Source organism: Nocardiopsis listeri NBRC 13360 (assembly GCF_001570765.1).
Lineage (GTDB): Bacteria > Actinomycetota > Actinomycetes > Streptosporangiales > Streptosporangiaceae > Nocardiopsis > Nocardiopsis listeri.
The window spans coordinates 1-40,648 of the sequence record NZ_BCSH01000070.1; the positions used below are offsets into that span (position 1 = coordinate 1).

Sequence of the window (40,648 nt, forward strand, 5' to 3'; positions counted from 1 at the left end):
AGGCGCCCCACCAGCCACCCGCCACCTCTACCTCCACCTCCACCCCTTGGAATTACTCATCTAGAGTTCAGGGTGGGGGAGACCGGATCGGTCCTCACCGACCTCGGATGTCACCGGGGATGCGATACAGGCGGGCCGAAGACCCGGTCGCCACTATGCGAAGGAGCGAAGTTGCGGGTACACGACTCACTCATCGACCTGGTCGGGGACACCCCGTTGGTTCGTCTGCGGAAGGTCACCGAGGGGCTGGCCCCGACGATCCTGGCGAAGGTCGAGTACTTCAACCCGGGCGGATCGGTCAAGGACCGCATCGCGCTGCGCATGGTCGAGGCCGCCGAGAAGAGCGGTGAGCTCAAACCGGGCGGCACGATCGTGGAGCCCACCTCGGGCAACACCGGAATCGGTCTGGCGATGGTGGCCCAGGAGAAGGGCTACCGCTGCGTCTTCGTCTGCCCGGACAAGGTCGGCCCGGACAAGCTGTCGGTGCTGCGTGCCTACGGCGCCGAGGTCGTGGTCTGCCCGACCACGGTCGCGCCGGAGCACCCCGAGTCCTACTACTCGGTCTCGGACCGGCTGGCCCAGGAGCTCCCCAACGCCTGGAAGCCCAACCAGTACGAGAACCAGAACAACCCCGATTCGCACTACCACTCCACGGGCCCGGAGATCTGGGACCAGACCGAGGGCCGCATCACGCACTTCGTGGCGGGCATCGGCACCGGTGGAACCATCAGCGGCACCGGTCGCTACCTCAAGGAGGCCTCCGAGGGGCGCGTGCAGGTCGTGGGCGCCGACCCCGAGGGTTCGGTGTACTCGGGCGGAAGCGGCCGTCCCTACCTGGTCGAGGGCGTGGGCGAGGACATCTGGCCCGGTACCTACGACACGGCGATCTGCGATGACATCGTGGCGATCAGCGACAAGGACTCGTTCCTGATGACCCGTCGCCTGGCGAAGGAGGAGGGCCTGCTGGTGGGCGGCTCCTGCGGTCTGGCGGTGGAGGCGGCGCTGCGCGTGGCCGAGACGGCCGGGCCGGACGACGTCATCGTCGTACTGCTTCCGGACGGTGGCCGCGGCTACCTCGGCAAGATCTTCAACGACGAGTGGATGTCCGACTACGGCTTCCTGTCGGCCGAGACCGAGGAGGCCACCGCGGGCAAGGTGCTGGACGACAAGGAGGGCGAGATGCCCGACTTCGTGCACAGCCACCCGGACGAGACGGTCGGCACCGCCGTGGCGATCATGCGCGAGTACGGCGTCTCCCAGCTGCCGGTGATGAAGGAGGAGCCGCCGGTCATGGCGGCCGAGGTGGTGGGTTCCATCGCCGAACGCGACCTGCTGGACGCTCTCTTCGACGGCCGCGCCGACCTGGACGACCTGGTGGAGACCCACATGGCCAAGCCGCTGTCCACGGTGGGCACCGGCACCCCGGTGAGCGACTGCGTGCGCCTGCTGCGCAGGTCGGGCGCCCTGGTGGTGCTGCGCGACGGCAAGCCGGTGGGGATTCTCACCCGTCAGGACCTGCTGGCGCACCTTTCCGGCTGACGATGGCCGCCTTCGTGCACCGGGTCTCGAACGTTGTTCGGGACCCGGTTTTCACGTACCGGACAGGGTGCCGCATACTCGGACACTGCTAATGTTCGTCGCATTGGTATTTACTGGCCGGTAATAAGTAGGTGCACCCGTGTCCCGGCTCCTCAACTGGATCATCCGTTCCGTCTGGTCGTACGCACGCACCCACGGTGAGATCCGTGCGGAGTCCAAGGCCGCCCGTAAGTTCGCCCGTTTCGGCAGTGGTTCCGCCATCGCCTTCCCCATCGCCACCCTGTACGGCGAACCCTGGATCGAGATCGGGGTGCACACCGTTCTGGGCGGCGACATCACCCTGGCCGCGGGGATGGGTCCCGACTACGACCTCGGCGAGGGCTCCGTCGTGCGTATCGGGTCAGGGTGCGCGATCGGTCGCGGCTCGCACGTGGTCGCCCACCGGTCCGTCGACATCGGTGACCACGTCTACACCGGTCCCTACGTCTACATCACCGACCAGAACCACTCCTACGCCAACACCGACATCCCCGTCGGCCTGCAGTGGCCGGTGGACGACCCGGTGAGCATCGGCGCAGGAAGCTGGCTGGGCGCCAACTCCGTGATCCTGCCCGGCGTGCACCTGGGACAGAACTCGGTGGTCGCCGCCGGCACGGTGGTACGCCCCGGCACCTACCCCGACCACGCCGTCATCGCCGGGATCCCGGGGAAGGTCGTGCGCGCCCACGATCCCGAGCTGGGATGGGACCCGCCGCTACGCGGCACCGGTACCCCCACCCGGGTGCCCACCCCGGTGACCGGTCTGCCGCCCGAGGCTCCCGCCGAACCACCGGAACCGGGCTCGCCCACTCGCTTCCCGCCGGCCTGACCGCCCCGCCCGTCCGGAGTATGAGACCTCCCAGTTGACAGCGGGTCCCGTGTGGACCCTGGGCACTATTGTTGGCCCCATGAAGTTCGATGGGTTTGAAACGCTGGCCATCCACGCGGGGCAGGAGCCGGACGCCGGCACCGGCGCCGTGGTGGTGCCGATCTACCAGACGAGTACCTACGCCCAGGACGGCGTCGGCGGGATGCGGCAGGGATACGAGTACTCCCGCACCGCCAACCCCACGCGCACCGCGCTGGAGGAGTGCCTCGCCGCACTGGAGGCCGGAGCGCGCGGGCTCGCCTTCGCCTCCGGCATGGCCGCCGAGGACACCCTGCTGCGCACGGTCCTCTCCCCGGGTGACCACGTCATCATCCCCGGCGACGCCTACGGGGGCACCTTCCGCCTGATCTCCAAGGTGGTCGAGCGCTGGGGTGTCAGCTGGGACGCGGTCGATCAGACCAACGTCGACGCGGTGCGGGACGCCATGCGCCCCAACACCAAGGTCGTGTGGACCGAGACGCCCACCAACCCGCTGTTGGGCATCACCGACATCGAGTCGGTCGCCCAGGTCGCGCACGACGGCGGCGCCCTGTACGTCGTGGACAACACGTTCGCCTCGCCCTACCTGCAGCGGCCGATCACGCTGGGCGCGGACGTGGTCGTGCACTCCACCACCAAGTACGTCGGTGGCCATTCCGACGTGGTCGGTGGAGCGCTGGTCGTGGCCGACGCCGAGCTGGGCGAGCGGCTGGCCTTCCACCAGAACACCATGGGAGCTATTCCCGGCCCCTTCGACTCCTGGCTGACCCTGCGCGGTGCCAAGACCCTCGGGGTGCGGATGGACCGCCACAGCGAGAACGCCGAGCGCGTCGTGGCCGCTCTGGAGGGCCACCCCGCGGTGCGACGTGTGTACTACCCGGGGCTGGAGTCGCACCCTGGGCACAAGATCGCCGAGCGGCAGATGCGTTCCTTCGGTGGGATGGTCTCCTTCGCTCTGCGCGACGGGGAGAAGGCGGCACTGGAGCTGTGTGAGCGGACCAAGGTCTTCACGCTCGGGGAGTCCCTGGGCGGGGTCGAGTCCCTCATCGAGCACCCGGGGCGGATGACCCACGCCTCGACGGCCGGTTCACCGCTGGAGGTCCCGGCGGATCTGGTGCGGATCTCCGTGGGCATCGAGTCCGGGGAGGACCTGGTCGCCGATCTGTTGCAGGCGTTGGAGGGCTGATCCCTCCAGGGGCCCGCGCGGCGCTGCCGCGCGGGTTCCCCGGCGTCGTTGCCGGGCTCGTTGCGGCGTACTTCGGCCTCGCGGTCGTCACCGCGACCCACATGGTCGGGGCGGGTCGTGAGCGCGTTCGTGGGGGATGGCTCCGAATCAGAGTTCTATGGGCCTGGTGGCCCGGGGCGGTCACCGCCGAGGTTCTTCTCCTCAGGCCGCGGTGGGCGTGCGGTCCTGGGCGGGAAGGGGCGCGGTGTCGTCGGTGCTCTCGTCGTCGCGGAAGCGCAGGCCACAGACGAAACGGCTGGTGTGGGACAGGGCGCTGTCGTTGTCGTCGTCCCGCAGCGAACGGTAGCTGCCCCGGCTGTCCTGACGGCGGATGCCGATGGAGACGGCCAGGAGGAAGCCGACCGCGAGGCCGAGGAGGACCAGGCCGACGAAGGTCAGAGTGATGAACGTGGTCTCCATTGAGGTTCTCCTAAGGGGTGTGGAGAGTCTTTTCTGCTATCCGGTCGGCCCCCCTGCGAACCGAGGGGGTGTTGGCTGTGATCTCAAGGTGTGAAGGCTTTCCCTCTTGTTGTTCGGTGCTGTCGTTCTTGGCGGGATCGATGGGGGCGGAGCGTCTCCCGGGTTTCCTCGGGCCAGTGACCGAGAGAAGGATCCGCTGTGTACTCCGGGTGGCCTTCAACTAATATGGGTTCAACGGAACTGGTTGAACTTGTTCGGCTGGTGTAGCTCTCAGCTTGTTGGTACAGGTTGAGTTGTTGGTCTTTTACCCCTATGAGGGCGGACTTATGCGGGCAGAAAGCCGATATCGACAGATCGCTCGAACTCTGCGCAGGGAGATCCAGGAAGGAAGCCTCCCGCAAGGGGGCCAACTGCCCTCCGAGAAGCAGATGGAGGAGCGCTTCGAGGCCTCCCGCAACACCATCCGTCTGGCCCTGGGCATGCTGCGCAACCAGGGCCTCATCGTGAGCAGACCCGGGCGCGGCCATTACGTGCAGGACGTGGTCCCCGAGATCTTCTACGCCACCCGCAGTCGTGGCGGCCCCGGCGGGTTCAACGAGCCCAACCTCGCCGGGCTGACCCTGGAGGAGCTCCAACTCCTCAGCGCCAACTCCGACATCGCCCCCCGGTTGCGCGTCCCGGAGGGCACCATGACGGTCGTTCGGCACCTGCACCGCTTCGCCGGAGACCGATCCGGTTCCGTCAGCTCCGCCTTCTATCCCATGGACCTGGTCGAGGGCACTCCGCTCATGCTGCCCGAGGACGTGGAGAGCGCCCTGGAGGTCCTCATGGACCATGGCCATCGCCAGGTCGGCTACGTGGACGAGCTGGAGACCCGGATGCCCACGCCCCAAGAGGCGAGCCAACTGGAGCTCACCCCCGGGGTGCCGGTCCTGGAGGTCCACCGCACCGACTACTCCGAAGACCGCCCGATCCGGTTGGTGCACACTGTGTACGCGGGGAACAGCATTCGCTACCAGTACGAGCATGGCGACCTCACCGCCTACCACCGGGACTGATGCATCGCATGAGCACACCGAAGAAGACGCTGGTCGCCGACCACCTGCGTGAGGCCCTCGCCAGAGGCGACTACGAGCCGGGAGAACGGCTGCCAGGCGAGGAGGACCTCGCCGACGACCTCGGGGTCTCCCGCGCCACGGCGCGCTTGGGCATGCGCATCCTCCAGGACGAGGGGCGCATCGACATCGTCCCCGGCCGCGGGGCGTTCGTCGCCGACCACCAGCCGTTCCTCCACCTGGCCACCCCCGTCTCCGGCGGTAGCGACTCCGAGCGCTTCGAAGCCGGCTACCAGCCCCGACTGATCCAGGCCGGCTACCACGACATCGACGAGAAGATCAAGGTCAGCCTGGACACCATGCGGCCCAAGGTGGCCAAGCGGCTGCGCCACGAAGCCGACGACCGGGTACAGCACGGCGGCCTCGTCGTGATCCGCTCCTCCGACCGCTTCGTCGACGGCAGTCTCTGGCAGTCCCAGATCACCTACTTCCCGTTCTCGATCGCCTCCGGAACCGCGCTCATGTCCCCCGAACCCTTGGAGGGCGGAGTGTCGGCGGTCATGCGCGACCTGGGTTTCCGCGAGAGCTGGAACTGGGACATCGTGGGCGCGCGCATGCCCTCGCCGGACGAGGCCGAGGCCTTCGGACTGGGCCCCGGTATCCCGCTGCTGGTACAGGAACGGTCCGCCTACGACGGGGACCGACCACTGCGCTTCACCGAGACGCTCATGCCGGCCAACCGCCACCAATTGCTGTACTCGGGCGGCGACGCCCCCGAGGAGCTTCTGCTCATGGCCTCGGACGTCAACATCTTCGAGCGCTGATCCCGGCTTCAGTCCCTCCCGTGGAGGTAACGCCCGACCACCAGTGCCCCCAGGGCATCGGCGTCGGCGTCCACCACACGCACCCCGCGCCGTCGCTCCAACAGTTCCCGGAAGGCGCGCAACCGGGGATCGTCGGCCAACAGGAAGAACGTCGACTCCGCGCTCTCCGCCAACGCCGCGTCCAACTCGGCCATGGTGGCCTCCACCGTGCGCGGAGTGGGCGGCCAGGCGAACCGCGTGTCACCGTCCTCGCCCAGGTGCGCCGTGGGCTCTCCGTCGGTGACCACCAGGATCACCGGGCGTGTCCCCCGGTGCCGTCGCAGGTGGGCGCGGGCCAGGTGCAGCGCGTGTTGGAGGTTGGTGCCGGGCACCCGGCGCCAGTCGTGTTCGACCAACTCCGCGGGCGTCATCTCCCGGGCCCGGTCGCCGAACCCGATCACCAGCATCCGGTCCTCGGGCCGCCTGGTCCGCACCAGGGTGTGCAGGGCCAGGGCCGTGCGGGTGGCGGCCTCGTGCAGGCCGCGAGCGGCCATCGAATGGGACAGGTCGACCAACAGGCACACCGTGGCCGCACCGGTCGGTTCGGTCTCCGCGTAGCGCAGGTCGTCGCTGCGCAGGGGTACGTCGTCGGCCGCCGTGAGGTCTCCCGCGGAGGCGCGTCGCACCATGGCCGCCCGCATGGTGGCCACGGGGTCCAGGGGACGGTCGAGGCCGTCGTGTCGCACACTCGCGCCGGTCGATTCGCCGGCGTTGCCGGGACCTCCCCGGTGGCCTCCGCCCCGCACGCTCGGCGACGCCTCGACCTCGGCCAACGCCACCTCGCCCAGTCGGCGCAGCTCGCGCGGGGTCAACCCGTGGTCCGCCTCGTCCAACCGGTCCAGACGTTCTCGTCCCTCGGCGCCCAGCAGAGCGACCAACGCCGAGGCGTCCACCTCGTCCAGGGCGGAGCGTTCTCCGGCCTCGTAGCGTTCCAGGGCCTCCTCGGCCGCGACCAAGGGCGCCGACTCCCGATCGAGGAGTTCGGCGGAGATCAGCGCGCGCAGCTCACCGGCGGCGCGCACCGCCTCACCCGGTGGTGGTTCCTCGTCGGTCAACGGGTCGGGCCCGCCCATGTACGCCCGGTACCGAAACCTCACACCACACGCCCCCTCAGAACCGGTACACGCCACCGTCGGGCGCGGTGTCCTTGGACAGTCGTCGTTCCAGGTACAGCCCCTCCAACGCGAACTCCACCACCGCCGCGGCCAGCCCCGGCGTGGGAGGCCCGTCCGCGTTCTCCGGGGCCGCCCGTTCGATCAGTCCGGCCAGACCCGGCACCGTTCCCACCCGGCGCAGCAGCTCGGCGGCGCCCACCAGGTCACCGCTCTCCACCGTGCCACCGCCGGCGAAACGGTCGCTCAACGGTTCCAGGTCGGCCTCGCCCATCCTGGCCCGGAAGGTCTCGGCGACCGCGCGGCGCAGCAGCGTCTCCAGGATCGAGGACTCCCGGCCCTCCATCCCGGTCTCGAACTCGACCTTGCCCAGGAGGGGTTCGACCACCCCCGTCAGGTCGCAGACCCGTGCCACCGGCACTTCCTCGCCGGTCAGCGCCGCGCGACGCAGGGCCGAGGCCGCCACGGTCTCGGCGGCGGCCACGGTCAGCCGCACCGACACACCCGATCGTTGGTCCACCCGGTTGGAGTCGCGCACCAGCCGGGCGAATCGGGCCACGGTCTCCAACAGGTGTGAGGGTACGACCGTGCCCTCGGGCAGATCCGCCTCCTGCCGCAACAGCGCCAACTCGTGGTCGAGGTCGGGCGGGTAGTGGGTACGCACCTGGGCGCCGAAGCGGTCCTTGAGCGGGGTGATGATCCGCCCCCGGCTCGTGTAGTCCTCCGGGTTGGCGCTGGCCACCAGCAGCAGGTCCAGCGGCAGCCGTAGGTTGTAGCCGCGCACCTGCAGGTCGCGTTCCTCCAACACGTTGAACAGCGCCACCTGGACTCGCGCGGGCAGGTCGGGCAGTTCGTTGACGCAGAAGATCCCTCGATTGGCGCGGGGCAGCAGACCGTAGTGGATCGTCTCCGGGTCGCCGAGGGAACGGCCCTCGGCCAACCGGGCGGGGTCGACGTCGCCGACCAGTTCGGCGGTACCGGTGTCGGGGGTCGCCAGTTTCTCGCCGTAGCGTTCGTCCCGGTGCCGCCAGCGCACCGGAAGTTCGTCGCCTTCGTCCGTGGAGCGGCGAAGACAGGACGGACAGGTCGGTGCGTGGGGATGACAGGAGATCGGGCAGTCCGCCACCGTGGGAGACCACTCGTCGAGCAGCCCCGACACCGTGCGGATCAGCCGGGTCTTGCCCTGCCCGCGTTCCCCGAGCAGCACCACGTCGTGACCGGCGATGAGTGCCCGCTCCAGTTGAGGCAGCACCGTGTGGTCGAACCCGTGGACCTCGGGGAAGCGGGGCAGTCCCGACCCCATGCGGGCCAGGAGGTTCTCGCGGATCTCGGCCGCGGTGGAGCGGTGGACATGGCCGGACTCGCGCAGCGCGCCGAGGGTGCGCGCGAACCCGCCTGGAGGTGGTGAGGCATAGGTCACGGCAAGCAGTGTAGGCCTGGGAGAGTTTGAGGGGCCAGATGCAGGAAAGTCCCTGGGGGACGAATGGAAGAATGGGGCCGTGAGGTTCCCATGGTCGGTGTCGTGACCGACCGTAGACGGGGGTGGCAGTGACAAGGTTCGGCGATGCTCTGACGACGGGGGCCGACCTCGTGAACGCGGCCGAGCGCGCTGTTCTCCACGCACTGGAACAGGTGGACGGACTCGCCGATCTCGTGTGCTTCTTCGTCAGTGGCGCGGATCCCGATGAGGTCTCGCTCGCGGGCCTGAAGGTCATGGAGTTGTCCGGCGGCGCGATCACCCTGGGCTGTAGCGGCAGCGGTGTGGTAGGCGGCGGTCGTGGTGTGGAGGGACAGGGCGCCGTGAGCGTCTGGGCCGCCCGCCTTCCCGACGTGGAGTTCACCCCGTTCCGGTTGGACACGGTGGTGGAGGAGGAGCAGCTCGCGGTGGTGGGCATGCGCGAACCCGGACCGAACGACAGGGTCGGCATCCTGCTCACCAACCCCTACGAGTTCCCCACCCAGGCGTTCGTCCGCGAGACCACCGCCGCCTTGGGCGGGCTGCCGCTGGTCGGCGGGATGGCCGATGGCATGCGCGGCGAGGAGTCGGTGCGGCTGTTCAGCGACGGCGAGGTGGTGGACAACGGTGCCATCGGCGTCCTCATCGGTGGTGAGGGTGTGCTGGGCACCGTGGTCAGCCAGGGCTGTCGCCCGGTCGGCCCGGCCATGACCGTCACCAAGGCCGAGGGCAACCTCCTCCTCGAACTGGCCGGGGGCAACGCCTACGAGAAGCTGGAGGAACTGGTCGAGGAACTCTCCGACGAGGACCGTGAGCTCGCCGAACGTGGACTGCACATCGGGGTGGCCAGGGACGAGTACGCCGAACAGCACGAACACGGTGACTTCCTCATCCGGAGTCTGGTGGGCGCCGACCCAGAGTTGGGCGCGCTGACCATCGGGGACATGGTGGAGATCGGACAGACCGTCCGCTTCCAGGTTCGGGACGCGGGCACCGCCGACGAGGACTTCGCCCGCAGACTGACCGAGTTCGGTGCCGAACACTCCGTCGGCGGCGGGTTGCTGTTCTCCTGTAACGGTCGAGGTGATGGACTGTTCAGCCGCGCCGACCACGATGTGCTCGCGGTCCGGCGGATCCTGGGCGCCGCTCCGGTGGCGGGGTTCTTCGCTGCGGGGGAGATCGGGCCGGTCGCCGGGGTGAACCACGTACACGGGTTCACCGCCTGCCTGCTGGCCTTCGCGCCCTGACGCCTCCGCCAAGGCCGTGACCGGTCTCATTCCAAGTCGGACTTTTACCGCCGTATCACCAACACCCGACGTGGGCTCCTTGAGTGTGCGCGCGTTCCGTTAGTTACTGAGAGTGATCATTTTATTCACTTCGGGTAATTGACGAGAGAAGGAACGATGGCGCAGAATCGGCGCACCACCGCGCCCCTGGTGGCACTCGGGGCATTCGCCCTGTTGGCCCCGTTGGCGATCCCCGGTACGGTCTCGGCGGACACCACCTGGCTCGCACAGGACCTGTCCTCCACCGACCGGATCGGACTGGCCCTCGATTCGGGGAAGCTGCGCCTGGACACGGGGAAGGGACTGGGGGCCTCGCCCCGACTGGACACCGCACAACGGCGCACCGGGTTGGCGACCTTCCCCGAGCAGGAGTTGGAGGCACCCACCGACACCGTCGACGTGGCCGTGATCACCACCGGTGACGAGGAGGAGGTCCTCACCGAGGCCAGGGGCGTTCGCGCCGACGGAATGTGGACCGAGTGGCACCCGACCCGACCCGGCGGGGGCCGCGTGGTCCTTTCCTCGGAGGTCACCGAGGTACAGCTGCGCGTCGAGATGTCCGCCGAGGGAGAGCGGAACGACACCTCCGTCACCGACGTGAGTCTGCGACCGGTGGAGTCCTCGTCCACCGAAGCCGAAGCGGAGGCCGACCCCGGCCCCGAGGCCTCCGCGCGGGACGACGTGCCCACCCCCTACTCCGCCCGGCTCTTCGCCACCCGTATCGGCCTGGTCGGCAACACCACCGCCAACGGACACACGGTGCGCCCCGACGACCACTTCGTGGCCCTGCCCTCCCGCAGGGGTCTGGCCAACCGGGGCGGTGGCGAGTACACCGTCCGGGTGTGCACCACCGGCGAACTCGGCCCGGACGCCTCGGGCGACACCGAGGACCACAAGGCGCGCTGTGCCTACCTGCCGGTGTGGGACGTGGGCCCGTGGAACGTCACCGACGACCACTGGAACGAGGATCGTGAGTCCTGGCGCGACCTGGACCGGGGCCGTCCCCAGTCCCAGGCCGCCTTCACCGAGGGTCACAACGGTGGACTGGACGGGTTCGGGCGTCGCGTGCAGAACCCCGCCGGCATCGACCTGGCCGACGGAGCCTTCAACGAGGGGCTGCAACTGCCCACCAACGGCTGGGTCCAGGTCGACTACCTGTGGACGGCCGAGTACCGCGATCGCGCGGAGATCATCACGGACACCCAGAGCGACCCGGTGGTCGTACGCACCGGTCCGTCCACCCACCACGACACCGTCGGTCTGGCCGCGCACAAGGCCAACGTCGACGTGGCCTGCCAGGTGGTCGGAGACAACGCCAACGGACCGAACGGCACCGACGACGTCTGGTACCGGATCGGGGAGGACCACTACGTTCCGGCGGTCTTCGCCTCGGGCGGCTCCGACGCCCCACAGTGCCTAGCCGACCAGCCCTGAGCCGGTTTCGGTCAGCCGCGGGTACGGATCACCACGGTTCCGGCGACGCGGTCGTGCAGGGCGCGTCCCCGGTCGTCCCCGAACATGGCCATCGACGACCCGAGAGAGAACAGGTGGCCCAGACACGGCAACGACTGCGGCAGGCAGAACAGCATGGACCGGCCGATGACCTGGCCCTGGTTCGGCTTGCCGCCGTCCGTGGCGTCGACCACCTTGATGCCCACCATCATCTTGCCGAGGGTGCCGCCCCAGGTGATCAGGTAGAGCCAGTCGTAGAAGAACAACAGTAGACCCCAGCCGAAGAGGAACAACGAGGCCCAGAGGGCTCCTTCGGCGTCACTGGTCTCGCTGTTCCCTCCGGTCGCCAGCATCGTGAAGAGCACCATCACGAGGAAGAACGCGAAGGCGGCGATGGTCGCCAGTACCGCGTCGATGGCCCGGGCGACCAGACGGACGCCGAATCCGGCGGGACGAGCCGGCGGCGGAGGCGGAGGGGCCGGAAGAGGTGGCTGAGCGGGAAGGGGTCCTCCGTAGGACCAACCACCGCTCTGCGGCGATGGCCCGGCCTGATACGGGTCTTGGGGGTTCCAGTAGGGCGAGGGCATGCGGCCGCCGGTTCCTTGAGTAGAAGGGGTTCAACGAGCGGGGATCAAATGCAGAGTACCCAGCCGTGGCCTCCACCGACCACACACGACGAGGGGCGGCCGTGGCCGCCCCTCGTCGTGTGGTCTCGTCCGTCCGAAGACCGGACGTTTCACACGCCGTAGGGCACCGCTCCGATGATCTCCACACCGAGGCTCTTGCCGTTGGGGAGCTCGTAGCTGACGGTCTCGCCCACACGCTTGCCGTTGATCGCCGAACCCAGCGGGGACTTGGGGGAGTACACGTCGATGGGAGACCCACTCTCCTCCCTGGACGCGAGCAGGAAGGTGACCTCCTCGTCGTCACCTTCGAACATGATGGTGACGGTCATGCCGGGTCCGACCACGCCCTCGGTACGGGGCGTTTCGCCGACCCTCGCGGTGCGCAGGATCTCGGTGAGCTGAAGGATGCGGGCCTCCATCTTGCCCTGCTCCTCCTTGGCGGCGTGGTATCCGCCGTTCTCCTTGAGATCGCCCTCCTCTCGGGCGGCCTCGATCTTCTCCGCGATCTCGATGCGCCCACGCCCCGACAGGTGGTCCAGCTCGGTCTTGAGCCGGTCGTACGCCTCCTGGGTGAGCCAGGTGGCGTTGTCATCGCGGGTCTGGGTCACGGGAACTCCTTGTGTACTAGTAGCAAAGGCCACCAGGCGGCCAGAGCTGAACTTACGAGAATATCACCGAGCGCGATCACGCGCCCGGTGTCCGTGCTCTCGGGGTTCCGCCCCGCTCCTGGGTACCCGGTCGGGGAGGACTCGGTCGATCAGTCTTGCGAACCTTGTTCCCTGCAAGAGGCCACTTCTACCGTGCCCGCCTGACGAACCGTCTCGACGCTCGCCTCGACCATGCGGTTACCGGCCTCGACCTCGACCCTGCTCGTACCCACCTCGACCATCTGCTCGTCCAACGCGCGCAGCAGGCACTCGGCGCCGTCCTTGCTGTTCACCTCGAAGGAGATCCGAGCCTCGTCGGCCGACGGTGCCGTGACCGTCACCACCTGGTGGTACACGCCACCCCCCAGCCCGTTGTAGCTCATCACCGAGAATCCCCAACCGAAGGTGACCGCCACCGCGAAGATGGTGCCGACGATGAAGAAGACGGGCCCGTTGCCGTGGCGCCTGCGGAGCGCTGGAGCTGTGTCGGCACTGTTCACGGCATCATCTTCCGGGGTCGCTGACATTGGGAATCTCCGAGCGAGGGGATGGTGTTGTCTAAGATATCCCCGACCTGACAGCCCCCCTACGCGGCCCGCACGTGAGTCGTACGACGTCGTGGACCATCGGGGGCACGGCCGCCCCCGCCCAGAGGTCGTCCAGGTCTTCGACCGAGCCAAGGAGAATCCTTCGTTGTCCGAGCGCCTGCGGCTTATGGCCGTCCATGCCCATCCCGATGACGAGTCCAGCAAGGGCGCGGCCACCATGGCGCGCTACGTCCAAGAGGGTGCGGAAGTGCTGGTCGTCACCATGACCGGTGGTGAACGCGGTGACATCCTCAACCCCGCGATGGAACGCCCGGAGATCCGGGAGAACATCACCGAGGTACGACGTCAGGAGATGAACCGGGCCCGCGAGATCCTGGGGATCGAGCAGGAGTTCGCCGGTTTCGTCGACTCGGGTCTGCCCGAGGGCGATCCGCTGCCGCCCCTGCCCGAGGGGTGTTTCGCCACCCTTCCGGTGGAGGAGGCCGCGGCCCCCCTGGTCGAGGCGATCCGCCGGTTCCGCCCGCACGTGATCCTCACCTATGACGAGAACGGCGGTTACCCGCACCCCGACCACATCATGACCCACAAGGTGTCGATGCACGCCTTCGACGCCGCGCCCGAACCGGACGCCTACCCGGGCACCGGCGACCCGTGGCAGCCCCTCAAGCTGTACTACTTCGTGGGCTTCCCGCCCGAGCGTTTCGACGCGCTCGCCGAGGTCCTGACCGAACGCGGCCTGGAGAACCCCTTCGAGGACTGGGCCGCGCGGATCAAGGACAGCGACCGTCGTCGCTGGGAGATCACCACCCGGGTGCACTGTGGTGAGTACTTCGACGTCGCGCACGACGCCCTGCGTGCCCACGCCACCCAGATCGACCCGAACGGCTTCTGGTTCGCGGTGCCCAACGAGATCGTGGCCCAGGCCTGGCCGACCGAGGACTACCACCTGGTCCGTTCCCTCGTGGACACCGAGGTCCCGGAGAAGGACCTCTTCGCGGGGGTCCGGGAAGCAATGAGAGTATGAACGACATGAACACCCTTCTCGCGTCCACGATGGTGCTCGCCGACAGCTTCTCCTTGGACAAGGACACGGTCACGCCCGGCGTCATGGGCTTCCTCGCCATCTTCGCGATCGGTGTGGCCCTGTTCTTCCTCATGCGCAACATGACGGGCAAGCTGGAGGGTGTCTCGGAGCGCGCCGAGGAGGCCGGGGAGAAGCCGTCCGGGCCCGACATCTACGCGAGCGAGGCCGACGAGTCCGCCGAGACCGACACCACGAAGGTCGAGGCCGAGAAGGCCGAGGTCACCGGTTCGGACAAGGCGGACAACGGTTCGGACAAGGGTTAACCCTTCTGGGACCGGAGCATCCTGCGTTGGGTGCTCCGTCCCATGGCCACCGCCATCGGTAGCGCCCACAGTCCGAACCTGGGCAGGGCGTCGGCGAGCCGGGACTGCCACCCCCGCCACCGAGGCAGGATCGTGACGGGGCGAGGCCGGTCGAGGACGCGGCCGACGGCCCTGACCACCTCTTCTGGACGAAGCAGCCTGCCCGAGAACGACAGCGCCGATTCGGGGTCCTGGAGTTTGTCGTGCAGCATCGGAGTCCAGATCCCGTCCGGGCACACGCACGAGATGTCGATGTCGCGTACCCGGGCCAGTCGTAGGTCGGCGAGGGTGCTGAGACTGAAGCCGATGGCGGCGTGCTTGGACCCGGCGTACACGGCCTCGCCGGGCACGGCGGTGATCCCGGCCAGGGACACGATGTTGACGATGTGACCTCCTCCCCGTCCGAGCATGCTCCTGATCGCCGTCACGGTGCCGTTGACGGTGCCCAGGCCGTTGACGCCGAACAGCAGGGACCGGGTCGCCTCGTCCTGTTCCCACGCCGGTCCGGTGACCAGCACCCCCGCGTTGTTCACCCACACGTCCAGGCGTCCGGCGCGGGCCAGGATCTCGTCGCCCGCCGCGACGACCTGAGCCTCGTCCCGAACGTCCACCCGCATCGACGTGGCGCGCGGGCCCAGGTCCGCGGCGGCGGCCGCGGCGGCCTCCTCGTCGACGTCGGTGATCAGCACCGTGTACCCGCGTTCCACCATCAGCGCGGCGATCTTCCGCCCCAGCCCGCGCCCCGCGCCGGTGACCACGGCACCTCCGAGCCCTGACCTCACCGTCATCGTGCCTCGCCCCCACGGAGTTCGCCGTAGGAGACGCCTCCAAGCGCGAACGTCGGCATCACGGGCCAGAACCGCTTCCACGGCGCGAGTTCCGTCGAGGGGAGGATCTGTAGCCAACGCGGGTCCCGACGGCACGGGTCCGCGAGGATCTTCTCCTTGATCATCGAGTCGTACTGGTCGAGCGAGTCTTCGAGGGTGTTGGCGTTCGGACAGATCTCCCGGCCGTAGCGTCGGTGGTACCCGCGCACTCCGGGGATCTTCGACAGCTCTGGTTGCCAGTTGTCCAGAGCGATGCCGTTCTCGGAGGAGACCCACACACCGTCGGGGGTGTTGAGCAGTAGGGAGTGGTTTCCGTCCGTGTGCCCGGGAGTCCACAGCAAGGTGACGCCCGGACCGAGTTCGACGTCCCCGTCGAAGGTGACGAACGACGACCGGTCCACGCCGCTGAGCCCGTCCTCCACGTACCACGCCCACTGCATCGGGTGCAGGGACTCCAAGGTGGCCAATTCACGGGAGTGCACCAACATCCGCGCCGAATCGAAGAGGGGAGAGCGCGGGCGACTCTCACCGGGGATCACCCGGCTCGACCCGAGGATCATCCGAGGGTCCTGGACGTGCAGGTGGTCGAAGGTGCAGAAGTCGATGTCCTGCGGGGTGAGCCCGAGCTTGGTCAGCGCGTCCGACGACTCGTTGTAGTACTTGAGCAGGAAGGCCTCGGCCAACCGGGTTTCACTCGGGATCCTGCGCATCAGCTCCTGGAGGTGGTGGTAGAACGGCGCCTCCACCGAACCGTCCGGAACGGTCGGTTCGAACACCAGGGTGCGCGGACGCCCCTCCCAATCGTCGTACTGCACCACCACCATGCGGTTGATCATCGCGATCATCGGCAGGGTCGGTACCGACACGGCGTTGTTGAAGGCGAACGCGACCGGGTAGGGGGCCGCGGCGATGTCCACCGACCGCACCGCGCGCACCGTGCCCTGGGACTTGAAGCGTTCCTTGTACGCGTGGGCGACCTCCCTGACCGCGCTCAACCGTTCTCCGCGTGGCCAGACGTCGTGCACCCCCTCGAACTCGGGTACGCTCCGCGCGCCGATGTCGGCCAGGGTGTCCTCGGGGTGACCCGTGCTCATCCTCGTCCTCCGATCCTTGGAACCGCTCTTCTCACGGCACCCTAGGAATCGGGGTGTGGGCTGGGACACTCTTCCTCCGGCCAGGAGGAGACCGGACGCCGGCTCGGTTACCGCAACACCCCGAGCTTCACCACGGCGTTCAAACGCTGGAAGGGGACGGCGCCCCGCCTGTACCTGGCCCGGGTGGGGGACCTGACCCGTCCGGCGCGGGCCGGCAGAGTGGGATACATGCCCAACCGCCTGAGCGACGCGACCAGCCCGTACCTGTTGCAGCACGCCGACAACCCCGTGGATTGGTGGCCCTGGGGTGAGGAGGCCTTCGCCGAGGCCCGCCGCCGCGACGTCCCCCTCCTCATCTCGGTCGGATATTCGGCCTGCCACTGGTGCCACGTCATGGCCCACGAGTCCTTCGAGGACCCGGCGACCGCGGACCTGATGAACACCCTCTTCGTCAACGTCAAGGTCGACCGCGAGGAACGCCCCGACGTCGACGCGGTGTACATGGAGGCCACCCAGGCCATGACCGGTCATGGTGGTTGGCCGATGACGGTGTTCGCCACCCCCGACGGGGCGCCCTTCTACTGCGGCACCTACTTCCCGCGCGAGCACTTCCAACGGCTGCTCCAAGGGATCACCTCGGCCTGGCGGCACAAGCGGGTCGACCTCGTGGAACAGGGGCAACGCGTGGTGGACGCGCTGAGCGCACCACGCCGCCTGGCGTCCTCGCCGCCGCCCACAGCCGCCGACCTGGACCTGGCCGTCCAGGCGCTGATCCGTGACTACGACACCACCGCCGGCGGGTACGGCGACGAGCCGAAGTTTCCGCCCTCGATGCTCTTGTCGTTCCTCACCGCGCAGCACGAACGGACCTTCCCGTTCCAGACCGCCGACGAGCCCACCCCGGCCGCGCTCATGGCGGGCGGCACCGCCGTGGCCATGGCGCGCGGCGGCATCTACGACCAGCTCGGCGGGGGCTTCGCCCGTTACTCGGTGGATCGGGGCTGGGTGGTCCCGCACTTCGAGAAGATGCTGTACGACAACGCCCTGCTGCTGCGGGCCTACACCCGGCTGAGCCGTCGTCCCGCCGAAGGCGACGCGGGGGCCGACCCCGACCGGGAGCTGCTGCTGCGCGTCGCCCAGGAGACCGCCGACTGGATGCTGCGCGACCTGCGCACCCCCGAGGGCGGGTTCGCCTCGGCCCTGGACGCCGACAGCGAGGGTGAGGAGGGCACCTATTACGTGTGGACGCCCGAGCGTCTGCGCGAGGTCCTGGGCGAGGAGGACGGCGCGTGGGCGGCCGCGTTGTTCGACGTGACCGAGGAGGGGACCTTCGAGCGTGGCTCCTCCGTCCTACGACTGCGTTCGGACCCCGACGACCCCGAACGCTACGACCGGGTGCGCGCGGCCCTGCTGTCCGCCCGCGCCGACCGTGTGCCCCCGGCACGCGACGACAAGGTGGTCGCCTCCTGGAACGGGCTGGCGATCGCCGGCCTGGCCGAGGCCGGAGCACTGTTGGGTCGCCCCGATTGGATCACCGCCGCACGCGAGGCCGCGGACCTGGTCCTGGACGTCCACCTGCGCTACGGACGTCTGGTGCGCACCTCGCGCGACGGCGCACCGGGCCCCGCCACGGGTGTGCTGGAGGACTACGCGAACCTGGCAGAGGGGCTGCTCGCCCTGCACGGGGTGACGGGTGAGGCCCGCTACGTGCGGGAGGCCGGCGGCCTGCTGGACACGGTCCTGGACCACTTCGGCGACGACGAGGGCGGGTTCTTCGACACCGCGGACGACGCGGAGAAGTTGTTCAGCCGTCCCCAGGACCCCACGGACAACGCCACCCCCTCGGGTCGGTTCGCCGCCGCCTCCGCGCTGCTCACCTACGCGGCGCTCACGGGGAGCGAACGCCACCGGGAGGCGGCCGAGAGCGCACTGTCGGTGGTGCCGCTCCTGGCGGAGAAGGCCCCGCGCTTCGCCGGTTGGGGCCTGGCGACCGGAGAGGCCCTGTTGACCGGGCCGCGCGCCGTCGCCGTGGTCGGTGACACCGGCGACCCGGCCGTCGAGGAGATGGTCCGCGCGGTCCTGCGCTGGGCGCCGCTGGGCACCGTGCTGTCCCGAGGCGACGGCCGTGACAGTGGGGGAGTGCCCCTGCTGGAGCACCGCGCACCGATCGAGGGGAAAGCGACCGCCTACGTGTGCGAGGGCTTCACCTGCAAGCTCCCCGTCACCACCATCGAGGAACTCCTCGCTCAGCTCGCCGGGTGAGAAGTGCTATTCGGGAGCCTTCGCAGAGGGATTCTTCATCGTCGTCTACGCCCGCCCGTCGCCCGCCGCCGCCCCAACGGAGCGCTGACGCGCACAGGTAGGAATCAAGCTCGTTCCTCGCCGGCGGCTTGACTCCTCTTGCACCGTGTTGAGACGAACCCAGGCTCTCCGGACCCGAACGAACAACCGCTAGCGGAGCCGGACGTGGTCGATGATGGTGTCCACGACGTCCGGCCGGTAGTCGGGCTGGCGGATCTCCATGTACACCGTGCGCGGGGTGTCGGGCGGGTGCACCGCGACCGAGGTGAACGTGCCCTTGTCGTTGCACTCGGGCCATTCCCAGAGCGTGCCCTCCCACCGGTCGGTGCGGACGGGGCGCTCTTCGGGTTGTCCCGCGCACGGGTCGGTCTGGGCCACCCGGTGCAGGTCGGGGGAGCCGGGCAGCACCGTGGCGTACACCCCGTAGGACTCCTCATCGGTGGCGTACCAGTGTTCGGCGTCGGTCGCGGCGAGCAGTCCGGGACCGGCGCCGGCCTCGGCCACGGCCGGCCGCGCCTCCTGATCGGGATGGAACTCCCGGGCCCACACCGAGGGCACGTCCACGCGCATGTCCTGGGCCGTGTGCCGGACGGTGGTCAACGACATCCCCGGGGATCCGAGTGAGGCGGTCACGACGAAGGCGAGCCCACCGCAGAGGAGGGCGAGGGCACCGGTCCGTCGCCAGGGCATGCGGGACAGGGACCACCAAGGGTCCGCCTTGGGCAGGTCGGGCGACATACGGATCGCCCTGACCCGATCGGTGAAGGTCTTGGCGTCGCTCGGCCGGTCCTCTCGGTCCACCGACAGCGCGGCCAGGATCAGTTCGTCCAAGGCGGGAGGCAGACCTGGCCGGATCCGGCCAGGTGCGACCCGTACCGGCGGGCGCGACGGCGGCTGACCGGTCATGAGTTCGTAGGCGACCGCGCCGAGTGAGTACACGTCGGAGCGCACGTCCAGGTCGCCACCGGGCATGCTCTGCTCCGGCGACATGTAACCGGGGGTTCCCGCGGCGGCGGTGAACCCGGAGGCCTCGTCGATGGACTTGGCGAAGCCCAGGTCGGCGACGAGCACGCGCTGACCGACGGGGGAGGACTGGAGCAGCACGTTGGACGGCTTGATGTCGCGGTGGATGGTGCCGTGGTTGTGCAGCACGGTGATGCCCTGGCCGATCTCGGTCAGCAACCGCAGGGCCTCGTCCAAGGGGAGTTGACCTCGGCGGACGAGGTCGGCGACACTGCCCTGGTCGGCGTAGGTCATCACCATGTAGGGACGACCGTCCGGCAGCACGTCCACGTCGTGTACCGCCACCAGCCAGGTGGAGTCGGTCTGACGCAGGATGCGCGCCTCTTCCAGGAACCGATACTGGATGTCCATCTGATGCGCCCAGTTCTCGGCTAACACCTTGATGGCCACCGGGTAGTTCAGAAGGTCGTCCTGGGCCAGCCAGACGGTGGCGAACGAACCGGACCCCAAGCGCCGTATGACGCGGTAACGTCCAAAGGCCTCCGGTTGGCTCATTTCCGCCTCGGTCTGTAGGGGGTGAATACGCGTTCGTTGCCCACTAATACACCATCTGCGCCTTGGCGATGGCTTCCGCGGATATGATCCCGTTCCCGGGTAGCGCCGAGGCCATCGGGGCATGGAGACTGGAGGAGCCCCTTCGGGTCCTCCCTCCTAGTGGGAAAACGGGATCGACGTGTGAAGTCGAGTGGGGCAACGGAGCCGAACGGGGTTCGTGGACGTCCAATAGACGTGTGACCTCACGAACGGACGTCTGTCGTCAGCCAGGAAGAGACGAACCATGGGTAGTAGTGACCGACCGGACCACGAGGAGCGCCCCACCCCCCGCCGCCGGGTGGCCAGCAACGTCGACGAGGAACTCGAGGATCTCGCGCGCCGGGCCAAGGAGGGCGACTCCGTGGCCCTGGACGACCTGCTCCGTCGTATCCAGCCCGAGGTACTGCGCCGCTGCGCCCGGTTCCTGCCCTACCGCCAGGACGCCGAGGAGGCCTGCCAGGACGCGCTCCTGCGGGTGGCTCGCAAGATCGACAGTTTCAAGGGCGACTCCCTCTTCACCACGTGGCTCTACACCGTGGTGTCCAACTCCGCACGTCAGACCTACCGGTCCATGAAGCGTCGCTCCGCCGAGTTCCCCACCGAGGCCGAGCGCATGCCGCACCAGCGCGACCCCCGGACCACCAGTGTGATCGCCGGTTCCAGGATCGACCTGCTGGAGGCCCTGGACCAGCTGGAGAAGGACCGCCCCAACCTGGTGGCTCCGCTCGTCCTGCGTGACCTGTGCCAAATGGACTACAACGAGATCGCCTCCGAACTGAACCTGGCCCTGGGTACGGTCAAGTCCCGCATCCACCAAGGGCGCAAACACGTGCGAAAGTCGCTCGCCGTGACGTGAGTGCCCCGGGCGAACTACTCTGGACCCATTCCCCGTCGGCACATCCGTCGCCGGAGTGCGCCGTCCTTTGATCCAGCTCTGAGAGGTTTCGCCAATGGGGCTCCGTGACCCCCTGTACTGGCTGTACGAGCGGCGGCTGGAACGCCGTCTGACCAGCCAGGAGATCCCCCGGCACGTCGGTGTCGCGATGGACGGAAACCGGCGTTGGGCCAAGAGCAGCGGTCTTCCGGGAGCCGAGCAGGGCCACCAGGCCGGGGCGAACAAGATCTTCGAGGTGCTCGGCTGGTGCAACGAGATCGGTGTGCAGGTCGTCACGCTGTGGATGCTGTCCACGGACAACCTCACCCGTGACGAGGCCGAGCTCGGCCCGCTCGTGCGCATCATCGAGCAGACCATCGCCCGTCTGCGCGAGGAGGGGTGGAACACCCGCCCCGTCGGCGCCCTCGACGTCCTGCCCGATTCGACCGCTCGTGCCCTGAAGGAGGCGGAAGAGGCCACATCCGGAAACCCGGGTCTGGTTGTCAACGTCGCCGTCGGGTATGGAGGTAGGCGTGAGATCGCCGATGCGGTTCGGTCCCTCCTCCACGAGGAGGCGGCCAAGGGCACCGATATCCAGGAGCTGGCAGAGCGCCTGGACATCGAGGACATCGCACGGCACATCTACACGCGCGGACAACCCGACCCCGACCTGCTCATCCGCACCTCGGGTGAACAGCGTCTGTCGGGTTTCATGCTGTGGCAGAGCGTTCACTCGGAGTTCTACTTCTGTGAGGTCTTCTGGCCTGCCTTCCGCAGAGTGGACTTCCTGCGTGCCCTGCGCTCCTACGGCGCGCGCAATCGGCGCTTCGGCTCCTGATCCCCGCCGCCCCCTCCCTCGACCTCTCGTAACGAGGAGTTCATGGGGAGGTCGGCTCGGGCCCTGGAAAACGGGCCCTGGGGCGCGTAGCGTCGATGACAGCGGATGGCGTTCGTCCATCCGTTCGGGAGGCCCCGGCTCATTGATCTTCTCCGCCCTGGCGGGATGTCGACGAGGAGGGCCGGACCCGGCCCTCGTGGGCCTGGTCCCGGTCCTCCATGATCCCGTGACAGTAGGGCGCCCTCGCGGTGCCCAAGGGGAGAACGAGTGGCTAGTTCCTCGACCGATCGCCGTGACACCCAGTCCCCGACCGCCCCTGAGGTGGTAGAGGGTACGCGCGTCTACGTGCTCGACACCAGTGTCCTGCTCGCCGATCCGGTGGCCATGAGCCGGTTCGCCGAGCACGAGGTCGTCATCCCCGTGGTGGTGATCACCGAGTTGGAGAGCAAGCGTCACCATCCGGAGCTCGGGTACTTCGCACGCGGCGCGTTGCGCCGCCTGGACGACCTGCGGGTCGCTCACGGCCGTTTGGACGTCGCCGTCCCGGTGAACGACCACGGCGGCACGCTCCGGGTGGAGCTCAACCACAGCGATCCGACGATCCTGCCGGCGGGCTTCCGGCTCGGCGACAACGACACCCGGATCCTGACGGTGGCGCGCAACCTCCAGGAGGAACATGAGGAAGAGGACGCCGTCGTCCTGGTGAGCAAGGATCTGCCGATGCGGATCAAGGCCTCCTCGATCGGTCTTCAGGCCGACGAGTACCGGGCAGAGCTCGCCATCGAGCATGGTTGGACCGGGATGGCGGAGCTGGACGTGCCCGCCGCCAACATCCAGGAGCTGTTCTCCCAGGGGGAGAGTGAGATCGAGGAGGCCAGGGAACTGCCCTGCCACACCGGTCTGGTGCTCGTCTCCGAACAGGGCCGGGCGCTCGGCCGGGTCCAGGCGGACAAGTCGGCGAAGGTGGTGCGCGGAGACAAGGAGGTGTTCGGTCTGAAGGGCCGAAGCGCCGAACAGCGGATCGCCCTCGACCTGCTCACCGACCCCGACGTCGGCATCGTCTCGCTCGGCGGTCGCGCCGGTACCGGTAAGTCCGCGCTCGCCCTGTGCGCCGGTCTGGATGCCGTCCTGGAACGCGGCCGGCACCGCAAGGTGATGGTGTTCCGTCCGCTGTACGCGGTGGGCGGCCAGGACCTGGGCTACCTGCCCGGCACCGAGAACGACAAGATGACGCCCTGGGGCCAGGCGGTGCACGACACGCTGTCCGCGGTGACCAGCGAGGACGTCATCGAGGAGATCGTGGATCGCGGGATGCTGGAGGTCCTGCCGCTCACCCACATCCGAGGCCGGTCCCTGCACGACGCGTTCGTGATCGTGGACGAGGCGCAGTCCCTCGAACGCGGGGTCCTGCTGACGGTGCTGTCCCGACTCGGGGAGAACTCGCGGGTGGTGCTCACCCACGACATCGCCCAGCGCGACAACCTGCGGGTGGGTCGCCACGACGGTGTGGTCGCCGTCATCGAGAAGCTCAAGGGCCACCCGCTGTTCGCCCATGTCACCCTGAACCGGTCGGAGCGCTCCCCGATCGCCGCCCTGGTCACCGAAATGCTGGAGAACTGAGCCCTGCCCTCAGTGCCCCCGCCGATTCGGCGGGGGCACACCCGTGGGCGGAGGTCAGCGCAGGGCACCGACGTACCGGCCGATCCTGCGCAGCCGGTTCAGGTTCGCCTCGTAGCGCGCACCGATCAGGAGCAGGAGCAGACCGACCACCGCGAACGGCACCCAGTTGGGCAGCAGCAGGGCCATGTCCCACAGCGGCGGACCGAAGGCGCGAAGGGACACCACCGGCAGTGCGCCTCCGCCGAGCAGCAGCTGTGCCTGGAGACGGGACCTCGAGCCCCACACGGCCATGGCCACACCCACCACGAGCACCGCGGGGACCCGCCATCCCAGATCCTGGCCGCCGAGCGCGAGCCAGACCGTGGGACCGAGCAGCAACAACAGTCCGCCGCCGTAGGAGAGCAGGCTGGAGGGCTTCACCTCGGCCCGACGCTCCCACTCCCAGCCGACCACCAGGAACCCGAGCGCGGGCGGCACCGTGTACGCCTCGGGAACGGTGACGTCCCAGGCCGCCAGCACCGTCCACATCGCACAGAACATCAACGTCCCGCCGATCGGAGCCAGCCACCGACGGCCGGGGCGCACCGCACCGGCCAGACCGATCACCCCGACCACCGCCAGGGCGAGCGCGACCAGTTCCGGCCGGGATCCCGCGCTCATGGTGATGGCCAGGGCGATCACCGCCCACACGGCGGCCGGGACCTCGGTGGCCTCCAACAGGGGCGAACGCAGGCGCGGGGCCGCGGCCGCCACGGCGGCGACCACCAACAGGGGACCGAAGGCGGCGTATTCGGCCCAGACCCCCAAGGACACGAGCAACGCCAGGGCGAACGCTCCCGTGCCGAAGGTCGACGCGGCGGTCGAGGCGACGATGATCGACCTGACACGGGCCAGGGAGGACGCCACGGACGTCGCGACCGCCCAGGCCAGCAACACCCCTACGACGGAGTAGCGCTCCGACAGCGCCCAGCTGAAGGCCAGGGCGAAGGTGAACAGTCCGGCGGACCACACGACCCACGCGGTCCCCACCCGGTTCGGTAGGGCGGAACCGGCCGTCAGGGCCGTACCCACCAGTACGGCGCACACCAGGGCGACCAGGAAGGGCAGACCGAGCGCGAACGGCAGCGGTACCAGCGTCACCGGCGCGAGCAGCGCCGCCGCGGACACGAACAGGCGTTGGTGGAACGACCGCACCGCGACCACCGCCAGGGCACCGACGATCAACGTCCCCAGTGCCACGGTGGGACCCGCGAGGGTGGTGGCCTCGGGCAGGCCGACGAACTCGTGCGCGGGTTCCAGCAGCGCCCCGGTCGGAAGCCGGTGCGGGGCGAAGAACGACAGGACCGGCGGCCCGGCGGGGCCCACCACCAGAGGCTGGGCGACGAGCAGGAGCAGCCCGCCGATCCCGAACGGGCCGAGCTTCGCGGCGTCCTTCTCACTCGCGCCGAGCGTCCGGGAGGCGACTCCGTCGAGCAGCAGGGCGGTCGTGCCGAGCAGCAGCCCCGTGGCGCCTGACAGCCACCAGGGACCATGGCCCGATCCCGGGAGGGCACCGTAGGCGGTGGCGGCCAGGGAGGCGCCCCCGATCACCAGTGTCACCGACCACACGACCACGGTCAGCCGGTGGACCGCCGTGGGGTCGCCCCCGGTGGACGGGCGTCGCGCCGATAGCGCCGAGACCAGGGCGATCGCGGCGAACAGGACCAGCGCGGACAACATCGTCTGCCGCTCCACCGACGACCACGCCAGCCCCATCAACATGGTCGCCAGACCGCTCGCCCCGAGCAGCAGGACGGACAGGGACCCGTGCACCCGACCCGCGTACAGCAACAGCGCGGCGCCGACCAGCAGGGTCCACACCACCGCCACCGCGAACGGGACGTCGGACAACACCGGCAGCGGTACCAGCGTCACCGGCGCGATCAGCGCCACACCCGCAGTGATCCAACGTCGTTCGATGAACACGATCAGCGCCAAGGCCGACACACCCACCGCCACGACGCCCAAGGCCGTCGCGACCCCGGTGAACGGATCGACCGGGGCGGACAGCCCCAACACGGCGGACACGGGTTCGCGCACCACCCCGGGCGACGCCGACCAGGTCGCGTGTTCGGAAGAGAACGGTCTCAAGGTCGGGCCCTGGGAGGACAGCGCCGACAACGGAGCGGCCGGCAGGACGAGCACGCCCACCACGGAGAACATCCCGCGCAGGTCGGTGCGTTCGTCCGTCCGGCCCGGTGTGGTCGGGGCCGGCAATGAGGAGGGCGTGGCCACCCGGCTCAGCAACAGCGCCGTCGCCCCCGTCAGGACCACCGTGACGGTAAGCAGCCACCATTGGGTCTGTTCGGTTCCGGGCGCGCCCCGGTTGACCAGCACGAAGACCGAACCGACCAGGAGTACCAACGCCCACGACGAAATCGCGCCCATGTACAGTCCGGCGACCCGACCGCCCGGTTCCGGACGTGAGCCCGGCTCGGCGAACCGACGGGCCCCGGCGGCGGCGATCAGGGCGGTGACCACGAGCAGCAGCAGCGCGGCCAAGGTCGTGTACCGCTCAGGCAACGCCCACACCAGACCGGTGAACAGGGTGCTGGAGCCGACCAGTGCCGGCGTCGTGCTCAGTCCGCGCGGCGCCACGCCGGCGCTCAGGACCAGCGCGGCACCGACCAGCAGCGCCCACACCACGGTGATCGTCCAGGACATCCCGAGCAGGGCCGGCACGACCAGGAGCGTGGCCGGGGTCAGGAGCACCGCGATGACGAACAACGAACGGCGGCGCAGCAGCCACACCGCGCCCAGCGCCAGGAGCGCCGCCACCACGACCCCGGCCAGGTAGAGGGCCGCGTGATCGGGCGGAGCCGGAACCGGGGCGGCCATCTCCGAGGAGGAGACGCTCCACGGCGAGACGGTCGTCCGGGGGAGCGCCGGAAGGGTCGAGGGGCCCGCGGCCAAGGGGAGCAGGGCCAGGGCCGCCAGACCGCCCACGGAGTACGGCGAGGAAGCGTCGGCCTTCCGACCGGGACCCCGAGCCAGGAGTAGTCCGGTCACCCCGCCGAGGAACAGTGTGGTGGCAAGGGCCCACCGGTGCGACGGGTCGACGTCGTAGGTGAACAGGAAGGTGCCCAACAGCGTCGCGAACATGGCGGAGGACACCCACAGGGCGACCGCGGCTCCATGGAGGGTCCGCACCGGAACCCCCGGACGCGGAGCGCCGAGGACGTGCACGGCGATGGCGTCGGCGAGCGCGGTGGCGCCCGCCGCGACGAACCACCATGCGGGGTGCGCCTCCGGCAGGGCGACCACCAGCAGGACCGGTACGGGTTGGGCGAGCAGCGCCATGAGGACACGGGGCGAGCGCAACGGCACCAGGACCGGGTAGAGCGCCAGGAGCACGGCGATCACCGCCAAGGCGGCCGCCGTGTACCCGGGGCCGTTGGTGAGCCCGTCGGACAGGAACCACAGGGCGAGCGCGTCCACGCACATCAAGAGCGCGGCCACCATCCCGAACGCCTCGGCGGTGGAACGCAGACCGCGGCGGTACAGCGGCACGGCCACCACGGTGAAGGTCACAGTGGTCAGGCCCAGAACGGTGGCGCGGGCGCCGGTGCCCAGGTCGCTCCAGGTCCACACGGCGAAGACGAGCGCCGCGATCCCGATGAGGAGGGCGCCCAGGCCGAGGATGACGTTCTGCGCCGAGCGCCGGCTCACCTCACGGGTGGGCGCTTTGGGCGCGGTGGGTCGGGGAGCCGCGGCCACGGGGAGCGGAGCCGGCGCGGTGGGCGCCGATGGTGTGGTGATCGGTGCTGCCGCCCGGGTCTCCTCCCGTAGCCGGGCCAGCGTCTTGGGCCGCTCTTCCAACAGCGTGTGCCTGCGCAGATCCAGGGAGACCAGTTCGGTGTCGATCCACCACAGACGTTGCGCGGTGGGTCCGACCAGTCCGAGCCCGCATCGCGGACAGGACCTGGCCGAGGCGGCGAGCCCGGCCCGGCAGTCGGGACACCGGCGCGGTGCCCCTGGCGGTCGGGGGGTTCCGTGGGCGTTCATACCCCCCATGCTGCGCCTTCGCGGATGCGGACACATCGGTACGGGTACTCAGGACCGCACTGGGAGACGATTGACACGAACCTGTCAGTACTTGGTCATCCATTGACTCTTCGTGTCCAAGCGCAGGTCAGGGGCCCGTGGAGCAGGCACATTCCGTGATGTGAGCCAGGACACGGCAAAATCGGCGTTACTTTACCGTGACTATGATGCAGGCTGAATGCGCTGCACCGAGCAACCCCCTCCCGTGTGGGAGCCCCCGCCCGTGGTCGGTCGAACGGCGATTCCGTCCCCTCCACGCAGGTCACCAGGGCCGAGCGGTCCTGTAGCGGCATCCCACACCACGCGAAGACTCCGAACGGGGCACGCGTGCGTCAACGTGAAAGGGCGACCTTGCTACTCCACCGCATCTCTTGGCGCCAGATGAGCGCGGTCGGCGCCGCGGCGCTGGTCGCGGGCGGTACGTTCACCGTCTCCGCCTTCGCGGGCACCGGAACTCCCGACCCGGATCAGGCCACTTCGGCGGCCACCCTCCCCGAAGCCGAGGAGACCCCCGCCGAGGCCGAAGTGACGGACGACTTCTTCGCCATCCCTTCCCCCGAGGACGAGCGGGACCTGGAGGACCGGCGTGAGGAGGCCCGTGAACTGGCCGGCGCGGCCGTCGACGATTCGTCGCGTTCCGGCTCGGGCTCCGGCAGTGAAATCCAAGAACCGGAACCCGAACCCGAGAGCACCTCCGAGGACTCTTCCGGCTCCGCGAGCTCCTCCGGTTCCTCCGGAGGGTCGGTCCCCACCGGCTCGGCCAAGGAGATCGCCCTGCAGATGGTCCTCGACCAGGGCTGGGGTGCCGAGGAGTTCAACGGCTGCCTGGAGCCGCTCTGGGAGAAGGAGAGCAACTGGAACCACACCGCTCAGAACGCCGGTTCTGGTGCGTACGGGATCCCGCAGTCGCTTCCCGGCAGCAAGATGGCCTCCCACGGTGACGACTGGCAGACCAACCCGGCGACTCAGATCGCCTGGGGCATCGACTACATCAAGGGCCGTTACGGCACTCCGTGCGGAGCCTGGTCCCACTCACAGGCGAACAACTGGTATTAATAGGTTTTTCCCTGCCCTAAACCCCCTTTTGGGAAAGGCAATCGTGCTACTCAACCGAATGTCGCTGCGTAGTACCGCGGCGGTCGGTGCGGCGACCCTGGTCGCCGGCGCGACGTTCGCCGTCTCCGCGTTCGCGGACGACGGTCTGGACCCGGACCTGGCGGCGAGCGCCGCGGTCCCCGGGGCCGAAGAACCCGCGACCGACACAGAATCCGAAGGCGACAGCGGCTCCGAGGAGAACGAGGACTTCTTCTCCTCCTCCGAGCAGATGTCCGAGGACGAACTCCAGAACCGGCGTGAGCAGGCCCAGGAACGGCGCGAGAGCGCCCGGGGCAACGGCGTCGTCAGCACTTCCGCCACCGGCTCCGCCATCCAGGAGGAAGAGGAAGAGGAAGAGGAGGTCCCGTCGGAGTTCGAGGGGGACCCCAAGGGCATCGCCCTGCAGATGGTCCTCGACCAGGGCTGGGGTGCCGAGGAGTTCAACGGCTGCCTGGAGCCGCTCTGGGAGAAGGAGAGCAACTGGAACCACACCGCCCAGAACCCCAGTTCTGGTGCGTACGGGATCCCGCAGTCGTTCCCCGGTAACAAGATGGCCTCCCACGGTGACGACTGGCAGACCAACCCGGCGACTCAGATCGCCTGGGGCATCGACTACATCAAGGGCCGCTACGGTACGCCCTGCGAGGCCTGGGCCCACTCCCAGGCCGTCGGCTCGTACTGAGCCGGCGGCGCTCGCTCAGAGCCCTCAAAGAACACTTCGGCCCCGTCCGGAAGGCGAACACCTTCCGGGCGGGGCCGTCGCCGTCGGGGTCACTTCAATGGCGCGAAGGTCTCGATCACGTCCTCGTGCACCTCGTCGAAGTCATCGGCCTGCGCTCGCGGCACGTTCACCGTGACCAGGTAGAACACCCGCTCTTGTCCCTCGTTCATGATCACCGCGTACGCCCAGAAGCGACGCTCGGGGTCGTCCCAGGTGTCGTTCACCAGATCCGCCTCGACCATCGCCACGTCCATGCCGGCGAGGCCGCCCTCGAAGTCGTCGTCATCGAAGTCCTCGGAATCCAGCACCTCGTAGTCACGGGTGACGTCCCCGTCGATGTCGGTGCCGCCCCGGGAGTCGGCCAGGTACTCCGCGCTCGTACCGGTGAACCCGGTCTCCTCCCAGCCCTCCACGTCGATCTGGTGCTCCAGGCCGGGCGCGACGAAGGAGGCGTAGGAGTTCTCCAGATCCTCCGAGCCGATCTCCCACCCGCCGGGGTAGGAGATGGTGAACCACTCCGAGCCGTAGCGCGACAGGTCGTCCTCGTCGTACTCGGGTGGGGCCCCGCCGGCGGTGACCGGGGCGTCGTTCTGACCGGCGCCCTCCCTGCCGCCCTGGTCGCCCTGATCGCTCTGGTCCCCCTGATCGCCGGCGGACTCCTGACCGCCCTCGGATCCCGCGAGGGAGTCGGCCGGGTCGTCGTCGGAGCGCAGCGCCACGACCAGTACGAACCCGGCCACCAGGAGCAGCGCCGCGGCGGCGGCGAACATGGCGATCATCGGACCCTTGCGGGAGCGAGGCTCGGGTTCGTAAGAGGGAGGGGGAGCGACCGGGCCGGCGTAGGCCGCGGCGCTCGGGTGGGCGTCGCCATCGTAGTGGCCGCCGTCCGGGTACGGACCGGTGGAATGGTCGGCCATCGGTTCCCGGGGGTCGCTCGGGACACCGACCGCGGCGGCACCCGCCGGACCGGCCGAACCGGACCGGAGATCCCTCAACAACCGCAGTGCCTGGTCCACGGTGATTCTGCGATCGGGGTCGCGCTCCAGCAGACCGGAGATCACCGGTTCCAGCCACCCCGCGCGCGTCATCGGTGGCATGGGGGCGGAGATCACCGCGGCGATCGCGGCCGTGATGGAGTCGCGGCGGAACGGGGAGGAACCCTCCACCGCCGCGTACAGGGTCACACCGATGCTCCACAGGTCGCCCCGATGGTCGGCGGGCGCGCCCTCCAGCCGCTCCGGCGGCATGTATTCGGGCGACCCGATCAGCGCGCCGGTCCGGGTGATGCTCGGACCGCCCTCCACCGTGGCGATACCGAAGTCGGTGAGGATGACCCGCCCATCGGCGGACATCATGATGTTGCCCGGCTTGATGTCGCGGTGCAGTACGCCCGCCGCGTCCGCGGCCCGTACGGCCTCCAACAACGAGACGGCGATCTCGGCCACCCGGTCCGGTGACAGGGCGCCCTCCGCGGAGAGCATGTCCTGTAGGGAACCGCCCTCGACGAGTTCCATCACCACCCACGGGTCGTGCTCGTGTTCGAAGACGTCGTGGATGGTGATCACGGTGGGGTGGTTGACCCGGGCCGCCGACCGCGCCTCGCGGCGCACCCGCGCGTGCGCGTCGTGGCGTTCGGCGTCGGTGAAGTGTCCGGGCAACAGCACCTGTTTGATCGCCACGACGCGGTCGAGGGCGGTGTCGTACGCCTCCCAGACGATGCCCATGCCGCCCCGGCCGAGTTCACGGCGCAGGACGTAGCGGTCGGCGATGCGTTGTTCGCTGTTACTCGACATCTGTCGCTCTCTCGAAGAGGGCCGGGGAAGCCGGGGGAAAGGGGTGTTCTGTCTCCGTTGTCCGACGGGGACGGGGGCGGAAGGGTTCCTGACGTGCGAGGGGCACCCCGCCGAAGCGAGGTGCCCGGACGCCGGTACCGCGGCGACCTACCGGGAGTTGGTCATCTTCAGGACGTCGAGGGCGGCGTCGAGCTGTTCCTCGGTGAGCTTGCCGTCCTTGACGTACCCGCGCTCCAGGACCACCTCGCGGATGGTCTTCTTCTCGGCCAACGACTGCTTGGCGACCTTGGAGGCCTCCTCGTAGCCGATGTAGCGGTTGAGCGGGGTGACGATCGAGGGGGAGGACTCGGCGTAGACCCGGCACTGCTCCTCGTTGGCCTCGATACCGGCCACACAGCGGTCGGCGAAGACCGTGGAGACGTTGGCCAGCAGACGGATCGACTCCAGCACGTTGCGGGCGATCATCGGCAGCTGCACGTTGAGCTCGAAGTTGCCGGAGGCGCCGCCGAAGGCCACCGCGGCGTCGTTGCCCACGACCTGCGAGGAGACCTGGAGCATGGCCTCGCACAGCACCGGGTTGACCTTGCCCGGCATGATCGAGGAGCCCGGCTGTAGGTCGGGCAGGAAGATCTCGGACAGACCGGTGGTCGGACCCGAACCCATCCAGCGGATGTCGTTGGCGATCTTGCAGTAGCCGATCGCGATGGTCCGCAGCTGGCCGGAGAGCTCGACCAGAGCGTCACGGGCGCCCTGCGCCTCGAAGTGGTCGCGGGCCTCGGTCAGCGGCAGGCCGGTGTTCTCGGCGATCTCCGCGATGACCCGGGCGGCGAAGCCCTCCGGGGTGTTGATGCCGGTGCCGACGGCGGTGCCGCCCAGCGGGAGCTCGGCCACGCGCGAAAGGACGGCCTCGACGCGCTCGACGCCGTAGCGGACCTGTGCGGCGAACCCGGCGAACTCCTGGCCCAGGGTGACCGGAGTGGCGTCCATCAGGTGGGTGCGACCGCTCTTGACCACGGCGGCGAACTCGTTCGACTTGCGGGTGAGCTCGCCCTCCAGGTGGCGCAGGGCCGGGATCAGCTCGTTGCGCACGGCCGAGGTGGCGGCGATGTGGATGGAGGAGGGGAAGACGTCGTTGGACGACTGGGAGGCGTTGACGTGGTCGTTGGGGTGAACGTCCAGGCCGGTGCGCTCCTTGGCGACCGTGGCCACGACCTCGTTGGTGTTCATGTTGCTGGAGGTGCCCGAACCGGTCTGGAAGACGTCGATCGGGAACTCGTCGTTCCACTTGCCGTCGGCCACCTCCAGGGCGGCTTCACGAATGGCCTTGCCGAGGTCGTCGGAGATCACGCCGAGTTCGGCGTTGACCTTGGCGGCGGCGGCCTTGATCTGGCCGAGGGCGGCGATGTGGGCGTTCTCCAGTCCCTGTCCCGAGATCGGGAAGTTCTCGACGGCACGCTGGGTCTGTGCCCGCCACTTGGCGGCAGCCGGGACCTTGACCTCACCCATCGAGTCGTGCTCGATACGGAACTCACTCATGACAACCCATCTCTCCTGGGAAAACCTGTGAAGTCAAGCCTGCCAGACCCGTGAGAACACGACGCACCCTCACCCTGGGTTCACGGTGTTGCACGTGTCATGTTGACATCGGTGCAGGTCATGGGTGCGCCGTGTCGATCACAGGTGGGCCAGGGCCCGGCGGGCCGCCTCCGACGCCGCCAGCGGCCGCACCGCCAATCGGACCAGGGCCCGGGCGTTGTCGTCGCCCGCGATCCGGTTGGCGCTCAACCCGCCACAGGACGCGCACCGGTGGATGAGCATCCACTCACCGTCCGGACGGGCGAAGACCCCGGCCGCGCTCATCCGGCCCCGGCAGTCGGCGGCGCGGTCACCGGGGACCCGGCCGTCGACGTGCAGGCTGGTCAGACAGTGCGGACAGTGGTTGCGATGGGCTGAGCCGACCGCGTGGGCGGGCACGTCGAGCCGGCACCCGGCACAGCGGAAGGACTCCGCCTCCGGGCCGGCGCGACGCCCTTGCTCACCCCGCGCGCGCAGCACGGTCTTGCGGCGTTGCGGTCGCCGGGGTTCGCGGTGGTTGCGCCAGCTCATGCTCACACCCGCCCGAGGAGTTCGAGTGGGAACGGCGGTTCGGCCAGTGGCCGCACGGCGATCCGCATGAGCGGGAGTGGGCCGTCGTCGCCGGCGACGAGGCCCTCGGACAGTTCGGCGCAGTCCACGCAGCGGTGGACCAGACGCCATCGGCCGTCGGCGGGGACCACGACGGACAGGGGTGTCATGCGTGCGGCGCAATCGGAGACGCCGCCGTCGTGCTGGTCGTGGACGTGCCGGGAGGTCAGGCAACCGGAGCAGTGGTCGCGTTCATCACCCTCGGGGGTCAGGGCGGACATGGTCAGACCACAGTGGACACAGAGGAAGTCGGGTTCGGTGTTGGACACCCGGGAACTCCTTGCTGAGAGGACGTGCTTGGGATCAGCAAGAGTGCCGAGCGGGTCTCGACGTGGGGCGGGTTCCGGCTCAGCCGGCCGAGGGGACTCGGGGCAGGCTCAGGCCCGCGCGGCTGTGAGGCGCGCTCGGCGCGTTCTGGGGCATACCCACCTGTCCTAACGTCCGGGGAGCCTGGCCCCGGATCGAGTCCGTGTTCCGATCCGACGTCTCGACGTCAGCCATGTCCCTCCGCCTCCCGCAACGGATTTTTCCGGGCCTGCCCGGGCGAGGCGCGAACCCGCACCGTCGTCCGGGCCGGAGGGGTCGCCTTTCGGGCCGCCTGTGAGTGTGGGGGCACGGGGGTTCCAGCCCGACCGAAAAGTGCGATCTGCCATTGCCCGGACATGGTTCCGAAAAGGAATATCGTGCTGAGGGAAAGCCCTGGCCTGGGGTTTCGGTGGGGGTCCGGTGATCGATGAGGTCCGTTCCCGGTGGCCGTGGTGCGCCGTCCCGAGCCGGGACGGTGTGTCTCCGAAGAGCGATGGCGCCCTTCTCTCACAATGGTCGAACCCTTCCGAAGGCGGACGCGGAATCCACTCGGAAAACCAGTGGAAATCCGGATCGAGATTTTTCTACCGTGTTCCCATGACCACACCAGACCCCGGACGCCACGTGCCGGCGATCCGGCTGAGCGGAGTCGTCAAACGCTTCGGCCCCCTCACCGCCGTCGACGGCCTCGACCTCGAAGTGCCCCGAGGGGTCGTGCTCGGGCTGCTCGGCCCCAACGGGGCGGGCAAGTCCACCACCATGAAGATGCTCACCGCACAGGCGATCGCCGACGAGGGCACGATCAGGATCCTGGACCACGAGATCCCCGCCGAGTCCAAGTGGGCCCGCGCCCGCATGGGCGTCGTCCCCCAACACGACAACCTCGACGAGGAACTCACCGTCGAGCAGAACCTGCGCATGTTCTCGTTCCTGTACCGGGTCCCGCGCCGGCAACGTCGCGAAGCCATCGAACGCACCCTGCGCCTGGCCCAACTGAGCGACCGCGCCGACACCCCGGTCGACGACCTGTCCGGGGGCATGCGCCGCCGACTGCTCATCGTCCGGGCCCTGCTGCATCGCCCCGAACTCGTCCTCATGGACGAGCCCACCGTCGGCCTCGACCCGCAGGTGCGTCAGGACCTGTGGGGCGTCATCTCCGCGCTGCGCGACGAGGGCGTCACCGTCCTGATGTCCACCCACTACATCGAAGAGGCCGAACGCCTCTCCGACGAGGTCGCCCTCATGGCCAAGGGGCGTGTCGTCGAACGCGGTACCCCGGTCGACCTTGTCGCCAAGTACGCCGGCACCACCGTGGAGGAGTACACCCCCCAAGGATCGGGCGGCATCTCCGAACTGGAGTCCCTGGTCCGGGCACAGGGCTTCGACACCCGACGTACCGGCACCAGCCTCTCCGTCCTGCGCGCCGAGGAACTCCCCGACTCCCTTCGGGACCGACTCGGCGAACCCGAACGACGCGCCGCCAACCTGGAGGACGTCTTCGTGACCCTGACCGGAGAGGCGGTCGCATGAGCCTGACACGACAACAACGCGCGGACGCCAGGCCCGAGCATCACGCCCGTCCCGGCCGCTTCGAGACCGACGCGGTCCTGGGCGTGGTGGCCCGCGAGTGGATCCTCTATGGTCAGTCCTGGCGGGCCACCACCTTCGCCGCGATCGTCGAACCCACGCTGTACCTGCTGTGCTTCGGCTTCGGCATGGGCGCCCTGATCGGCACTCTCGCCGGGTTCAGCTACATCGACTTCCTCGGCACCGGCATCGTCGCCGTGTCGGTGATGTTCCAGTCGATGATGCCCGCGGTCATCAACACCTTCATCAAACGCCGCTTCCTGCACACCTACGAAGGCATCCTCGCCGCCCCGGTCGATGTGCGCGAGTTGGTCACCGGGGAAGCGTTGTGGCTGGCCCTGCGCTCCGGCGTCTACGGCTGCGTGCCGCTGCTCGTCGCCATCGGTTTCGGCCTGCGTCCGGGCCCCGGCATGCTGCTGGTGCCGTTCGTCGCCTTCCTCGCAGGGTTCGCCTTCGCGCTCTTCGGCATCTGGATCTCCGCGGTGATCACCTCGGTGCGTTCCATGGACTACGTGTTCAGCGGCCTGTTCACCCCGTTGTTCCTGGTGGCCGGGACGTTCTTCCCGATCACCGAGCTGCCCGCCTGGGTGCAGACCGCGGCCATGGCCAACCCGCTCTTCCACGCGGTCGAACTCATCCGCGGTGCCGTGTTCGGTGGGCTGGGACCCGGGATGGTCCTGCTGCACGTGGCCGTCCTGACCGGGTTCGCGTATCTGATGTGGAACCTGGCCGCGTTCCAGATGCGTCGCCGGGTCGTGGACTGAAACGCCGACGGCGCGGCGAGGAGGACACCTCGCCGCGCCGTCTCGCGGTTCATCCGTCGCCCTGGGTCAGGACCCGGTGGGCGCCCAACGCAACTCGACCACGGCGCGCTCGCCGCCCTCGGCCACGCTCAGCCCCATGCCGAGCGCGCCCCACTGCTCGGGAGACCGGACGTCGTCGGTGGTGACGGCCTGACGCATGTCCACGTAGGCGGCCATCACGGCGTCGTCCATCTCGGCCATGGTCTGCTGGAAGACCTCGTCGTCGGCGAGCACACCGCTGCCGGGCTCTCCGGTGCTGACGACCACGGCGTCGCCGTCCTCGCTCACCGTCGGGGTCGGGCCGGAGGAGTAGGGGGTGGCCACGACCTCGTCGACGAACGAGCTCAGCGCGGCGGAGTCGCCGCCCACGGCACGGAACACGACCGTTGGGTCGGCGGTGGAGCCGTAACCGCCCATTCCACTCGTGTCGAAGTCGGACAGACCGACGGCGGTGGAGCCGCCGAGCAGGGAGGTGAACCCTTCCGGCAACGGGGCGCCGATGGAGTTCATGTCCGCCTCCATGTCCTGGCGGTCCTGTTCGTCGAACAGCGGAAGTTCGTCGTTCTCCCAGGCGGTGCTCAACATCTGGTCCAGGCCACTGCCGCCCAGCGCCACGGTCGAGTCCGCCGGCAGGGCACCGATGGCGTCCAGGCTCGCCCCGGACCCCTCCGCCAGCCAGCTCACGTCGGCGCCCTCGACCTCGAAGCCGAACACGTCCATCCGCGCCTCCAGGTAGTCGCCGGTGACCCGGAAGGAGGCGGTCATCCGGCCCTGGAGGGATTCGGTGGTGCCGAACTCGGTGGCCAGATCCTGTTCGATGGTGCTGATCCGACCCAGGGCGCTCAGGTCGGCCCAGGCCAGGGCGATGCTGCCGCTGGGCACCTCGCCCAGGTCACCGCTGTAGGTGCCGTCGCTCTCCAGGTCGCCGTTGGCCGACATCTGGTCGTTGTAGTCTTCGATCCCACCGGTCAGGTCGGTGAACACCACGAAGTCGTCGACCATCGTGTATTCGACGTCGTGGGACTCGGACAGCTCGGAGAACTGCGCCTCGGCGGCTCCGGCGTCGTTCACCGCCAGGGCGATCCCGTAGGCCGCACCATCGTAGGTCTCGAACTCCGGGTTGTCGGTGGTCCAGGCGGCGGCGCCCACCTTCTGTCCGATCCACTCCTCGACCTCGGAGGGGTCCAGGTCGTAGGAATCGGCGAAGGCTTCGGCGAAGGGGGCCGAGGTGTCGTCCTCGTCCACGTCGCCCATCTCCTCGCGGACCTCGTCGGGGAGCTTGTCGACGAAGCTCAGCAGGTCCATGGCCTGGGAGCCGTCGATGTCGAGGTCGGCCTTGGCGAAGGCGACGGAATTGCCCGGCAGCACGGACTCGGGTTGGGGACCACCGAAGTTCACCAGCGACACGGTCGCCCAGACGGTGCCGGCCATGACGACGACGGCGGTCACGGCGGCCGCGGGTATCAGCCACTTACGGCGACCACCACCACCGCCACCGGGCGGAACCGGGGCACCCTGGTACTGGCCGCCGTAGGGAGGTTGGCCGGGGCCCTGCGGACCACCGGGGCCTTGCGGACCACCGGGGAAGGGAGGTCCGGCCGGGCCGGGACCCTGCGGGGGCGGCCCCTGCGGGAAGCCCTGCTGGGGGCCCTGTGCTGGAGGGAAGGCCTGCCCCGGTTGTTGCGGTGGCTGCCACCGCGGCTGCTGCGAGGGATCAGGGTAGGACATCGGACCTCCGACGAGGATGGTGCTTGAGAAGGGATCACCGGCTGCGGTACCGGTGTGCGTTGAGACGCGGCCGGAGACCGGAAGGTTCCGAGAGCAACCCCGAGAACAGCACCGACGCCGCCGAGGCGGCGCCGGTGACGGGCGTGGGAGCGGGTCTGGACCTACTCCGGAGCGGAGGTCAGATCGACACCGCTGTAGGCGGAGAGCTTGCTCAGCCGGTGCTCGCTGCGCACCTGACGCACGGTGCCGCTGCGGCCGCGCATGACCAGTGAGTCGGTGATCACACCGGTGGACTCGTAGCGCACCCCGTCCACCATCTCGCCTTCGGTGATGCCGGTCGCGGCGAAGAACACGTCGTCGGAGGAGACCAGGTCGTTCGTGCGCAGGACACCGTCCAGGTCGTGCCCGGCGTCGATCGCCTTCTGGCGCTCCTCGTCGTCCTTGGGCCACAGGCGGCCCTGGATGACGCCGCCCAGACACTTCATCGCGCACGCCGTGATGATGCCCTCCGGGGTGCCGCCGATGCCCAGCATCAGGTCCACACCCGTCCCGGGACGGGCCGCCATGATCGCGCCCGCCACGTCACCGTCGCTGATGAACTTGATGCGCGCGCCCGCGTCCCGAACGTCCTGCACCAACTGCTTGTGGCGCGGGCGGTCCAGGATGACGACCGTGATGTCCTGCGGGGACTTGCCCTTGGCCCGGGCCACCGCGGCGATGTTGTCGGCGACCGGCGCGGCGATGTCCACCACGTCGGCGGCCTCGGGGCCGGTGGCCAGCTTCTCCATGTAGAACACCGCGGAGGGGTCGAACATGGTGTTGCGCGGGCTCATCGCGATCACCGCGATGGCGTTGGGCATGCCCATGGCGGCCAGGGTGGTGCCGTCGATCGGGTCGACCGCCACGTCCCAGTCGTGGCCACCGCCGTCGCCGACACGCTCGCCGTTGTAGAGCATGGGGGCGTTGTCCTTCTCGCCCTCGCCGATCACCACGGTGCCGTTCATCGACACGGTGCTGATCATGTGGCGCATCCCGCGCACGGCGGCACCGTCGGCCCCGAGCTTGTCGCCCTTACCGACCCAACGGGCAGCGGCCAGTGCGGCGGTCTCGGTGACTCGGACCAGTTCCAGCGCGAGGTTTCGGTCGGGTACCGAGTACTGCGTGGACGGGCTGCCGGGCTGCGACATGGAGGTGACACCTTCCGTCTGGGAACAGGGTGGAGTTCAGGTCTTAGGGTAGTCACCCCAGGTGTTCCCTGGTCATCGCGGGTGGGGCGGGTCCAATGGGGAAGTGGCCGCACCTCGAAGGCCCGTAACGGTCTACCCTGGCGGGGACCCGGACAGGAGTGAGGGCGTGACAGTGGACAAGACGGACAAGCCCGCGCGGGTCTCCGCGCGAGGCGCGGCCACCCGCACCTCCCTACTGAAGGCGGCGGCCCAGGTCTTCCGCACGGTGGGGTTCGCGAAGGCGGGTGTCAGCGAGGTCGTCTCGGTCGCGGGTGCCAGCGTGGGCAGCCTCTACCACCACTTCACCGGCAAGGCGGACCTGTACCTGGCGCTGTACGAGGAGTTCCAGCAGCGGCAACAGGAGCGGACCCACCAGGCGGTGCGCGAGGCGCGCGCCGATGGTGAGAGCGATCCCACACGGCTGATGAACATCGCGGCCCACGCCTACCTGCTCGGCGCCATCGAGGAGAGGGAGACCACCCGGCTGTTCTTCAGCGGTGACGGGCCTCCCGGGTTCGACTACCAACTGCGGTCGCGGCTCACCCAGTGGACCGACCGCAACGTTGCGCTGTTCCGCAAGGCCGACGAGCCGGTCGACGAGGCGCTGCTGATCGTGGTGAGCGGCTCGATGCTGTTGGCCGTCGCCGAGGTGGTCTACCGAGACGACGTCGACGCGCACAGGCTCGCCGCCGACATCACCGGCCTGCTCACCGAACTGGAACCCCGCAACCGCCGTCAGGAGACCACCCCGTCCCCGGAGGCCACCACCCCGGACCCCACTTGAGGGACCCCGGGTCCAAGTGGCTCCGGACCTGCGGCAAGCTGGACGGGTCATGAGTGAGAACAGCAGGGCCAACGCCACCTTCAAGAACTACGCCATCTCCCTCGGGGTCGTCGTCGGCATCATCCTGGTGATGGCCTTCGTTGTCTCCACGCGTTCGGGCGAGAACATCCCCACCGTGGACTACCGGCCGGACATCGAGGTGATGCGTCAATCCGCCGACTACGAGGTGACCGCACCCTCGGAGGACATGCCGGAAGGGTGGATTCCCACCAGCTCGCACCTGGACGTGACCGGTCCGGTGTCGTGGAGCATCGGCTTCGCGACGCCGCAGGACAGCCACGCCATGCTGACCCAGAGCGACGGTGAGCCGGACGAGGTGATCGCCGACCACGTCAAGGACGCTGAACCGGTCGGTACCGTCATGGTCGCCGACCAGGAGTGGGAGCAGTTCGAGGCCGACGACTGGGGCGCCCTCGTCCAGCGCGGCGACGACCGGACCCTGATCATCTCCGGCAGCACCTCCATGGACGAGTTCGCCGTCCTCGCCGAACACATGGAGACCCACCCCGTCCCCGAGAAGGACGACGAGGCCTCCGAGGAGGAGACGGAACCCGAGGGTTCCTGATTCCTGGATGAGTCCTTCCAAGGGGTAAGTGGTGGTTGGTGGGGCGCCTCGGGTCGTGATCCTTTGGGTTGTTGGGCGGG

The 40,648-nt window shown here is 69.1% G+C and carries 35 protein-coding genes; 19 read left to right on the forward strand and 16 right to left on the reverse strand.

The genetic code is table 11. The features are described from left to right. The first annotated feature begins 171 nt into the window (after positions 1 to 171). The 3 genes from NLI01S_RS20055 to NLI01S_RS20065 all read left to right on the forward strand — a co-directional run bounded on the left by NLI01S_RS20055 (position 172) and on the right by NLI01S_RS20065 (position 3,632). Positions 172 to 1,539 carry a cystathionine beta-synthase gene (locus NLI01S_RS20055; protein WP_067606892.1) on the forward strand — a complete coding sequence of 456 codons (1,368 nt, stop codon included), beginning with the start codon at positions 172 to 174 and terminating at the stop codon, positions 1,537 to 1,539. A 139-nt stretch (positions 1,540 to 1,678) separates the two neighbouring features. Beyond that, on the forward strand, positions 1,679 to 2,407 hold the full coding sequence (locus NLI01S_RS20060; RefSeq protein WP_067606894.1) for an acyltransferase: 729 nt from the start codon (positions 1,679 to 1,681) through the stop codon (positions 2,405 to 2,407). Between the two features lie 79 nt (positions 2,408 to 2,486). Next, positions 2,487 to 3,632, forward strand: coding sequence for a cystathionine gamma-synthase (locus tag NLI01S_RS20065; RefSeq protein ID WP_067606896.1), 1,146 nt, complete (start codon positions 2,487 to 2,489; stop codon positions 3,630 to 3,632). A gap of 201 nt (positions 3,633 to 3,833) precedes the next feature. Here NLI01S_RS20065 and NLI01S_RS20070 read toward each other — a convergent pair whose 3' ends face one another. After that, positions 3,834 to 4,091: a hypothetical protein gene (locus NLI01S_RS20070; RefSeq protein WP_067606897.1), complete on the reverse strand. Its 258-nt coding sequence runs from the start codon at positions 4,089 to 4,091 to the stop codon at positions 3,834 to 3,836. Positions 4,092 to 4,417: 326 nt separating this feature from the next. On the opposite strand from NLI01S_RS20070, the gene NLI01S_RS20075 reads away from it, so the two are divergent. Both NLI01S_RS20075 and NLI01S_RS20080 read left to right on the forward strand, forming a co-directional pair. Further along, positions 4,418 to 5,149 carry a GntR family transcriptional regulator gene (locus tag NLI01S_RS20075; protein ID WP_067606898.1) on the forward strand — a complete coding sequence of 244 codons (732 nt, stop codon included), beginning with the start codon at positions 4,418 to 4,420 and terminating at the stop codon, positions 5,147 to 5,149. Between the two features lie 8 nt (positions 5,150 to 5,157). Then, positions 5,158 to 5,970: a GntR family transcriptional regulator gene (locus tag NLI01S_RS20080; protein WP_067606946.1), complete on the forward strand. Its 813-nt coding sequence runs from the start codon at positions 5,158 to 5,160 to the stop codon at positions 5,968 to 5,970. Between the two features lie 8 nt (positions 5,971 to 5,978). Here the strand turns inward: NLI01S_RS20080 and NLI01S_RS20085 are convergent, their stop codons facing one another. Together NLI01S_RS20085 and NLI01S_RS20090 are read right to left on the reverse strand one after the other, a co-directional pair. Beyond that, the gene (locus tag NLI01S_RS20085) at positions 5,979 to 7,082 is read right to left on the reverse strand and encodes a VWA domain-containing protein (RefSeq protein WP_223809313.1); all 1,104 of its coding nucleotides are present in this window, start codon (positions 7,080 to 7,082) and stop codon (positions 5,979 to 5,981) included. Between the two features lie 37 nt (positions 7,083 to 7,119). Next, positions 7,120 to 8,541, reverse strand: a complete 1,422-nt coding sequence (locus tag NLI01S_RS20090) for a sigma 54-interacting transcriptional regulator (RefSeq protein ID WP_067606900.1) — start codon at positions 8,539 to 8,541, stop codon at positions 7,120 to 7,122. A gap of 128 nt (positions 8,542 to 8,669) precedes the next feature. Between NLI01S_RS20090 and NLI01S_RS20095 the strand changes: the two genes are divergently transcribed. Then, positions 8,670 to 9,824, forward strand: coding sequence for an FIST signal transduction protein (locus NLI01S_RS20095; protein ID WP_067606901.1), 1,155 nt, complete (start codon positions 8,670 to 8,672; stop codon positions 9,822 to 9,824). A gap of 156 nt (positions 9,825 to 9,980) precedes the next feature. Then, positions 9,981 to 11,297 (forward strand): hypothetical protein, encoded by a 1,317-nt coding sequence (locus NLI01S_RS20100; protein WP_067606902.1) that lies wholly within the window; start codon positions 9,981 to 9,983, stop codon positions 11,295 to 11,297. 11 nt (positions 11,298 to 11,308) lie between these two features. On the opposite strand, the gene NLI01S_RS20105 is transcribed toward NLI01S_RS20100, so the two are convergent. The 3 genes from NLI01S_RS20105 to NLI01S_RS20115 form a co-directional block, all read right to left on the reverse strand. Beyond that, the gene (locus NLI01S_RS20105; RefSeq protein ID WP_067606903.1) at positions 11,309 to 11,902 is read right to left on the reverse strand and encodes an RDD family protein; all 594 of its coding nucleotides are present in this window, start codon (positions 11,900 to 11,902) and stop codon (positions 11,309 to 11,311) included. Positions 11,903 to 12,051: 149 nt separating this feature from the next. After that, the gene (greA, locus tag NLI01S_RS20110; protein WP_067606905.1) at positions 12,052 to 12,549 is read right to left on the reverse strand and encodes a transcription elongation factor GreA; all 498 of its coding nucleotides are present in this window, start codon (positions 12,547 to 12,549) and stop codon (positions 12,052 to 12,054) included. A 149-nt stretch (positions 12,550 to 12,698) separates the two neighbouring features. Then, on the reverse strand, positions 12,699 to 13,115 hold the full coding sequence (locus tag NLI01S_RS20115) for a DUF4307 domain-containing protein (protein WP_067606907.1): 417 nt from the start codon (positions 13,113 to 13,115) through the stop codon (positions 12,699 to 12,701). 166 nt (positions 13,116 to 13,281) lie between these two features. Here NLI01S_RS20115 and mca point away from each other — a divergent pair, with 166 nt between their 5' ends. Together mca and NLI01S_RS20125 are read left to right on the forward strand one after the other, a co-directional pair. Further along, positions 13,282 to 14,160, forward strand: coding sequence for a mycothiol conjugate amidase Mca (mca, locus tag NLI01S_RS20120; RefSeq protein ID WP_067606909.1), 879 nt, complete (start codon positions 13,282 to 13,284; stop codon positions 14,158 to 14,160). A gap of 5 nt (positions 14,161 to 14,165) precedes the next feature. Continuing rightward, positions 14,166 to 14,483 carry a hypothetical protein gene (locus NLI01S_RS20125; RefSeq protein ID WP_084392742.1) on the forward strand — a complete coding sequence of 106 codons (318 nt, stop codon included), beginning with the start codon at positions 14,166 to 14,168 and terminating at the stop codon, positions 14,481 to 14,483. Here NLI01S_RS20125 and NLI01S_RS20130 read toward each other — a convergent pair. Beyond that, complete coding sequence (locus tag NLI01S_RS20130) at positions 14,480 to 15,310, reverse strand: SDR family oxidoreductase (RefSeq protein WP_067606912.1); 831 nt, start codon at positions 15,308 to 15,310, stop codon at positions 14,480 to 14,482. The genes NLI01S_RS20125 and NLI01S_RS20130 overlap by 4 nt on opposite strands. Continuing rightward, positions 15,307 to 16,443, reverse strand: a complete 1,137-nt coding sequence (locus tag NLI01S_RS20135; protein ID WP_067606914.1) for a hypothetical protein — start codon at positions 16,441 to 16,443, stop codon at positions 15,307 to 15,309. Before NLI01S_RS20135 ends, NLI01S_RS20130 begins: the two co-directional genes overlap by 4 nt. Positions 16,444 to 16,671: 228 nt before the next feature. Between NLI01S_RS20135 and NLI01S_RS20140 the strand changes: the two genes are divergently transcribed. Further along, entirely contained in the window at positions 16,672 to 18,705 is a 2,034-nt protein-coding gene (locus NLI01S_RS20140) for a thioredoxin domain-containing protein (protein WP_067606947.1), read from the forward strand. Between the two features lie 189 nt (positions 18,706 to 18,894). On the opposite strand, the gene NLI01S_RS20145 is transcribed toward NLI01S_RS20140, so the two are convergent. Beyond that, the gene (locus NLI01S_RS20145; protein WP_067606916.1) at positions 18,895 to 20,262 is read right to left on the reverse strand and encodes a serine/threonine-protein kinase; all 1,368 of its coding nucleotides are present in this window, start codon (positions 20,260 to 20,262) and stop codon (positions 18,895 to 18,897) included. Positions 20,263 to 20,545: 283 nt separating this feature from the next. Here NLI01S_RS20145 and NLI01S_RS20150 point away from each other — a divergent pair, with 283 nt between their 5' ends. The 3 genes from NLI01S_RS20150 to NLI01S_RS20160 all read left to right on the forward strand — a co-directional run bounded on the left by NLI01S_RS20150 (position 20,546) and on the right by NLI01S_RS20160 (position 23,633). Then, positions 20,546 to 21,157, forward strand: a complete 612-nt coding sequence (locus NLI01S_RS20150; RefSeq protein WP_067606918.1) for an RNA polymerase sigma factor — start codon at positions 20,546 to 20,548, stop codon at positions 21,155 to 21,157. A 94-nt stretch (positions 21,158 to 21,251) separates the two neighbouring features. Beyond that, positions 21,252 to 22,013: an isoprenyl transferase gene (locus NLI01S_RS20155; protein ID WP_067606920.1), complete on the forward strand. Its 762-nt coding sequence runs from the start codon at positions 21,252 to 21,254 to the stop codon at positions 22,011 to 22,013. A 267-nt stretch (positions 22,014 to 22,280) separates the two neighbouring features. Continuing rightward, positions 22,281 to 23,633: a PhoH family protein gene (locus NLI01S_RS20160; protein WP_067606922.1), complete on the forward strand. Its 1,353-nt coding sequence runs from the start codon at positions 22,281 to 22,283 to the stop codon at positions 23,631 to 23,633. A gap of 54 nt (positions 23,634 to 23,687) precedes the next feature. On the opposite strand, the gene NLI01S_RS20165 is transcribed toward NLI01S_RS20160, so the two are convergent. Next, positions 23,688 to 27,677, reverse strand: coding sequence for an SCO7613 C-terminal domain-containing membrane protein (locus NLI01S_RS20165; RefSeq protein WP_067606923.1), 3,990 nt, complete (start codon positions 27,675 to 27,677; stop codon positions 23,688 to 23,690). A gap of 390 nt (positions 27,678 to 28,067) precedes the next feature. On the opposite strand from NLI01S_RS20165, the gene NLI01S_RS20170 reads away from it, so the two are divergent. Continuing rightward, positions 28,068 to 28,772, forward strand: a complete 705-nt coding sequence (locus tag NLI01S_RS20170; protein WP_067606948.1) for an aggregation-promoting factor C-terminal-like domain-containing protein — start codon at positions 28,068 to 28,070, stop codon at positions 28,770 to 28,772. 58 nt (positions 28,773 to 28,830) lie between these two features. Beyond that, entirely contained in the window at positions 28,831 to 29,493 is a 663-nt protein-coding gene (locus NLI01S_RS20175) for an aggregation-promoting factor C-terminal-like domain-containing protein (RefSeq protein WP_190318536.1), read from the forward strand. An 89-nt stretch (positions 29,494 to 29,582) separates the two neighbouring features. Here the strand turns inward: NLI01S_RS20175 and NLI01S_RS20180 are convergent, their stop codons facing one another. The 4 genes from NLI01S_RS20180 to NLI01S_RS20195 all read right to left on the reverse strand — a co-directional run bounded on the left by NLI01S_RS20180 (position 29,583) and on the right by NLI01S_RS20195 (position 33,778). Continuing rightward, positions 29,583 to 31,325: a serine/threonine-protein kinase gene (locus NLI01S_RS20180; RefSeq protein WP_067606928.1), complete on the reverse strand. Its 1,743-nt coding sequence runs from the start codon at positions 31,323 to 31,325 to the stop codon at positions 29,583 to 29,585. 147 nt (positions 31,326 to 31,472) lie between these two features. Further along, positions 31,473 to 32,861, reverse strand: a complete 1,389-nt coding sequence (locus NLI01S_RS20185) for a class II fumarate hydratase (protein ID WP_067606929.1) — start codon at positions 32,859 to 32,861, stop codon at positions 31,473 to 31,475. Positions 32,862 to 32,999: 138 nt separating this feature from the next. Beyond that, positions 33,000 to 33,431 carry an RNHCP domain-containing protein gene (locus NLI01S_RS20190; protein ID WP_067606932.1) on the reverse strand — a complete coding sequence of 144 codons (432 nt, stop codon included), beginning with the start codon at positions 33,429 to 33,431 and terminating at the stop codon, positions 33,000 to 33,002. 2 nt (positions 33,432 to 33,433) lie between these two features. Continuing rightward, entirely contained in the window at positions 33,434 to 33,778 is a 345-nt protein-coding gene (locus NLI01S_RS20195; protein WP_067606934.1) for an RNHCP domain-containing protein, read from the reverse strand. Positions 33,779 to 34,412: 634 nt separating this feature from the next. On the opposite strand from NLI01S_RS20195, the gene NLI01S_RS20200 reads away from it, so the two are divergent. Together NLI01S_RS20200 and NLI01S_RS20205 are read left to right on the forward strand one after the other, a co-directional pair. Continuing rightward, positions 34,413 to 35,345: an ABC transporter ATP-binding protein gene (locus tag NLI01S_RS20200; protein WP_067606936.1), complete on the forward strand. Its 933-nt coding sequence runs from the start codon at positions 34,413 to 34,415 to the stop codon at positions 35,343 to 35,345. Beyond that, on the forward strand, positions 35,342 to 36,166 hold the full coding sequence (locus NLI01S_RS20205; RefSeq protein ID WP_067606938.1) for an ABC transporter permease: 825 nt from the start codon (positions 35,342 to 35,344) through the stop codon (positions 36,164 to 36,166). Before NLI01S_RS20200 ends, NLI01S_RS20205 begins: the two co-directional genes overlap by 4 nt. A 66-nt stretch (positions 36,167 to 36,232) precedes the next feature. Here the strand turns inward: NLI01S_RS20205 and NLI01S_RS20210 are convergent, their stop codons facing one another. Both NLI01S_RS20210 and glpX read right to left on the reverse strand, forming a co-directional pair. Then, complete coding sequence (locus NLI01S_RS20210; RefSeq protein ID WP_067606940.1) at positions 36,233 to 37,933, reverse strand: hypothetical protein; 1,701 nt, start codon at positions 37,931 to 37,933, stop codon at positions 36,233 to 36,235. Positions 37,934 to 38,094: 161 nt separating this feature from the next. Continuing rightward, positions 38,095 to 39,120 (reverse strand): class II fructose-bisphosphatase, encoded by a 1,026-nt coding sequence (glpX, locus tag NLI01S_RS20215; protein ID WP_067606942.1) that lies wholly within the window; start codon positions 39,118 to 39,120, stop codon positions 38,095 to 38,097. A gap of 172 nt (positions 39,121 to 39,292) precedes the next feature. Between glpX and NLI01S_RS20220 the strand changes: the two genes are divergently transcribed. Beyond that, positions 39,293 to 39,943 (forward strand): TetR/AcrR family transcriptional regulator, encoded by a 651-nt coding sequence (locus NLI01S_RS20220; RefSeq protein ID WP_067606944.1) that lies wholly within the window; start codon positions 39,293 to 39,295, stop codon positions 39,941 to 39,943. Between the two features lie 49 nt (positions 39,944 to 39,992). Next, positions 39,993 to 40,568: a DUF4245 domain-containing protein gene (locus NLI01S_RS20225; protein WP_067606945.1), complete on the forward strand. Its 576-nt coding sequence runs from the start codon at positions 39,993 to 39,995 to the stop codon at positions 40,566 to 40,568. Positions 40,569 to 40,648 lie beyond the last annotated feature (80 nt).

What these genes read in the sequence shown, in the direction of transcription:
- NLI01S_RS20065 (WP_067606896.1), top strand. Translation starts at nt 2,487, where the DNA reads ATGAAGTTCGATGGGTTTGAAACGCTGGCCATCCACGCGGGGCAGGAG.
- NLI01S_RS20070 (WP_067606897.1), bottom strand. Translation starts at nt 4,091, where the DNA reads ATGGAGACCACGTTCATCACTCTGACCTTCGTCGGCCTGGTCCTCCTC.
- NLI01S_RS20075 (WP_067606898.1), top strand. Translation starts at nt 4,418, where the DNA reads ATGCGGGCAGAAAGCCGATATCGACAGATCGCTCGAACTCTGCGCAGG.
- NLI01S_RS20080 (WP_067606946.1), top strand. Translation starts at nt 5,158, where the DNA reads ATGAGCACACCGAAGAAGACGCTGGTCGCCGACCACCTGCGTGAGGCC.
- NLI01S_RS20085 (WP_223809313.1), bottom strand. Translation starts at nt 7,082, where the DNA reads ATGGGCGGGCCCGACCCGTTGACCGACGAGGAACCACCACCGGGTGAG.
- NLI01S_RS20100 (WP_067606902.1), top strand. Translation starts at nt 9,981, where the DNA reads ATGGCGCAGAATCGGCGCACCACCGCGCCCCTGGTGGCACTCGGGGCA.
- NLI01S_RS20105 (WP_067606903.1), bottom strand. Translation starts at nt 11,902, where the DNA reads ATGCCCTCGCCCTACTGGAACCCCCAAGACCCGTATCAGGCCGGGCCA.
- NLI01S_RS20115 (WP_067606907.1), bottom strand. Translation starts at nt 13,115, where the DNA reads ATGTCAGCGACCCCGGAAGATGATGCCGTGAACAGTGCCGACACAGCT.
- NLI01S_RS20125 (WP_084392742.1), top strand. Translation starts at nt 14,166, where the DNA reads ATGAACACCCTTCTCGCGTCCACGATGGTGCTCGCCGACAGCTTCTCC.
- NLI01S_RS20130 (WP_067606912.1), bottom strand. Translation starts at nt 15,310, where the DNA reads ATGACGGTGAGGTCAGGGCTCGGAGGTGCCGTGGTCACCGGCGCGGGG.
- NLI01S_RS20135 (WP_067606914.1), bottom strand. Translation starts at nt 16,443, where the DNA reads ATGAGCACGGGTCACCCCGAGGACACCCTGGCCGACATCGGCGCGCGG.
- NLI01S_RS20140 (WP_067606947.1), top strand. Translation starts at nt 16,672, where the DNA reads ATGCCCAACCGCCTGAGCGACGCGACCAGCCCGTACCTGTTGCAGCAC.
- NLI01S_RS20145 (WP_067606916.1), bottom strand. Translation starts at nt 20,262, where the DNA reads ATGAGCCAACCGGAGGCCTTTGGACGTTACCGCGTCATACGGCGCTTG.
- NLI01S_RS20150 (WP_067606918.1), top strand. Translation starts at nt 20,546, where the DNA reads ATGGGTAGTAGTGACCGACCGGACCACGAGGAGCGCCCCACCCCCCGC.
- NLI01S_RS20155 (WP_067606920.1), top strand. Translation starts at nt 21,252, where the DNA reads ATGGGGCTCCGTGACCCCCTGTACTGGCTGTACGAGCGGCGGCTGGAA.
- NLI01S_RS20165 (WP_067606923.1), bottom strand. Translation starts at nt 27,677, where the DNA reads ATGAACGCCCACGGAACCCCCCGACCGCCAGGGGCACCGCGCCGGTGT.
- NLI01S_RS20175 (WP_190318536.1), top strand. Translation starts at nt 28,831, where the DNA reads ATGTCGCTGCGTAGTACCGCGGCGGTCGGTGCGGCGACCCTGGTCGCC.
- NLI01S_RS20180 (WP_067606928.1), bottom strand. Translation starts at nt 31,325, where the DNA reads ATGTCGAGTAACAGCGAACAACGCATCGCCGACCGCTACGTCCTGCGC.
- NLI01S_RS20185 (WP_067606929.1), bottom strand. Translation starts at nt 32,861, where the DNA reads ATGAGTGAGTTCCGTATCGAGCACGACTCGATGGGTGAGGTCAAGGTC.
- NLI01S_RS20190 (WP_067606932.1), bottom strand. Translation starts at nt 33,431, where the DNA reads ATGAGCTGGCGCAACCACCGCGAACCCCGGCGACCGCAACGCCGCAAG.
- NLI01S_RS20200 (WP_067606936.1), top strand. Translation starts at nt 34,413, where the DNA reads ATGACCACACCAGACCCCGGACGCCACGTGCCGGCGATCCGGCTGAGC.
- NLI01S_RS20205 (WP_067606938.1), top strand. Translation starts at nt 35,342, where the DNA reads ATGAGCCTGACACGACAACAACGCGCGGACGCCAGGCCCGAGCATCAC.
- NLI01S_RS20210 (WP_067606940.1), bottom strand. Translation starts at nt 37,933, where the DNA reads ATGTCCTACCCTGATCCCTCGCAGCAGCCGCGGTGGCAGCCACCGCAA.
- glpX (WP_067606942.1), bottom strand. Translation starts at nt 39,120, where the DNA reads ATGTCGCAGCCCGGCAGCCCGTCCACGCAGTACTCGGTACCCGACCGA.
- NLI01S_RS20225 (WP_067606945.1), top strand. Translation starts at nt 39,993, where the DNA reads ATGAGTGAGAACAGCAGGGCCAACGCCACCTTCAAGAACTACGCCATC.